General features: G+C 45.1%; 52 protein-coding genes (2 of these 52 running past the window's edge). 28 read left to right on the top strand and 24 right to left on the bottom strand.

Annotation, left to right across the window (positions count from 1 at the left end):
• From ABGU93_RS15380 to ABGU93_RS15345, 8 genes are all read right to left on the bottom strand, one after another.
• A protein-coding gene (locus ABGU93_RS15380) for a tyramine oxidase subunit B (RefSeq protein WP_347414277.1) crosses the window boundary here: on the bottom strand, positions 1 to 574 show its 5' portion. It extends 569 nt beyond the left edge of the window; the window shows 574 of its 1,143 coding nt (coding positions 1-574); it begins with the start codon at positions 572 to 574; its stop codon lies off the left edge, out of view.
• Between the two features lie 64 nt (positions 575 to 638).
• Complete coding sequence (locus ABGU93_RS15375) at positions 639 to 1,502, bottom strand: helix-turn-helix domain-containing protein (protein WP_347414276.1); 864 nt, start codon at positions 1,500 to 1,502, stop codon at positions 639 to 641.
• A gap of 251 nt (positions 1,503 to 1,753) precedes the next feature.
• Positions 1,754 to 2,881: an FAD-binding oxidoreductase gene (locus ABGU93_RS15370; RefSeq protein ID WP_347414386.1), complete on the bottom strand. Its 1,128-nt coding sequence runs from the start codon at positions 2,879 to 2,881 to the stop codon at positions 1,754 to 1,756.
• Between the two features lie 4 nt (positions 2,882 to 2,885).
• Positions 2,886 to 3,215 carry a (2Fe-2S)-binding protein gene (locus ABGU93_RS15365; protein ID WP_347414275.1) on the bottom strand — a complete coding sequence of 110 codons (330 nt, stop codon included), beginning with the start codon at positions 3,213 to 3,215 and terminating at the stop codon, positions 2,886 to 2,888.
• An 18-nt stretch (positions 3,216 to 3,233) separates the two neighbouring features.
• Positions 3,234 to 4,841, bottom strand: coding sequence for an FAD-dependent oxidoreductase (locus ABGU93_RS15360; protein WP_347414274.1), 1,608 nt, complete (start codon positions 4,839 to 4,841; stop codon positions 3,234 to 3,236).
• Entirely contained in the window at positions 4,838 to 5,158 is a 321-nt protein-coding gene (locus ABGU93_RS15355) for a (2Fe-2S)-binding protein (protein WP_347414273.1), read from the bottom strand. The genes ABGU93_RS15360 and ABGU93_RS15355 overlap by 4 nt, the downstream gene beginning before the upstream one ends.
• A complete protein-coding gene (locus ABGU93_RS15350) occupies positions 5,158 to 5,565 on the bottom strand; it encodes a Rid family hydrolase (RefSeq protein WP_347414272.1) in 408 nt (135 codons plus the stop codon). The genes ABGU93_RS15355 and ABGU93_RS15350 overlap by 1 nt, the downstream gene beginning before the upstream one ends.
• Positions 5,566 to 5,796: 231 nt before the next feature.
• Complete coding sequence (locus ABGU93_RS15345) at positions 5,797 to 6,597, bottom strand: 4Fe-4S binding protein (protein ID WP_347414271.1); 801 nt, start codon at positions 6,595 to 6,597, stop codon at positions 5,797 to 5,799.
• 115 nt (positions 6,598 to 6,712) lie between these two features.
• Here ABGU93_RS15345 and ABGU93_RS15340 point away from each other — a divergent pair, with 115 nt between their 5' ends.
• Together ABGU93_RS15340 and ABGU93_RS15335 are read left to right on the top strand one after the other, a co-directional pair.
• Positions 6,713 to 7,552, top strand: a complete 840-nt coding sequence (locus ABGU93_RS15340; protein ID WP_347414270.1) for a helix-turn-helix transcriptional regulator — start codon at positions 6,713 to 6,715, stop codon at positions 7,550 to 7,552.
• Positions 7,553 to 7,597: 45 nt separating this feature from the next.
• Complete coding sequence (locus tag ABGU93_RS15335; RefSeq protein WP_347414385.1) at positions 7,598 to 8,167, top strand: GDSL-type esterase/lipase family protein; 570 nt, start codon at positions 7,598 to 7,600, stop codon at positions 8,165 to 8,167.
• Between the two features lie 85 nt (positions 8,168 to 8,252).
• Here the strand turns inward: ABGU93_RS15335 and ABGU93_RS15330 are convergent, their stop codons facing one another.
• On the bottom strand, positions 8,253 to 8,672 hold the full coding sequence (locus ABGU93_RS15330) for a hypothetical protein (RefSeq protein ID WP_347414269.1): 420 nt from the start codon (positions 8,670 to 8,672) through the stop codon (positions 8,253 to 8,255).
• A 316-nt stretch (positions 8,673 to 8,988) separates the two neighbouring features.
• On the opposite strand from ABGU93_RS15330, the gene ABGU93_RS15325 reads away from it, so the two are divergent.
• From ABGU93_RS15325 to ABGU93_RS15305, 5 genes are all read left to right on the top strand, one after another.
• The gene (locus tag ABGU93_RS15325) at positions 8,989 to 9,555 is read left to right on the top strand and encodes a hypothetical protein (protein ID WP_347414268.1); all 567 of its coding nucleotides are present in this window, start codon (positions 8,989 to 8,991) and stop codon (positions 9,553 to 9,555) included.
• 191 nt (positions 9,556 to 9,746) lie between these two features.
• A complete protein-coding gene (locus tag ABGU93_RS15320) occupies positions 9,747 to 11,303 on the top strand; it encodes an ABC-F family ATP-binding cassette domain-containing protein (protein ID WP_347414267.1) in 1,557 nt (518 codons plus the stop codon).
• A 258-nt stretch (positions 11,304 to 11,561) separates the two neighbouring features.
• On the top strand, positions 11,562 to 12,251 hold the full coding sequence (locus ABGU93_RS15315) for a class I SAM-dependent methyltransferase (protein ID WP_347414266.1): 690 nt from the start codon (positions 11,562 to 11,564) through the stop codon (positions 12,249 to 12,251).
• Positions 12,229 to 13,035 (top strand): MBL fold metallo-hydrolase, encoded by an 807-nt coding sequence (locus tag ABGU93_RS15310; protein ID WP_347414384.1) that lies wholly within the window; start codon positions 12,229 to 12,231, stop codon positions 13,033 to 13,035. The genes ABGU93_RS15315 and ABGU93_RS15310 overlap by 23 nt, the downstream gene beginning before the upstream one ends.
• Before the next feature lie 12 nt (positions 13,036 to 13,047).
• A complete protein-coding gene (locus ABGU93_RS15305) occupies positions 13,048 to 13,335 on the top strand; it encodes a hypothetical protein (RefSeq protein WP_347414265.1) in 288 nt (95 codons plus the stop codon).
• A 190-nt stretch (positions 13,336 to 13,525) separates the two neighbouring features.
• Here ABGU93_RS15305 and ABGU93_RS15300 read toward each other — a convergent pair whose 3' ends face one another.
• Positions 13,526 to 13,906 (bottom strand): hypothetical protein, encoded by a 381-nt coding sequence (locus ABGU93_RS15300; protein ID WP_347414264.1) that lies wholly within the window; start codon positions 13,904 to 13,906, stop codon positions 13,526 to 13,528.
• A gap of 396 nt (positions 13,907 to 14,302) precedes the next feature.
• Between ABGU93_RS15300 and ABGU93_RS15295 the strand changes: the two genes are divergently transcribed.
• The 3 genes from ABGU93_RS15295 to ABGU93_RS15285 all read left to right on the top strand — a co-directional run bounded on the left by ABGU93_RS15295 (position 14,303) and on the right by ABGU93_RS15285 (position 18,773).
• Positions 14,303 to 16,252 carry an FAD-dependent oxidoreductase gene (locus ABGU93_RS15295; protein ID WP_347414263.1) on the top strand — a complete coding sequence of 650 codons (1,950 nt, stop codon included), beginning with the start codon at positions 14,303 to 14,305 and terminating at the stop codon, positions 16,250 to 16,252.
• Positions 16,253 to 16,551: 299 nt separating this feature from the next.
• Positions 16,552 to 17,835, top strand: a complete 1,284-nt coding sequence (locus ABGU93_RS15290) for a hypothetical protein (protein WP_347414262.1) — start codon at positions 16,552 to 16,554, stop codon at positions 17,833 to 17,835.
• A 191-nt stretch (positions 17,836 to 18,026) separates the two neighbouring features.
• Positions 18,027 to 18,773, top strand: a complete 747-nt coding sequence (locus ABGU93_RS15285; RefSeq protein WP_347414261.1) for a thymidylate synthase — start codon at positions 18,027 to 18,029, stop codon at positions 18,771 to 18,773.
• A gap of 88 nt (positions 18,774 to 18,861) precedes the next feature.
• Here the strand turns inward: ABGU93_RS15285 and ABGU93_RS15280 are convergent, their stop codons facing one another.
• From ABGU93_RS15280 to ABGU93_RS15260, 5 genes are all read right to left on the bottom strand, one after another.
• Positions 18,862 to 19,536 carry a response regulator gene (locus tag ABGU93_RS15280; protein WP_347414260.1) on the bottom strand — a complete coding sequence of 225 codons (675 nt, stop codon included), beginning with the start codon at positions 19,534 to 19,536 and terminating at the stop codon, positions 18,862 to 18,864.
• Complete coding sequence (locus ABGU93_RS15275; protein ID WP_347414259.1) at positions 19,529 to 21,136, bottom strand: sensor histidine kinase; 1,608 nt, start codon at positions 21,134 to 21,136, stop codon at positions 19,529 to 19,531. The genes ABGU93_RS15280 and ABGU93_RS15275 overlap by 8 nt, the downstream gene beginning before the upstream one ends.
• Positions 21,137 to 21,290: 154 nt before the next feature.
• Complete coding sequence (locus ABGU93_RS15270) at positions 21,291 to 22,295, bottom strand: 2-keto-3-deoxygluconate permease (RefSeq protein WP_347414258.1); 1,005 nt, start codon at positions 22,293 to 22,295, stop codon at positions 21,291 to 21,293.
• Positions 22,296 to 22,319: 24 nt separating this feature from the next.
• Positions 22,320 to 23,492: a malic enzyme-like NAD(P)-binding protein gene (locus ABGU93_RS15265; RefSeq protein ID WP_347414257.1), complete on the bottom strand. Its 1,173-nt coding sequence runs from the start codon at positions 23,490 to 23,492 to the stop codon at positions 22,320 to 22,322.
• 296 nt (positions 23,493 to 23,788) lie between these two features.
• Positions 23,789 to 24,388 carry a TetR/AcrR family transcriptional regulator gene (locus tag ABGU93_RS15260; protein WP_347414256.1) on the bottom strand — a complete coding sequence of 200 codons (600 nt, stop codon included), beginning with the start codon at positions 24,386 to 24,388 and terminating at the stop codon, positions 23,789 to 23,791.
• Positions 24,389 to 24,548: 160 nt separating this feature from the next.
• Here ABGU93_RS15260 and ABGU93_RS15255 point away from each other — a divergent pair, with 160 nt between their 5' ends.
• From ABGU93_RS15255 to ABGU93_RS15245, 3 genes are all read left to right on the top strand, one after another.
• Positions 24,549 to 25,280: an ABC transporter ATP-binding protein gene (locus ABGU93_RS15255; RefSeq protein WP_347414255.1), complete on the top strand. Its 732-nt coding sequence runs from the start codon at positions 24,549 to 24,551 to the stop codon at positions 25,278 to 25,280.
• A complete protein-coding gene (locus ABGU93_RS15250; protein WP_347414254.1) occupies positions 25,274 to 26,284 on the top strand; it encodes an ABC transporter permease in 1,011 nt (336 codons plus the stop codon). Before ABGU93_RS15255 ends, ABGU93_RS15250 begins: the two co-directional genes overlap by 7 nt.
• A gap of 157 nt (positions 26,285 to 26,441) precedes the next feature.
• Complete coding sequence (locus ABGU93_RS15245; protein WP_303870479.1) at positions 26,442 to 26,699, top strand: hypothetical protein; 258 nt, start codon at positions 26,442 to 26,444, stop codon at positions 26,697 to 26,699.
• A gap of 81 nt (positions 26,700 to 26,780) precedes the next feature.
• On the opposite strand, the gene ABGU93_RS15240 is transcribed toward ABGU93_RS15245, so the two are convergent.
• Complete coding sequence (locus ABGU93_RS15240) at positions 26,781 to 28,628, bottom strand: glycerophosphodiester phosphodiesterase (protein ID WP_347414253.1); 1,848 nt, start codon at positions 28,626 to 28,628, stop codon at positions 26,781 to 26,783.
• 231 nt (positions 28,629 to 28,859) lie between these two features.
• Here ABGU93_RS15240 and ABGU93_RS15235 point away from each other — a divergent pair, with 231 nt between their 5' ends.
• Complete coding sequence (locus ABGU93_RS15235; RefSeq protein ID WP_347414252.1) at positions 28,860 to 29,627, top strand: flavodoxin family protein; 768 nt, start codon at positions 28,860 to 28,862, stop codon at positions 29,625 to 29,627.
• Here the strand turns inward: ABGU93_RS15235 and ABGU93_RS15230 are convergent.
• Entirely contained in the window at positions 29,622 to 30,611 is a 990-nt protein-coding gene (locus ABGU93_RS15230) for a 2-hydroxyacid dehydrogenase (protein ID WP_347414251.1), read from the bottom strand. The genes ABGU93_RS15235 and ABGU93_RS15230 overlap by 6 nt on opposite strands.
• 304 nt (positions 30,612 to 30,915) lie before the next feature.
• Here ABGU93_RS15230 and ABGU93_RS15225 point away from each other — a divergent pair, with 304 nt between their 5' ends.
• Complete coding sequence (locus ABGU93_RS15225; RefSeq protein ID WP_347414250.1) at positions 30,916 to 31,956, top strand: hypothetical protein; 1,041 nt, start codon at positions 30,916 to 30,918, stop codon at positions 31,954 to 31,956.
• A 42-nt stretch (positions 31,957 to 31,998) separates the two neighbouring features.
• Here ABGU93_RS15225 and ABGU93_RS15220 read toward each other — a convergent pair whose 3' ends face one another.
• Complete coding sequence (locus ABGU93_RS15220) at positions 31,999 to 32,331, bottom strand: hypothetical protein (RefSeq protein ID WP_347414249.1); 333 nt, start codon at positions 32,329 to 32,331, stop codon at positions 31,999 to 32,001.
• Between the two features lie 450 nt (positions 32,332 to 32,781).
• Between ABGU93_RS15220 and ABGU93_RS15215 the strand changes: the two genes are divergently transcribed.
• Complete coding sequence (locus tag ABGU93_RS15215; protein WP_347414248.1) at positions 32,782 to 35,862, top strand: methyl-accepting chemotaxis protein; 3,081 nt, start codon at positions 32,782 to 32,784, stop codon at positions 35,860 to 35,862.
• Positions 35,863 to 36,342: 480 nt separating this feature from the next.
• Positions 36,343 to 39,390 (top strand): methyl-accepting chemotaxis protein, encoded by a 3,048-nt coding sequence (locus ABGU93_RS15210; RefSeq protein WP_347414247.1) that lies wholly within the window; start codon positions 36,343 to 36,345, stop codon positions 39,388 to 39,390.
• A gap of 132 nt (positions 39,391 to 39,522) precedes the next feature.
• Here the strand turns inward: ABGU93_RS15210 and ABGU93_RS15205 are convergent, their stop codons facing one another.
• Positions 39,523 to 40,461 carry a CHAP domain-containing protein gene (locus ABGU93_RS15205; protein WP_347414246.1) on the bottom strand — a complete coding sequence of 313 codons (939 nt, stop codon included), beginning with the start codon at positions 40,459 to 40,461 and terminating at the stop codon, positions 39,523 to 39,525.
• Between the two features lie 671 nt (positions 40,462 to 41,132).
• The gene (locus ABGU93_RS15200) at positions 41,133 to 43,544 is read right to left on the bottom strand and encodes an EAL domain-containing protein (RefSeq protein ID WP_347414245.1); all 2,412 of its coding nucleotides are present in this window, start codon (positions 43,542 to 43,544) and stop codon (positions 41,133 to 41,135) included.
• 356 nt (positions 43,545 to 43,900) lie between these two features.
• Here ABGU93_RS15200 and rsmA point away from each other — a divergent pair, with 356 nt between their 5' ends.
• The 3 genes from rsmA to ABGU93_RS15185 are packed head-to-tail and all read left to right on the top strand — an operon-like array spanning position 43,901 to position 46,640.
• Positions 43,901 to 44,794: a 16S rRNA (adenine(1518)-N(6)/adenine(1519)-N(6))-dimethyltransferase RsmA gene (gene rsmA, locus ABGU93_RS15195; protein WP_347414244.1), complete on the top strand. Its 894-nt coding sequence runs from the start codon at positions 43,901 to 43,903 to the stop codon at positions 44,792 to 44,794.
• 20 nt (positions 44,795 to 44,814) lie between these two features.
• The gene (locus ABGU93_RS15190; protein ID WP_347414243.1) at positions 44,815 to 45,843 is read left to right on the top strand and encodes an ABC transporter ATP-binding protein; all 1,029 of its coding nucleotides are present in this window, start codon (positions 44,815 to 44,817) and stop codon (positions 45,841 to 45,843) included.
• Entirely contained in the window at positions 45,840 to 46,640 is an 801-nt protein-coding gene (locus ABGU93_RS15185) for a hypothetical protein (RefSeq protein WP_347414242.1), read from the top strand. Before ABGU93_RS15190 ends, ABGU93_RS15185 begins: the two co-directional genes overlap by 4 nt.
• 126 nt (positions 46,641 to 46,766) lie before the next feature.
• Here the strand turns inward: ABGU93_RS15185 and ABGU93_RS15180 are convergent, their stop codons facing one another.
• Positions 46,767 to 47,660: a fumarylacetoacetate hydrolase family protein gene (locus ABGU93_RS15180; RefSeq protein WP_347414241.1), complete on the bottom strand. Its 894-nt coding sequence runs from the start codon at positions 47,658 to 47,660 to the stop codon at positions 46,767 to 46,769.
• 321 nt (positions 47,661 to 47,981) lie between these two features.
• Between ABGU93_RS15180 and pyrB the strand changes: the two genes are divergently transcribed.
• The 8 genes from pyrB to ABGU93_RS15140 are packed head-to-tail and all read left to right on the top strand — an operon-like array spanning position 47,982 to position 54,104.
• Positions 47,982 to 48,908, top strand: coding sequence for an aspartate carbamoyltransferase (pyrB, locus tag ABGU93_RS15175; RefSeq protein WP_347414240.1), 927 nt, complete (start codon positions 47,982 to 47,984; stop codon positions 48,906 to 48,908).
• Positions 48,905 to 49,339 (top strand): aspartate carbamoyltransferase regulatory subunit, encoded by a 435-nt coding sequence (locus ABGU93_RS15170; protein ID WP_347414239.1) that lies wholly within the window; start codon positions 48,905 to 48,907, stop codon positions 49,337 to 49,339. Before pyrB ends, ABGU93_RS15170 begins: the two co-directional genes overlap by 4 nt.
• Positions 49,340 to 49,352: 13 nt before the next feature.
• Positions 49,353 to 50,525, top strand: coding sequence for a dihydroorotase (locus ABGU93_RS15165; RefSeq protein WP_347414238.1), 1,173 nt, complete (start codon positions 49,353 to 49,355; stop codon positions 50,523 to 50,525).
• Positions 50,500 to 51,360 carry an orotidine-5'-phosphate decarboxylase gene (gene pyrF / locus ABGU93_RS15160; RefSeq protein ID WP_347414237.1) on the top strand — a complete coding sequence of 287 codons (861 nt, stop codon included), beginning with the start codon at positions 50,500 to 50,502 and terminating at the stop codon, positions 51,358 to 51,360. Before ABGU93_RS15165 ends, pyrF begins: the two co-directional genes overlap by 26 nt.
• Entirely contained in the window at positions 51,351 to 52,052 is a 702-nt protein-coding gene (locus ABGU93_RS15155; RefSeq protein ID WP_347414236.1) for a dihydroorotate dehydrogenase electron transfer subunit, read from the top strand. Before pyrF ends, ABGU93_RS15155 begins: the two co-directional genes overlap by 10 nt.
• Positions 52,045 to 52,950 carry a dihydroorotate dehydrogenase gene (locus ABGU93_RS15150; RefSeq protein ID WP_347414235.1) on the top strand — a complete coding sequence of 302 codons (906 nt, stop codon included), beginning with the start codon at positions 52,045 to 52,047 and terminating at the stop codon, positions 52,948 to 52,950. The genes ABGU93_RS15155 and ABGU93_RS15150 overlap by 8 nt, the downstream gene beginning before the upstream one ends.
• Before the next feature lie 26 nt (positions 52,951 to 52,976).
• Positions 52,977 to 53,552: an orotate phosphoribosyltransferase gene (gene pyrE, locus ABGU93_RS15145; RefSeq protein ID WP_347414234.1), complete on the top strand. Its 576-nt coding sequence runs from the start codon at positions 52,977 to 52,979 to the stop codon at positions 53,550 to 53,552.
• A 30-nt stretch (positions 53,553 to 53,582) separates the two neighbouring features.
• A complete protein-coding gene (locus ABGU93_RS15140) occupies positions 53,583 to 54,104 on the top strand; it encodes a type 1 glutamine amidotransferase domain-containing protein (protein ID WP_347414233.1) in 522 nt (173 codons plus the stop codon).
• A 125-nt stretch (positions 54,105 to 54,229) separates the two neighbouring features.
• On the opposite strand, the gene ABGU93_RS15135 is transcribed toward ABGU93_RS15140, so the two are convergent.
• The 3 genes from ABGU93_RS15135 to ltaE all read right to left on the bottom strand — a co-directional run.
• Positions 54,230 to 55,603 carry a diguanylate cyclase gene (locus ABGU93_RS15135; protein WP_347414232.1) on the bottom strand — a complete coding sequence of 458 codons (1,374 nt, stop codon included), beginning with the start codon at positions 55,601 to 55,603 and terminating at the stop codon, positions 54,230 to 54,232.
• A gap of 284 nt (positions 55,604 to 55,887) precedes the next feature.
• Positions 55,888 to 57,006 carry a hypothetical protein gene (locus ABGU93_RS15130; protein ID WP_347414231.1) on the bottom strand — a complete coding sequence of 373 codons (1,119 nt, stop codon included), beginning with the start codon at positions 57,004 to 57,006 and terminating at the stop codon, positions 55,888 to 55,890.
• Between the two features lie 96 nt (positions 57,007 to 57,102).
• Positions 57,103 to 57,671, bottom strand: partial view of a low-specificity L-threonine aldolase gene (gene ltaE / locus ABGU93_RS15125; RefSeq protein WP_347414230.1) — the 3' portion only. The gene runs 463 nt beyond the window's last position; the window shows 569 of its 1,032 coding nt (coding positions 464-1,032); its start codon lies off the right edge, out of view — the gene reads right to left on this strand; its stop codon occupies positions 57,103 to 57,105.

The raw sequence follows: 57,671 nt of genomic DNA, 5'->3' as shown, positions 1-57,671 counted from the left end.
AGGCCTGGCCCCGACCTTTTATTTTTAGGGTCGTCAGGGTTGGTCGCAGGGCGGCAAAGGTTTCGATGGCGGTGGAGTTGATGACCCCCGGGCCGACGATGCCCAGAACTTTGGCGTCTTTAAGGGCCAGGTTTTTGACGCCGACGCCGGGAACCGCAGCAGTCCGGTAGGCACTGAGCAGGTTGGCTGACATCAAGGCTAACGGTGCGCTGGTGTCTTTGTCGTTTAACATCATCATCAGGATTGAACGGGGCAGGTTTTTATGACGGTTTTCAACATTGGAACCATACCATTTCATCCCGGCGACATCAAACTTGCCACCCACATAGGCGGGCATCGCCATGAACCGGCGATCCGGACCATTCTTGGGCATATTGGGGAATTCCGGTTCTTCCGGAAAGGTAATCATACTGCCGTGGGAATTGCCGTTTTCGCCACCCATCCGGTAGTCGCCCTTATCCAAAAGCTTTAGTAGTTCTTCCATACAATCAGTACAGCCGACAACATCGCCGACTCCGGCCTTAATCATATCAGCCTCATTTAAATACAATAAATCAATTCCTGGTAATGCCATAATAAACCTCCAATAGTTTTTATTTGAATTTGTAAAATAAACAGGGTAATCATTTTTATATGTTTTAAATCCGTAGGGGGGCTCCCTTGGTCAGGGATTTACGGTAATTTCCGGGGGAGATTCCCGTAAATTGTTTAAATTCCTTAAGCAGGTGGGACTGATCAAAATACCCCATGTCCGCCGCAATGGTTGAAATATGCTGATCTTTCCCCAGCGCCAGCAACACATTCTGGAAACGGATGATTTTCGAGAAGGTCTTTGGCGGCAAGCCAATTTCCCGATTAAAAAGCTGGTTGATATAGCGGGGACTATAGCCGACTTTCTGGCTTAATTCATTAACATTTATAATCCCGACGACCTTGGTGATCTCATCGACCATGCGATAACTGAAAGGGCGAACGCCGGGGCTGTAATAGTTTTGATAGTCGGGAATATAAGCATCGAGAAACAACTCGATCTGTTCTTTAAAATCGTTACTGCGGGTGATTCCTTCCATCATGGCCTGATCCTCGCAGATTTCCGGGAGCGGTACTGAGCTTTCAGTCAGGCTGCCAATCGGATAGCCCTTAGGTAAAAAGGCTTTACCGGGCAGAAAGCGGATGCCAAAAATAGTATCGTTGAGATGAAAAACCGAAGCATACTCAATCGAGTGCATTTTCAGAACGGCGCCATAGCAGGTTGCATCCAGATGATCCTGGCCGCAGCGAAAGACGATGTCGACGGTGCCATCAGGAACGATGGTGGCGGTTTCTAACATTTCCTGGGTAACCTGGAAGCGATAAAAGTGCGAGATGCCGTAAGCTCGATAGTCAAAGGATTCATAACCCTGGGAATGCTGAACCATCAAGGGTTGTTTAGGGATGATGATGCTTTCCTTTTCTTGTGGGGATGATGCATAAGAGCCATACTGTTGCATTAGATCAATCATAGCTAAAACCTGAAGCGTGCGCTTTCCTTTCTGAACAAACTCAATAAAGAGGGGGAACAACCGACATAAAAAAAACAAGGACGCCGAAATTTCGATTTCGACATCCTTGTCTGTATGGTTGCTGGTTCTCTGCTTATTATGTATACAATATACCATATTTGAGAATGAAAGAATAGTAAAAATCGGTACTAATTTACAACCGCATTCATATTAAAGAAAATTCTAATTAGTGCATTAGGATTAACGCGTTGTTACTGTTTGGGCTTAAAGCGGTCGTAGCGGAGGGCTGATAAATCGATGGTGGTGTGACCGTCGGCAATCATTTCGGCGAGATTGTAGCCCACCGCCGGGGCAATTCCAAAGCCGTGGCCGGAAAAAGCACAGGCGATATACAAGCCGGGAACTTCTGCCACCGGGCTGATCACCGGAACATGATCAGCACAATCATCCAGCCAGCCGGCCCAGGCCCGGACGATCTTGGCGTTGGCCAGCGCGGGGAAGTATTTGATAATCCCGCGGCAGGTGCAGGAGGCGCCGATACTGCTGGAAATAGGGCTGCCATTGTCTTTGTTGAGGTGTTCAAAACCGGAGGACCCGCCAAAAACAAAGGAACCATGCTTGGACTGATGGCCGTAAAAATCGGCATCGGCGGTACCCAGCATCTGTAAGAACATCGGCGGTTCGGCTTCGGTAACCAGACATTCCATTTTCATCGGCATCATTGGCACATCAATGCCAACCGTTGCTAAAATTTTGCGACTGTCAAAACCGGCCGCCACCAGCACCTTGTCGGCTTCATAGATAGCATCCGGGGTAACAACCTGGCGGATCACGCCTTTGATTTTGCGCAGTTCGAAGCAGGGCGCTTCGGTAATAAAGCGGACCCCCAATTCCCGGGCTTTTTTATAGTATCCCAGGGTCGCGGTCAGCGGATTGGCATGACCATCGGTGGGACACCAGCTGGCACAGGTGACTTCTTCTGAAAGATAGGGGTTGATGGCCCGAATTTCATCGCCATTGATCATTCGGACATCCAACCCGCAGGATACGGCCTTGTCGGTTAAGCCCTGGAGAATTTTCTGATGGGTTTCCGTTTTTCCCAGCCGCAGGTTACCTTTTTGGGTATATTCCACATCCACGCCTAATTCTTCGGACAGTCCCGGCCAGAGATTTTTAATGCCCCACATCGCCAGCGGTAATTCCCGGGTGTCCCGACCGGACTGGCGCACGCCGCCACCATTACGTGACGAACCGCCAATACCAATGTCCTTGCTGGCTTCCAGCACGGTTACCGATACGCCCTTTTTAGCCAGGTAGTAGGCAGTGGCATTACCGATGATGCCACCGCCGATAATGATCACATCATTATATTTAGACATATGTTTAGACATGGGTCACCTCTTCATTTCCTAATACTTTCATTTCCACTGGCCGCATTGGTGAACGACTGGTGGCCGGGTCCAACTGATCAGGAATCACGTTTAGTTCCCGGGCAATCAGGTTCTTAACCAGTTTGCCACAGGTTTGGCCCTGACAAAGCCCCATCCCAGCCCGCAGGTAACGCCGGATTTCATTGACGGTAAACATCCCGTCATGAATCGCCTGGCGAATTTCGCCTTTGGTAATTTCTTCGCAGCGGCAGATGATCATGGTGTCGTCGTTCTGGGAAACGAAGGGACCGATATTTTGTGAACGATCATTAATAGATTTCATTGTCGTATCTCCTTTTCCTTATTGTCCTGCCGCATTGGTTTCGGGCTTATAAAATCGGGCCGTCATGGCTTGCTCTACCGGTACTTTGATGGTGACCAGGGTGGTGTGGTCAAAGGCCTTGGCACTGCGGACATCGATGATTTCGGCGTTGCCCAGAGGTTGACCGCTGCGGCTCAGGGCTTGTCCCAGTTCACCCTTTTGGGGCAGGGGTAAGAATTCATAGGGCAGGGTAATGCTGGCGTAGCCCGGCTCATAGTCTTCATCGACCAGAAAGATGGCCTGGCCGGAACAGGCAGCAATGCACATGCCGCAGCCGGTGCAGCTGTTGGCGGCATCAATCCGGGGCAGGGCAGTGATGGTTTTGCCAATTTTTATGCAACCCCTGGTACAGGCATCCTGACAGGGATTGCAGGGAATATTCTGGGTGCATTCGATGACTGGATGGATGCCGGATTTTTTATCAGTTTTATCAGATCGATTAATAAAGCGCTCAATGTCGGCATCATCCAGGTAGCCTTTTTTCAGCAGACTCTGGGAAACTGCAATCCCCTCATCGGTTTTGGTGATGGTTTTGCCCTTGCTGCCGGGGGCGAACATGCCCTGGTGCAGGCTGTCGAGTGCGACTTCCAGGTCAGCCAGGCGGTTATCTTTGTCCTGCTCACTGAGAAAGCCCAAATAAGCGGCCGCCGCCAAACCGGACATCCGCCCCCCAATCATGGCTGAACTGGCTTCTTCGATGCCGGCGACATCCCCAGCGGCAAAGAGGCCGGGAATCGAGGTTTCGCCATTTTCATCAACAAGTGGCACCTGACCGCCGCGCCGGGGATCATCGACCATATTGCAGCCAACCATTTTTAGCAGCTGCGACATTGGCGAGAGACCGACGGCCAGACAGATGGTATCCACATCAAAATGCTTCTCGGTACCGGGGATCGGGGCGAAGTGCTCATCGACCTGGGCAATTTCCACCCCGGTGACGCAATCACTACCCTCGGCTTTGGTAATGGTATGGGAGAGATAGAAAGGGACCCCGCAGCGGGCGATTTTAGCGGCATGAACGCCATAGCCGCCGATCTTAGGAGCGGCATCCACCAGGGCGACGACTTCACAGCCGGCCTGCATCAGCTGGAAGCTGACCACCAGACCGACATTGCCGCTGCCCAGCATCAGCACCTTTTGGCCAGGCTTAATGCCGTAAAGATTCATCATCGTCTGGGCGGCACCGGCGCCGATCACGCCGGGCAGCGTCCAGCCGGCAAAGGTGACCATGTTTTCTGCTGCGCCAGTGGCAATGATGATGGTGTCTGCTTTGAAATGCACCATGGCACCGCCGATCTCCACCAGAACCTCTTTATCCAGATAAATCCCGGCTACGGTGGCATTGAGAAATACCTCAACCCCCGCTTCATCGGCTTCGGCCAGTAGCGTTTCACCGATTTTGTAACCGCGGATTTTGGCCTGGTGTTCCTTGGAACCGAAAAATTTATGAATCTGCTTGAATAATTGCCCGCCGGGTTTGGCATTTTCATCAAAAACGGCAACGCGCATCCCGCAGCGGGCGGCTTCAATGGCAGCGGAAAGACCGGAAGGACCGGCGCCGACTACGATTAGATCATAACGTTTCATTCACTTACCTCCAATGGGGTGACCCCATCCTGGGTCTGAATCCTCATCCCTGCAACCAAAGGAGTGATACAGGTGCGGATATTGGGAACACCATCGACAATCATGACGCAGTCGGTGCAGCGGCCGATGGCACAGAAGATACCCCGGGGCTCATGGGCCTTTTGGGTATAGCGGTGGATCATCACGCCAGCGGCTTTAAGGGCTACTGCAATGGGTTCACCAGCGTAGCCTTCCATCGGCTGGCCATCCATGAAAAAGGTCACCTTTGGGCTGGTTTCGGTTGGGCCGAGAATGGGATGTTCGCTGATCCGGTTCATTATTCACACCCGCTTTCGTCAGCAATGATAATCGCCGTCATTTCTATCTCACACAGTTGCGAGGGGCGGTTGAGTTCCGTTGTTCCCACCGCCGTGAACAGCGGCCGGAATTCTTTAAAAATCTCCGTGTAAGCCCGGCCAATTTCGCCACAATCGGACATCCGGGTGGCATAACACATAACTTTGACCACATCAGCTGGGGTAGCTCCAGCTTTTTCTAAGAGTTTGACGTGTTTTTCAAAAATGTACTTGGCCTGTGCGTAAGGATCGCCTTCGCCGTAAACACTGCCGTCCGGCTGAACTGAGGTGGTGCCGCCGATCATAATCAGATTGCCGATTTTCACCATCCGGGAATAGCCTACTTTTTCTTCAAGGGGGGCTCCTGATGAATAATTAATTCTTGACATATTGGTAACATCCTTTCCTAATAAAATTGCACAGTCTCGCTGTGATTCATTCGTAAAAATGACAAAGACGCCGAAAGTTGCTTTCGACGTCTTTGTCTCGATTTTTCTTTGGTTGCTCTGTTAAGGTTAAACATAATATAGCACAGTGAATGGGACAGAAATAGTAACAATCGGAACAATTTACAGCGATTTTCACAAAAACAGAAAAGGGGGAATGCCCGCTGGATGTTACTAATAAAACAGTTCCGGTTGCTTGGGTTCTTTAAACAGGGTGTTCAGTCGGATTGATGCATCATACACCGGACCAGGTTTAATCGTTCTGGCGTGTTGGGGACAATTTTTGATGCAGGCGCAGCAGGTGATGCATTTTTTCTCATCGATCAAGCGACTGTTTTCAATATCGATGGCTCCTACCGGACAGACCTCAGCACAGAGCTGACACAAATTGCAATCATTGCTGACGGCGATAAAATCGACATCCCAGAGTTTGGTTTCGCCACGATAGGGGAATTCTCCAGGCACATTCAGAGTTTTAATTTCATCGATCGATAAAAGCGGATCTAGTTTGGTTCTGATTATTTGGCCAAATGCTTCTGTTTGGCTGAGATCCCGGATGTCAGGACGACCAATGGCAATGGGTGTTTCATCGCTGGAAAAGGAATGTTCGCCAATAAATGTACCCGCTGCGATGGGGACGCAGCCATCAGCGATGAGAATGTCTTTAAGTTCGCGCAGGGCATCATCATAGACCCGGTTGCCATAGACAACAATACAAACCGTCGGCGTGTTCAGCGCTTTGATGGACTGTAGCCATTCCCGGATCACTTCCGGCACCCTGCCCATGTAAACAGGCACCCCCACAATCAGCAATTCGTTTTCTCCGGTTTGCAATGGTTTCGACCGGGCAAGCGGTTTAGTCAGATCGATCCGTTCTGCTACAGTTGCTCTAAATCCCCGGGCAACGCCTTCGACCACGGCTTTGGTGGTTTCTGTTGGTGAAAAATAAACTAGTTTTATTGATTGTATTTTCATTCGATAACCTCCATCATTCGATTTGTTTTTCTGGAATAAGCATAATACAGATGCTATAATATTACCAGAAGTGTATTTATACTGGTATGAATTATAATAGAAAGGAACACCTCATATGGATAGCGAGCAGCAACGATACAAGGAACTGGGCGATTTCCTGAAAACCCGGAGAGCAAAATTATTACCTTCCCAGGTTGGTCTCTTATCAGGCAAACGTCGGCGAACACCGGGTTTACGTCGGGAGGAAGTCGCTCAGCTGGCCGGGATCAGTCTGACCTGGTACACCTGGCTTGAACAGGGCCGTCCGATTCAGGTGTCCATTCCGGTGGTGGAAAGCCTGGCCAGGGTATTGCAGTTGGACCGGGAAGAATGTCATCATTTTTACCGGCTGGCAAATCAACCGCTACCAGCTGATATGCCAGAGGCGCGGGAAATCGCGAGTCCGGCGCTTCAGCATATGCTGGACAATCTAACCCATTGCCCAGCGCTGATTACAGATCAGCGCTGGAACGTGATTGCCTGGAACAAGGCCTCCTGTACAATTTTTGGCGACTTCAATTCGATGAGCGATCGGGACCGGAATATTGTCTGGGCGATGTTCACCGACCACAAATATAAAGAGTTGTTTGTTGATTGGGATCGCCACGCCAAGAGCATGGTCGGTCGCTTCCGTTTCACCAGCGGAAAATACATTGAAGATTTCTGGTTTGCTCAGTTTATTGAAGAGTTGAAAACAAGAAGTCCGGAGTTTGATTTATGGTGGTCGCTCCATGAAATTCAGAACAACGGTGAGCTATATAAACAGCTGAACCATCCCCAGGTCGGGCGGCTGGATTTTGAAATTAGTAATTTTGATGTCGCTGATCACTCCAGTCTAAAAATGGCAGTTCATGTTCCTATGCCGGGAACTGAGACAGCGGAAAAAATGCAGTCGCTGCTGAATGTCTGGAAATGAAGCAGGTTTTTTGTCAACCGATATAACAAGGAGAAAATTGTGAAAATGATATGTTTTGGCGATAGCCTGACCTTTGGTTACCAGGTAAACCGTGACGAAAAATGGCATCTGCTCGCCGCAAAAAAGACTGGCATCCAGCTAATCAATCGCGGCGTCAGTGGCGATACCACCGAAGACATGCTGAACCGGATCCAGCAACAAGTATTTAAGGCAAAGCCCGATGGGGTGATCCTGATGGGTGGCTATAATGACATCTTTTTTAACCACAGTTGGGAACAGGCCGCCCACAATATGATTACCATGGTTGACCAGTCCAGCGCAAAGGGTCTTCAGGTTTATATCGCCATTCCGCCGCCGATTCGTCTGCCAGTGGCATTTAAAGAAGGGGGAGCGGTGATCGATTTTGAACGATCGGCTGATATGGTCGAAGCCTATTGTCAGTGGTTAAGAGACTATACCGCATCATCCCGGATCCCAATCCTGGATTTCAGAGCGGGTACTGATTGGACTGACCCGGATCTGTATCTGGACGGGATTCATCAGAGCCCGGCCGGCCATCAGCTGATGGCGGAGCGACTGATCGAGTTTCTGCAGATAAAAAAGATTGAATTGTAAATAAATAACTACATAAATACATAAAAGCTGGCCGTATTGCACCAGGAAATAGCGGTTGCAATACGACCAGATTGTTTTTAACGGTTTAATATTCGATGTTTTCAACGGAAAATTCATAGTTGCCAGAAATTTTAAATTCAGTGTTGCCAACCGTCACTTCTTTCCAGCTTGCGGGATCAACACCGGAAAGATCGTAAATACCCAGCTCGGCGCAGACTTCCTTCCCTTTGCCAGGTGCGAAAATATCGACCAAGGTCTCCATCAGGAACTGATTCAGCGCAGCCGGAGTCTGAGCGTCATCGACGCGCATATTGACACGCGACACATAATTGTTACGGTGAAATGGAACCAATTCAAGCTGACCACTTTTGCCATCGGTTTTGTAATAATAGGAGTCGGTCAAATCATTATGAGTGGTGATATAGGTATCAACCAGAATAAACGGCTGATATCCGGCCTTGCCCATACGGTTGTTGATCTCAGTAAGTAATTCCTCAGAGGTCACTTCGTAATAGTAGCTCTCATAGCCGTTTTCTGCTTGTCAGTTTACAGTACAGGTAGCGAATCGAAACCAGCACATTTTTATTTGATTGATTTTATTCAGACCAGCAAGTCAATTATGACAAAACCCAGAAAATGTTGTCACACAGGTTGCCACACCTTGAAAAATTGTATGAGTAGACTTATAATGATATCAAAGAAATTTTAAAGAGAATATTTATTTGTGAACGATCACTTATTGGAATTAAACCAGCCGTTATTTTTAAGATAAGCAGCAGTGTCATCATTGCAAAACAATCATCCTCGGAGGAACTAGAACTATGAGAATAAACAGAAAAACGGCGGGCAAGGGGATTATCATTCTAAATATATTCACAATCTGCATGTTTCTCTTGGTAATTTTCAAAATTCTGCCCTATGAGTTCATTAGCGGCGGACGACTGGAGAGCTACGATGCGGCTGTTCGCACGGCCACCACCAGCATCGTGATGATGATTTATGGCATCCCGGTAATAGCGGCAGCATCCGGACTGATCCGGGTGAAAGCTTATAAAAAATTCTATATCGGCTGGTTGATTTTTGCGCTGATATTAATGGCGGTACTCTTTTTTGAGGCTTCCATAATGGGGGTGATTGTGGTGAGCTTTGGCGTCCCAGTAATCGCTGTAGCAGCCGGTGTTATCGAGTATAAACAGTTTAATCTGTTTGCGAAAATTTATTTTTGGCTGTCATTTGTATTTGTCTGCTTAAATACCTTGGGCAATCTGCTGGGCACCACCTGGTTTGAAAAAATCGTCATGGGCCTCATCACTGTGATCCAGGCAATGCTATATTTTTATCTGGCCAGAGGCAACCCCAAAAAAAGACCAGTGAAGCACAAAAAATAATATTTAAAAAATCTTAATTTTAACAGAAAAGTATAACAAATAGCCAGGTAACGATCAGTCGGGTCTGGCGTAATTATTTGGCCTATGGTATAATACAAAAGTAAGAATCATAGGATAAACTAAACACTTCCTGATCTGCAACACAAATCTGGAAGTGTTTTTAATTGTGTAAAAAAAGAAATGGAGCATAAATGAGTATTTTAAATGTCGAGAATCTTTCTCATGGTTTTGGCGATCGGGCGATTTTTAATCAGGTATCGTTTCGGTTGTTAAAGGGAGAGCATATCGGTTTAATTGGACCAAACGGCGAGGGTAAGTCAACCTTCATGAATATCGTTACCGATCGACTGATGCCGGATGAGGGCAAGGTGGAATGGGCCAAAAATGTGCGGATCGGTTACCTCGATCAGCATGCCGTTTTGAAACAGGGAATGACGGTTCGGGATGTGCTGACCTCAGCCTTCGATTTTCTGCTGGACATTGAAGCCCGGATCGGTTTTCTTTATGAAAAAATGGGCGAGGACAGCCCGGAAGAAATTGAAAAAAGTCTGGAAGAAGTCGGCGACCTTCAGGAATTGCTGGAGTTTCATGATTTTTATCTGGTCGATTCGAAGGTTGAAGAAGTAGGGAATGCCCTGGGTCTCAACGACATCGGTATGGATAAGGATATCACCGAACTCAGTGGCGGCCAGCGAACCAAGGTCCTGCTGGGCAAACTGCTGCTGGAAAAACCGGACATCCTGCTGCTGGATGAGCCGACCAACTATCTGGACGAACAGCATATTGAATGGTTAAAGCGTTATCTTAACGACTATGAAAATGCCTTTATTCTGATTTCTCATGATCTGCCCTTTGTTAATTCGGTGATTAATCTGATTTATCATATGGATAACCAGAAATTGACCCGGTACGTAGGGGATTATGCAAAGTTCCAGGAAGTACTGGAAGCAAAAAAAGCTCAGGAACAGGCCGCTTATAATAAACAGCAAAATGAAATTGCTGATTTAAAAGACTTTGTGGCCCGGAACAAAGCCCGGGTTGCGACCCGAAATATGGCCATGTCGCGACAGAAAAAGCTGGATAAAATGGACATTATCGAGCTGGCCTCCGAAAAACCCAAACCGCGGTTTAATTTTAAAGAAGCTGGTGCCACCGGTCGCCGGGTTTTTGAAACCGCAGATCTGGTCATCGGTTATGATGAACCGCTTTCCAAACCACTGAATTTAGTAATGGAGCGAAAGCAGAAAATCGTTTTAAAGGGCACCAACGGTATTGGTAAAACTACCCTGTTAAAGAGTATTCTGGGACTGATACCACCGGTTGCCGGGACTGTTGATCAGGGCGAAAAATTGAAAATTGGTTATTTTGAACAGGAAATGGATCAGGATATTCGGACCAGCTGCATCGAGGAGGTCTGGAACGAGTTTCCGTCTCTGAATCAGAACGAGGTGCGTTCGGCGCTGGCCCAATGCGGATTGACCCGGAAACATATTGAGAGCATGGTCAAGGTTTTAAGTGGTGGCGAGCAGGCCAAGGTCCGCCTCTGTAAATTGATCAACCGGGAAACCAATATTCTGGTTCTGGATGAGCCCACCAATCATCTCGATGCTGATGCCAAAGCCGAACTGCAACGGGCGTTAGAAGCCTATAACGGTGGCATTCTGATGGTCTGCCATGAACCGGAATTCTACGAAAGTTTTGTCAATGAAGTCTGGGATTGTTCCCAGTGGACTACCAAAGTATTTTAAATAGTATGTAATGAACTCTCCAGGTTGATGCACCGTCATCAACCTGTTTTTTTATTGATCGCATTTTATCGGCTGGGATAGAAACCATGGTTCAAAGAAAACATCGAGAAAGTCTCATATTATCAGAACTGATCTTTGACTCGAAGGGCTGGACACGGTATACTGAGATAAAAACTTGGGTGTTTTTTCAGAATAGGACCGGGCGACGGTCTTTTCATCAGAAAATAAGACCAATTGAAGTGACGAAAGGAAATCAATGTGAAAAAAGAAATTTTTAATAAACAGAATCGCCACTGGGAAGACACATTTGCCAGCAAACCCCAGATGTTTGGGACAGATCCCAGCATTGCCGCCATCAAGGCCGCAGGAATTTTTAAAAATAACGGCGTCCGGAAGATCCTCGAATTGGGTGGCGGTCAGGGCCGTGACTCGCTTTACTTTGCCCAGCAGGGGTTTGAAGTAACTGTCATTGAATATACAGCGGCTGGAATTCAGGCCATCGAAGAACGGGCAAAAGAGCTGGAAGTTGCTCATCTGATCACAACGGTACAACATGATGTCCGTCAGGTCTTTCCTTTGGAGGCAGGGCGTTTTGATGCCTGCTATTCCCACATGCTCTACTGCATGGCCTTGACGACTTCGGAATTGGTTTTCATTTCGGCAGAAACCAACCGGGTCCTGAAACCGGGCGGCATCACCATCTATACGGCGCGGAACACCGATGATGCAGATTGTGGTACCGGCACCCATCACGGCGAAGATATCTACGAATGCGGCAAATTTATTATTCATTTCTTCAGCAAAGAAAAGGTCGAAAAATTGGCTGACGGTTTCGAGATCATCAGTATTGATAATTTTGAGGAAGGGGCACTACCCCGAAAGCTATTTTTTGTGGTTCAGAAAAAGTTTGAAGATGGAAAAGCAGATGCGGCTAAAAGTTCTTGTTGATAACAACACCATTATTGACGAATATTATTGGGGCGAGCCCGGGGTCTGTTATTATATTGAAGATGGGGAAGAGGCCTTTCTTTTTGACGTGGGCTACTCGGATCTGTTCATTAAAAATGCCGCCACCATGAACATAGATCTCAGTCGGCTCAAAACCATTGTCCTTTCTCATGGTCATGATGACCATACCCGGGGGTTAAAGAGTTTATTAGCGATAAACCGCCCGGAACTGCTGCAGATCATCGCCCATCCCGATGCATTGAATTATAAAGAATGTGACGGCCTGAAAATATCAGCCCCCTTTTCCCGAACAGAACTGACAGCAAGGTGCAGACTGAAGCTCACCCGCACCCCGGTAAAGGTTACCGAAAACATCACTTTTCTGGGCGAAATCCCCCGGGTGATGGATTTTGAAAAACCGGAGCCGATTGGAAAACAGCAGCTGGGTGAGGATCTGACCGATGATTACCTGTTGGACGATTCGGCTCTGGTTTATCAGGGAGACGCAGGAATAACCATTATCACCGGCTGTTCCCACAGTGGTATCTGCAATATTATTGAATACGCCAAAGCTGTCACAGGCGACCATCGAGTTGCTGGCGTCATTGGCGGCTTCCATCTGTTTGAGGTCAATGATCGGGTGGCGCAGACGATTGACTATTTTGCAAACAATCAGATCGAACAGATCTATCCCTGCCACTGCACCGCTTTTGCTGTCAAAGCCGCCATGCACGCACACATTCCCATTACCGAAGTGGGGGTCGGTCTGGAGCTTAACTGGTAATAGCTGAATAGATTGAATACAGCAATCACAAGCGAATTGGAAAAAATAGAGGTGATGAAAGTGTCATTTATTTCGGAATATGAAGATTTAATCCGGGACATTAACGAAGATATTGCGGCAGGTGTAATCACCGCCGAGGACTGCATAAAAGTTGTTCGAAAAAGAAAGAATCAGGCGAAAGACTATCGGCCGATTACGGATTATTATTATGCCAATAGTCAACCAACTGTAAAATATGAGGAAATGCGCGTTGGTGAAGTGTTGCAGGAATTGGTGCTGAGAAACATGATGAGAGAATAAACCAGCGGAAATAACAGAAATGGCACAAAAAAAGTATCAGCCTGTGGCTATAAGAGCAACAGGCTGAGGTAAAGTGTCGGTATTATAATTGATTACAGCAAAAGATTCATTCACACTTGAATCTGATGTGGTAATAGATATTTTCAAAACGGCGACTTTCTCAATCGATAACAATTACGTTAAAACATCATTAACTCAAAAATTTTGAGCGGCAGAACGGTGGTTCAAGGCAATAATGTGTATTGTCTTCAATTTCATCGTTCATTTCAGGTCGGTCAGGTTTGACTTGATATAGTTTTCGAATCATGTCATTATAAACCCATTCCAGATTATCCAGTTCTTCCAGCAGAGCAAGGGTGTCGCTGATAATCTCAGTGGCCTGAATATACTCGGGATTTTTTGAAAGGCGTTCATACTCTTTTTTGCTGATTAAACTATTCAATTGGGATGTTCGGAATTCGGCTTTTTCGGCGGCAAAACGTTTGAGTCCCTTGTCAAAGTTCTCCTGGGACAGACCATCCAGGTCCTTACAGAGCTTCCTGATTTTATCAAGCATTTTTTCTGGGATCATATTGCTCCTCTTTTCGTGTTTTTTTTAATAATAACCATCTTTTGAATAAACGTCAAGGATAAAACATTGTCATTTTTGCTTTGGTTCTCCTTTCAAGTATAATTAAAGAAATTTTAAAGAGATGTTTTGTTTGGTAGGTTCAGGATTCGGGTCTGAACCCGCCAAATAAAGCGTCTCTTTTTGTATAAGGAAGTATCCAATCAGCTTTTCCTTCCAGAAATTCTGTTTTTTTTAACTTGTTCAATAACGTTTACAATAAAGATAAAACTGTTTGGTTTAAACATGTAAGTATTTACATGATTTTGTTGACATCAGCAAAAGATCGTGTTAAGATTTTATCAAATAGACCGCTTATTGTTGACGGAACTAACGAAAAATTTAAAAGGAGAATTGACAATGCAACGAAAATATCCCAATCTATGTAAACCGATTAAAATTGGTAATGTAACCTTCAGAAACAGAATGTTTGGCGCGCCCATGGGAGGCACCGATATTACTGCCGATTGTACCATCGGCCCTAAATCAAAAGCTTTTTATGAACTGCGAGCTAAAGGTGGTGCCGCTACCGTCACGGTTAGTGAATGCGTAGTTCATCCTGAAACCGAAGGATCCCATATGTATCATCTCGATCTGCAAACGGTTGATTCACTGGCCAGCTTTACTTACACGGCCGACGCAATCCGTCGTCATGGTGCTATTCCCAGTGTCGAATTATCACATTCCGGACAGTATGCCGGGACCTATCTGACTGATAAGGATAAAAAAGGCGGCATGGCCCAGTGGGGACCCAGCGCCGGAACCCGTCCTGATGGCAGACCGGTTAAAGAACTGACCCAGGAACTGATCGATGATATTGTTGCTGCTTACGGACGAGTAGCCGGATTGGCTAAACGAGCTGGATTTGAAATGATCATGGTCCATGGCGGTCACGGATGGTTGCTGAACCAGTTTCTATCTCCTTTTTTCAACCATAGAACTGACAAATACGGCGGCCCATTAGAAAACCGGGCGCGTCTGGCCTTAGAAGTGCTGGACAGTGTTCGCGCAGCAGTTGGACCAGGTTTCCCGATCGAATTCAGAATGAGCGGTTCGGAATTATTTGAAGGTGGTTATACCCTTGAAGATGGGGTTGAAATTGCCAAGATGGTCGAATCTAAAGTTGATTTACTGCACATTACCGCCGGTACCTATCAAAGCGGCTTCGGCTTGACCCATCCATCGATGTTTGAACCTCATGGTCGAAATGTCTATTTGGCGGCTGAAATTAAAAAACATGTCTCAGTGCCAGTGGCAACCCTGGGCGGACTAAATGACCCGGCGATGATGGAAGAAATTATCGCCTCTGGTCAGGCTGATATTGTTGAAATGGCTCGGGCACTGTTGGCTGATCCCTTCCTGCCACGAAAAGTCATGAGCAACCAGGAAGCCGATATTATTAAATGTCTCCGCTGCTTTACCTGTATGGCTGAACGTGCTGTCACATCCACCCGACGCTGTACCGTCAATCCTTTAATTGGTCGGGAAATGGATGGGACTGAAATTATTCCCACTGCCAACCCGGTAAAAGTATTGGTGGCAGGTGGCGGACCAGCTGGACTGGAAGCGGCGCTGACGGCGGCCAAACGGGGTCACCAGGTTATTCTTTGCGAAAAAGGTGACACCTTGGGTGGAATCCTCAAAGGCGAACAGGCAATCCCATTTAAATATGAAATGTACGAGCTGGGTGTTACCCTGGAAAAACTGGCTAGAGACGCTGGCGTTGAGATTCGCTTAAACACACCGGTAACAAAAGAATATATCGATCAGGAAAATGTTGACGCCCTGATTGTGGCAGTCGGCTCGGAACCCATCGTTCCAGCAATTCCCGGTCTGGATGGAGACAATGTGATTGTCGTTAACGACTACTATAAGAAAAAAGATCAGGTCGGAGATACTGTGGTTGTTTTAGGCGGCGGTTTGGCCGGCTGTGAAGCGGCTATCCATTTTGCCCGGGAAGGGAAGACCGTACACCTGGTGGAAATGAGACCAGAATTGGCCCCAGACGCTAATCTTCGTCATCGACCGTTAATGATGAATGAAATCGAAAAATGCGGCATCACTGTTCATACTGAATTAAAAGGTCTGCAAGTTACCGATCAAGGGGTTGTCTGTGAAGATACTGATGGCAAGGAAGTGTTAGTTCCCGGAACATCAGTGATTTGTGCGCTGGGACAAAAACCGCTCCGTAATATTGCTGAAACCCTGGTTGACTGCGCCCCCTACGTCATCGAAATTGGGGATTGCGTAAAAGCATCAACCATCACAACCGCCATTTATCAGGGCTACCACGCAGCTCTGGATATCTAATCCGGACCAGCAACGAGAAAAAATTAAGTAAATAAAAAAAACAAACTCAAATAAAATGAAACTGTATCTGATGTTAACAAAAAACCGCTATTTGGTGGTTTTTTGTTTTTTTTGGGATAAGTTAACAGTTGCCATCCAAGAATGATAGAATAATCCATCGACATTATTCTTGGGTTGTGATATCTTAATCATATCTGATGATGTAAACAACTAAATAACGAAAGACAGAATAACTGTTGTATTAAGGAACACTGCAATCTCAACCGTACATCAAATTACATTTAGAAATGGAGAAGAAAATGAAGAGAATATCAAAGTTTTTATCCCTGCTGATGGTAGCAGCCATGCTGTCGATGCTGATTCCGGTCTCCGCTATGGCCGCTGGAGTTGATGTCAGTGAACAAGAATCAGGCAACGAATTAGGCCTGGTTTTAGTAACAACGGAAGTGGCCGATCCGGAGACCGTTTTAACAGAAGAAATAGTGGTTGGTACCGAAACTGCCTCGGCGCCAGCTACCGAAGAAATAATAGTACCGGCTGATAATGGTCTGGAAACCAAGGTCGTTTCGGAGCAGCCGGTCGTATCAACCATTGAGACGGAAACAATTGAGACCCAGGCAGCTACATATTTATGCTTAACCCAAAATGGCGTGATCATCGATGTCCTGGACACCAACATCGGATCGGACTATGCTTATGATGCAGCTGCCAACGAATTGACTTTAAATGATTTTATCGGCGAAAAGCTGGATGTCAAATCAGCAGCCGTTCCGTTTAAACTGGTCCTACTGGGTACCAATAGTATTATAACCGATAATGGTTTTGCCGTTAAAGTGGAAGGTGATATGAATGCCAGCGGGACCGGCACGCTGATTGCGGAAGGGCAGGCGACTCCTGATATAATGGGAGGCGGAATCAATGTGATTGGAAATCTGGTGATTGACAGTGGTACCTATGATATTGCAGCGGCCGGATATGCAAATTCCAGCTCAGCGGTTGGAATCCTGGCCGGCGATAATGCTGAAGTTATGACGATGGGTAATCTCACCATCAACGGTGGGAACATCGATGTGACCGCTTATAATAGCGATTTTGCTGGAGCTTTTGGTTTATTTGCTTTTGGCGATCTGGTCGTCAATGGCGGAACTATTGATGTTTTCACCGATAGTCCAACGAGTTACAGCCGTGGTATCGGAGCCTACGATAAACTGATCTTTAATGGCGGCTATACTATCGTCGAGTCGATTGCTGATCATGGCGACGCCGGCGCGTTATTCTCCTATAATAAGATTATCATCAACAATGGCATTCTTGATTTATGCACATCCGGAGCCATTGCCAAGGCCCTCGTGGCCGAAGGCAGCATTGATATCAGTGCGATTTATGGGGATGTGAATCGTGATGCGGCCTGTTTGTATCTTGAACCGCTTTCGAATCAAACATTCAAAAAACACCATGCCAGCTCAGCCAATCCCAGAACCGGGGTGGATCCTTCCACATCGGAAACTGCTGTTGCGGGAACAGTCCTGTTCATGCTGATCGGACTGGTTTTGGCGGTAAGTAAACGCGGAGCGCAGGCCTAAAATTCGGCGAGCGATGACTAGATACTGTCTTGAAGCGATTAAGTGACCCAAATTTGACTTTGCAATGATGAAATTTGCCCCCAAATATGGTATGATCATCTAGGCAACAGTTTAACGGAGACGTTATTATTAAATGAAAGGATCTCGTGTCAGCAGTTTGAAATTTAGAGATCAGCTGATACGATGTGAAAATGATGGTTACTTACATTCACGAAACCGAACTGCATAAGGGCATCGAGGCGGCGATGAAGGCTTTGAATCAGGCCGATATCGTCATCGGGAAGAATCAGGATCGGGAAGACAGTCTAAAAGAAATTCACCTGCTGATGGATATCGACAGCGTGCAGGATATAAAAATTACCATGGCGATGCCAACCGGGCTGGAAACCCTGGTGGACTACGTCCTGGAAATTGTTGAAGGCACCAAGGATTTTGAAAAGGACATGTATGGTTATACCTATCATGATCTGTTTTCCAAAAATATTGATTTTGTGATCAATAGACTGAGAGAAGATCCGGGAACCAGACAGGCGACTCTCCATGTCGCCAATCAGGAGGCCGCCAGACTAAATCATCCACCCTGCCTGCAGCTCATTCATTACACTGTTAAGGACGGCAAATTAAATACCGACGTGGTATTTAGAAGCAATGATGGGGTTAAGGCAGTCGCCATGAATATTTTTGCCCTGATCGAACTGTCAAGAACGATTGCCAGAGAAGCCGGGATAAACGAACTGGGTTCCTATACCCATCATGCCCTGAGTTTTCATGCCTACAGCCGGGATTGGAAAGCCCTGGAAGGATACTGTAAATCTTTTGAAGACCGCGATTGCACCATCGATTATGAAGATTATCGGGAAGCCTATGAAGACTATGCGGATGAATGCCGAGAAAAAGCAATGAGCCTAAAAAATGCCCAGGAGAAAAAGAATCGTTAAAACGGCATTAAAAATAGAATAAAGTAACAGCCCTTAACTAGTCGCTGACTAGTTAAGGGCTGTTTAAGTTCCGGAAGAGAAGATGGTCTTACAGTTTATGATAGCGATACTGGGGCCGGCCGACCTTCCCATATTCAACTTGTTTTTTGATTTTTTTCTCTTTTTCCATATGTTCCAGATAGCGCCGTACTGTAACCCGGGCGATGCCCAACTTTTCGGCTAACACATCGGCAGTGAAGTCACCAACATGACGCGTTTCAATTTCATTCCAGATCGACTGATAGGTGTATTTATTAAAGCCCTTAGCAAAATCGTCGGATTGGGGAATGGCACCGGGATTTGAAATAAGCCGATCCAGATCCGGTTGTTCGATTTCCTGATTCTTTTTAAATTGCTCATGGCGGCTTTTAAACTGCAACAGGGCTTCTTTAAACCGTTCAAAATTAAAGGGTTTAATCAGATAGTCCACAGCTCCGTAGCGAAAGGACTCCTGGATGCGATCAATCGATTTATCGGCGGTGATTAAGATAATATCGACATCAATGTTTTTTTCCCTGATCCATTTGAGAAAATCAATGCCGTTTTCATTAGGCAGATAGACATCCAGCAAAATCAAATCCGGTTTTTTAATGGCGATGTACTTCCGCGCATTATCAAGACTGGCCACTGCGGCACAGAGCTTAAAACCGTCAATCCGTTCCAGAAATTTGGCATTAATATCCCGAACCATGGGATCATCTTCGACGATCATCACCTCAATCATTTTTTTCACCTCGATTCATGGGAATATTGATATCCCAGAAAACACCGCCATCACATTTAAGGCTGATGGTTCCGCCGCCAGCGTCGATGATATTTTTGACGATAAACATGCCGTTGCCCCGCTGGTCTTTTTTGGTTGAAAAACCCTGGGCGTAAATCTTGTCCTGATCAGCCAGCGGAATGCCCCCGCCGTTGTCCCTGACCTGGATGGTTAAGGTCGCATCATTTTGCAGGACTTTAATCTCAATCAGGCCGGTACCATCGATTTTAACCGCATCGAGAGAATTTTCGACCAGGTTGCCGATGACGGAAACAATATCTTCAGCAGTCATATACCGGGGCAGCCGGGTCAACCGGGATTCGGCATCAATAACCAGCTTAACCCGGTATTCTTCGGCTTTGGCATATTTAGCTAGTAAAAGTGCCGAGACCGCGGGATTCTGGATGTTACGGGTTAAAATATCACTGATGTTATTGCGACTTTTAGCCACATCTGAAATAAAATCCAGCGCTTCATGATATTCTTCCAGCTGGATCAGGCCGGAGATGGTATGCAGCTTATTCATAAATTCATGATTCTGGGCTCGCAGTGACCAGGCCATTTTTTTAGCACCGGTCAGTTCTTCGGCTAATTTTGTAACCTCGGTCTTGTCCCGGAAGCTGGCAATGGCACCGATGATTGCGGAACCGTCCATGATTGGAACACGATTGGTGACAATGATGGTATGATCAATACGCTGTTCCTGGTCAAATTCGGACTGACCAGTTTCCAGGATCTTGAGCATCCCGGTATTGGGAATAACCGCTTCGACATGGTGACCAAGAAGATTGGCTTTGTCGAACCCGGCTCCGAATTTTAGAATTTCGATGGCGGCATCATTGATCAGGGTAATTCGGCCAGCGTTGTCAACGGCAATAAGGCCCTCATGGATAGCTTCCAGCATCCCCGTTTTTTCGGTGTAAAGTTGGCTGATTTCTTCGGGTTCCAGCCCCAGCAGAATCTTTTTGATGTTGTTGGATAGCAGAAAAGCGCCGCAGACCCCGACGGCCAAAGCGCCAAGACTGATCAGAACAATATATAAAAGGGCAGTATTCTTGGCGGATTCAATATTATCGGTGAGGGTACCCACAACCACAAAGCCGATTTCCTCATTATTTTTAGAATCATAGATGGGGGCAAAAGCCCGGAGCGCTTTACCCAGGGTGCCGGTGGCTTCAGAGATATAGGCTTCGCCTTCTTCAGCGGCCCGCTGTTCATCACCGCCGACAAAGGTCTGGCCAATCATCGCCGGATTCGGGTGGGAATGGCGGAGACCTTCTTTATCCACGACAATGATGTACTCAACTTGTTCCAGACCGGGGAGCAGGTTATCGACGTAGCTGGCAATCCGGCCGTCCGGATCACTATTCTCCAGGGCCTGGATGATCTCGTCGGAATGGGCAACCATCATCGACACATTCATCAGATTGGTACGGGCCTTATCCTCAATCATGTTAGTCATCCAGGAAACCGCAAAAGCGACAATAATGGAAATCGAAATGATAACCACGGTGGTAACCAGCAGGGCAATCTTGGTATGCAGTTTGATTTTTTTTCTCATTTCAATTCACCTGTTTCTTCAATTGACAAAAAACACAACAGTAAAACGTGAAAACTAACAGACGGTTGCTCAGGAAAGATTTCGTTAATGACATTATATATCAAATCTTTCGAACTTGTCTTAGTTTCCGCGTTCTTATGCAGGCGAATATTGATCAGGCGGCTTCAGCTTCGGAGGTCACTGTTTGGCTGGCTAATTGACCTAATCGGGCCTTTTTTTCCTGATGGTTACGCAATATTTTGAAGGCCGTGGTGACAATAAAAGGGCAGATGATGGCCGAGACCACACAGGCTGCGGCAACCTGAGCGGTGGCCACGGTGGCAATTACCGCCAGGGTGGGGTCGGCAGCGGCTACGGCGGCTGGGGTCGCGACGGCGTTGCCAGCGGTTGAACCGGTGGCCAGACCAATGATCGGTTCTTCTTTAAATAGTTTCAGCATGACATAGGCACCGATACCAGTAAAAGCAGCGACGAAACCCAATAAGATGCCAGGTCCTCCGGCGGTGACAATGGTCTGCAGATCCATACTGGCACCCAGCGGGAAGGAAAAGAAGGGGATCAGCAGCATTTTACTGCTGCCCAGGAATGACCGCATATCTGAATCCAGATTTCCCAGAATCATCCCGATGACAATAGGAACCAGCACACCCACCAGAGCCATAAAAGGAACCTGGGCCAGACCGGAGGCACCGAGAGCCACCAGGGTAAAGAAGGGACCATCCTTAATCGAAAGCAGCGCATAGGCACCGACATCGGTTTCATCTCCATATTGGGAAGCCAGGGAGGCATACAGACCGCCGTTACAGTTTGTTAAGGCCGCCAAAATGGCCAGCGGGGATAAGCCGAGGACGCCGGCCGGGCCGAATACTAAACCAACGAAGATACCGATCCCGGCGCCGACAATGAACTTACCGGTAATCAGCAAAGCCCCTTTTTTAATCGCCTTGGGGGCCAGTTTAAAATTAATCTGGGAACCGATTAAAAACATAAAACAGGCTAAAATAGTTGATGATGCCTTGGGGCTGAATAAGGCGGTGGTGAAACCGCCAATCTCTAAAAATTGGGGGAAAAAGGTATTGACCAGCACCCCTAAAAACAGGGGCACAACCATCATCCCGCCGGGAATCCGATCCAGCGTTTTCTTAATTGGAATTTGCATTTTTCTACACCTCATTTACCTTTCTTAAATTCGGGCGACGCCAGTTTTTCTGGCTGCTTTTTTAATGGCGCTGGCAATATTACCGGCAACGGACTTGTCTAAAGCATTGGGAATGATATTATTTTCCGACAGATCTTCATCTTTAATCATGGCCGCGATGGCATGGGCGGCGGCCAGCTTCATTTCTTCATTGATCTCAGTAGCCCGGACATCCAGCGCCCCTCTGAAGATACCTGGGAAAGCTAAAACATTATTCACCTGGTTGGGGAAATCCGAACGACCGGTTCCGATGACCCGGGCTCCGGCGGCTTTGGCTTCATCCGGCATAATTTCCGGAGTGGGGTTGGCCATGGCAAATAAAATCGAATCCGGATTCATGGAACGGACCATGTCCTGACTGACAATCCCGGGTGCCGAAACGCCGATAAAGATGTCGGCACCAACCAATGCATCCACCAGGGTTCCCTGGATATTTTTTGGATTGGTTATTTCGGCCAAATCTTTTTTGGCATCATCGAGACCGGCCATTCCGCGGTAGAGGATTCCCGGTTTATCACAGGCAATTAGGTTTGTTACGCCGGAAGAAAGCAACAGTTTGGCGATGGCTGTACCGGCCGCACCGGCGCCATTGACGACGACGTTTACATCTTCGATCTTTTTCCCAACTACTTTCAGGGCATTGATGATGCCGGCCAGAACAATGATGGCGGTGCCGTGCTGATCATCATGAAAAACCGGGATGTCCAATTCTTTTTTTAACCGCTCTTCGATTTCAAAGCATCGCGGAGCACCGATATCTTCTAAATTAATGCCGCCAAATCCAGGAGCGATGAGTTTTACTGTTCTAACGATTTCATCAACGTTTTTCGTATCCAGACAGATAGGGAAGGCATCCACGCCGGCAAACTCCTTAAACAGGATGGCTTTACCTTCCATCACCGGCAGACCAGCCATGGGACCAATATCCCCCAGACCAAGGACGGCGGTGCCATCAGTGACGACGGCCACAATGTTGCCCTTTGAGGTGTACTTATAAACATCTTCAGCATCTGCATGAATGCGGCGACAGGGTTCTGCGGCGCCGGGGGTATAAGCCTTACTTAAATCATCCCGGGTTTCGATGCGCACCTTTGAGATAACCTCAATTTTTCCGGAGTGCATTTCGTGCATTTTTATACTTTCTTCTGAATAATTCATTTCTTTTTCCCTTTCATTTTTAGAGATAAATTTCTAAATCATCGGACAATAAAATTTGATAAAATTCTGCTACCGAACCGATGGCCACATGATAACACCGGATTTTTAGCAAGGGAAGATTATGAAATTTAAAAAAGAGTTATGGTCATAAAGAATACTTTGATAATTATTTAACGTTATTTGAATGAGATTCGGACATCCAGATGAGCGCTGTGCTGTCATGAATGTTCTATCTGGGCAATAAAAAAACCGACCCTCACGTATGAAAATCGGTTTGGCTTGTTAAGTGATTAAATTCAGCGTCGGTACTTAGATAGCTCACATTGAACGCCGTTGGTCGTCACGGCCAAAAGTAATTCCAGAAACTGATCTGTTGGCAGGTCTTTGTCATTGGCATACCATTTGGCAATCATGCTAAGCATTGTGGCACTCTGGTATTCCATTAAATAGCTTACTTCCAGCAGTTCCTGGGGGGACAGTTCTTTATACATCGACAACACTGTCGGGGTGAGTTTCTTTAAGACTTTTTGCCTGAAATGGGGATCGCCGTTTTCCCCCAATAAAACCGGGAGATAGGTCTTGTTTTTTTCAAAAAATTCTAGAATTGATTTTAAAATGGCTTTCTTGCGATGATCATGAAGAAGATTGCCGTAAAAAAGGTTCTTAATAACAATGCTTTTAAAGTCTTCCACCGTAATGGTCTGTTCTTCAATTTCTGCCAGAATTTCATAGGTATCTTTAAAATAAACATAAAAAGTCGAGCGATTATAGCCGGCCACATCGCAGATTTCCTTGACGGTGATCTTGTCAATGCTTTTTTTGCAATATAATAGCCAAAACGCATCAATCAAGTTTTGGCGGGTAACTTTGGCGGTGCTTGATAAAGTCGTCTTCATATCGGTTTTACCTCATTTATGGAATCATTCATTTTGATTATAAACGAAGCTGTTGGGATAAACAAGAAAATCCAACAGCTTGAAAAATTCTGTTGGTTGAATTTAATAAGGATCAGGGCTAAAATGGGGATAATCAAAAATAAAGAAGAGGGATCGGAAAATGAAAATAAAAGTCAGTGAAGTCAGTAAATCATTTAAACAACAGCAGGTTCTCAATCAGATCAGTTTGACAATTGAGGGAGGCCGGATCTTCTGTCTGCTGGGGGCATCCGGTTCAGGCAAAACAACCTTGCTGCGAATTATGATGGGCGCGATACCCGCTGATGGAGGAAGCGTAACAGTCGGTGGTATTGCCGTACCAAACCGCCAACTGCTTGCCGAGATGGGCTATATGCCGCAAAATGAAGCGCTGTACGAAGAGTTATCGGCCTGGGAAAATCTGAAGTTTTTTGCCGGCCTGCAGCGACAAAGTCGTAAAAAATTTGCAGCGGATGCTGAAGCACTGCTCCAGATTGTCGATATGGCAGCGTGTAAAAATAAGCTGATCCGTGATTGTTCCGGGGGGATGAAAAAACGCATATCGCTGGCGGTTGCATTGATTCACAAACCGAAGTTGCTGGTGCTCGATGAGCCAACGGTGGGGGTTGACCCGGTGCTACGCCGCAAAATATGGCTTTATCTCAGACAGCTGCGAAATGAAGGAACCACTATTGTGGTGACAACCCATGTCATGGATGAGGTTACCCAATGTGATGATGCCGCCTTGCTTCGCAATGGCCATATCATTGCCCGGGATACGGTTAAAAATTTAATCGCCCAGACCCCCGACGGTAATATTGAAGAATTATTTTTCATCGACCATCAGTCAGAAACGGAGGCACCATCATGTTAAGTATTGTCAAACGGATCCTGGGCCAAATGAAAAATGATAAACGATCATTGGGGTTGCTCTTATTTGCGCCGCTGCTGGTTTTAACGCTGTTATTTTTTATTCTCAGCGAAACCAATTATGTGCCGAAGCTGGCCGTTTATGATCTGAACGAAAAATTTGTCACGGAACTTGAGAACCATGCCACGGTTAGTGAAGAAACTGAAAAACTCGAAGCCGCAGATTATCTGGAGGCTAATGAAATCGATGCGTTGATCTGGAGCGACAGCGCGGGGACGCACATTGAATTGCTGGAGAAAAATTCCAAATCCGCCGCCGCTCTGGAAGCCATTCAGGATACCAATAAAGCTTTGCAGCCAACCCAAAAGGAGCTGATTATTGATTATGTCTATGAATCAGCGGGGGATAATCAACTGGATTCACTCTCCTTTGTATTTCTGGGCGTGATCTCATTTTTCTTTGTCTTTATTCTTTCGGGGATGTCATTTGTCCGGGAGCGGTTTGGACAGACCTTAGAACGGATGCTGATGACCCCGATCAGACGGATCGATGTCATCGGGGGCTATACTCTGGGTTATGGTTTACTGGCTGCGGTTCAAAGTGTTGTGATTATCTTGTACGCTGTTTATGTGTTGCAGCTGCAGGTGGAAGGATCGGTGGCCTTATGTACCTTAGTCATGATCCTGATGGCATTCTCGGCGGTTTCCGTTGGGCCGCTGGTGTCGATCTTTGCCAACAATGAGTTACAATTAGTTCAGTTTATTCCGGTAATTATCATTCCGCAGATCTTTTTTTCCGGACTGATCCCGATTGATACCATTCCCTTTGGGCTGGGAAACCTGTGTTACCTCACGCCAATTTATTATGGCTGCACAGCTCTGGAAATGATTATGATTCAAGGTAAGGGGGTTGTCGAGATATGGCCCTGGTTAGCGGGATCGGTCGCCTTTATTGGAGTACTTTTTTTAGCAAATGTGACTGCGTTAAAGAAATACCGAAGACTTTAGACTTGTGATGGCGTATCAAACCGAGGTTTGATACGCTTTTTTGATGGGAGAGTTAGATTTAGTTCACAACCATCCTGATTTTATGATATTATTCACTTGTAATGTTTTAGAATAGCATTATATAACAGTCCAAAATAAAATCAGAAAGAAGAATAATATGTTAAATCAGGAATACATTGAAGCACAAACGATTATGAATCAGGCCAAAAAAGATCTGGAAACCATTTTTGACCAGGTTAAACCGCAAACACCAGAAGATCAGGAAGCGCATAACAGCTTATTGAGACTGATTGATCAATTAAAAAGCATGGATGCTTTTTACAATCATTTAAAAACAGCTAAAATCGAAGCCTTGTCTCCAAATGAAAAGCTGTTTGTCAATCTCATCAAGAAAAACAAAGAAAATTTGAAATAAGAGCGTCAACTGAAATAGCTATGGTATTCTAGTTAAGACGAGCGTATTTCTGCACGGTTGAAATATTTAGTGGTGCAAGTTTTATGACAGCAGATCAGCAAAAAGATAATCATTGATGCGATCAATCAATTCCCGCGGTCTGATCATTTGATCAACGATTTCTCGGGTCTGTGCCACATCGTCGGTAATAATGTTATCAACGCCGATTTTCACCATTTTCTCGGTTGATTCCTGAGAATCGACGGTCCAGGCTAAAACTTCTTTGTTTTCCCGATGGATGGCAGTAACGATCTCCGGAGTGACGAAAGATGATTCGATGCTGTAGATATCGACCGGCAGTTTTTGAATATCACCAATGGCCAAGGCGGTAATATAAGCCCGTTTCAGCTCAGGAGCCACCGAGCCAACCTTTTCCAAGGTGGGGTAATCCAGAGATGCCAGGACACATTGGTCAGAAAAATCATGTTGCTTTATAATAGCAACAGTTGATTCCACCAGACTGGTTTCATGCCCGGTGGGTTTGAGTTCAATATTTAAAAGGATCTTGCCCTGACAAAGCTCAACCGCTTCAGCCAGGGTGGGGATATGTTCGTTTTTAAACTGCGGATCAAACCAACTGCCGATATCCAGATCCTTGATATCCGCATAATTTGAGGACCAGATATTCAAGTCCTTGCCTGATATGCGTTTGATGTTATTATCATGAGAGACCACAATGATGCCGTCTTTGGTTTGAGCCACATCGATTTCAGCATAATCGGCGCCCTCATCGATGGCTTTTTGCAAAGCGGCCAGGGTATTTTCCGGAGCCAGGTTGGAACCGCCGCGGTGGGCAGTTATTTGCGGACCCGACAAAAACTGGTCGTTGAAGGTCTCAGAAAAGGTGTTAAAAATCGCAAAACTGTTTATTGCAATAAACAGTAAAACCGTGATCATCCCGATGATCACAATCGTTTTTTGTTTCACTTTTATTTTATATTTATCTTTTCCAAGCGGTTCGGGATTAACGATCAAGTTGGCTGAGGCTGAATACCAATAATATAACTCGGAGACCACCGCCAAATTGAGTGATGTGGTAAGTAGCTGATAGATGGTAAACAAACCAGACACCAAAAAACCGAAGGCAGCGATAAAAATGGACAAAGCCAGCGGATGGTTCAGGAGCGGCCCTAAGATCAGGAAAGCGATGATTTCAAGAACAATCACAGCAATAACCAGCAGCATCAGAATCAGGAGATTAAAAAATATGACAAAGAAAATAGTCCGCCAGAAATGGCCTTTAATCAGGATTCTACTTTTTTTGATCGCTTGAAAAAAATTGCTGTTTTCCAGGGTGAAATAATGAAATGAAAAAATCCAGATGAGCGCAAGCAGAAACAGTAACAACGACAGTGCTGTAAAGCCGGTTGAGTACAACGGACTGGCTGTGATATAGCTCATAATAAATTCAGGAATTGATATTTCGGAAATGAAATTTGAAGATAATGAAAACTCAGTTAAAGGAATAATGATAAGAATAAAAACGACGAATGGAAAATTTTTAGCTTTGACTATTTTGATCGCTCGTTTAAATCCCTCTTTACATAATGGCATCAGTTGAACTTTTCGGCGAAAATGACTTTCATTAAATAGCAGGATCAAGGTGGTAAATTCCAGCAGCCCAAAAAATGCGACAAAAAAAGCGAAACAAAGTAGGGTTATCAGACAAAGCGGATTGGTCATTGCCTGAGCGAAATTCGAACCGCTCAAATAAGGAAAACCCAATAGGGTCATAATTCTGTTAAACAGAAAAAATCCACCGGGATAAATGATCATGGTGCCGACAACGGTATAGATTGCCTCGAAAAAGAGCAGATGTAGAAAGTTAAACTGAATAAGCGTGATTATTTCTTTGGTACGGCTAAGAATATCGAATCTTTTTTTATCCATAATGATGAGTCCTTTCTCGTCTAAAAAGTATTTTTTAGGAAACGTACAGCGACTTTTGAGCATCGAAAATGGTTTTAAAACTGGTCGAATATCAGTCAGATACACTGAGACATGCTTTTGGTGATTGTATCATGATGAACTTCGCATAACAAGAAAAAAGGCCGGGAGCTTCTTGAAATTTTAGTGAGAATAATAAATGAAATGGAAAAAACAAGGTAAAGTGAGGTTAGCATGAAAGTTATTGCAATTATGGGGAGCCCCCACAAAGGGAGAGGTTTTGAGATCGTACAGAAGATTGAGGCCGAGCTCTGCCGCTTCGACGATATTGAATTTTCATATGTTTTTTTGAAGGATGCAAATTTAGAACTCTGTCAGGGTTGTTTTGCCTGCATTGGCAAAGGGGAGCAGTTTTGCCCGCTAAAGGATGATAAAAACAGTATTGAAGCAGAAATATTAAGTGCCGACGGCGTCATTCTCAGTACCCCGGGTTATGCTATGAACGTCAGTGCGATGATGAAAAACTTTATTGATCGCTTTGCCCACAGTCTGCATCGCCCGAAGTTTTTTAATCAATCACTGATGCTGGTTGCAAATGGTGGTTCCGGCTTATCCAAGGTTAATTCATCCCTGGGTATGACCTTGGGCGGCAGCAACAAGGTTAGCGAATTAAAAATCACCACAACGCCATGGCAAGCCACCGAGGAGTATGAGAAGCGGGTTCAGAAAGATATCGAAAAAGCCGCTGATCGTCTCTATCGATCCATGCAGAACAAGAAACTTGCTTCACCATCGCTGGGTAACCTGATCTGGTTCCGGATCTTTAAAAAAATGTCTAGTCTTTCTGAGCAGAACCTGCCGGCGGATTACGAATATTATCGAATTAAAACCGATTATTTTTATCCGACCCGAGTAAATCCCATTAAAAACAGAGTGGCGGGGATCATCGCTAATATCGGGGTGGCCACCATGAAAAAGCAAGTCAAATTCAATGATTTATAAACCGTTAACAATATTAATGGGGCATTCACTTTTTGATACCGCCAGAATGTTTGACCAAACCGTTTTATGCATTTTTTCAAAAGCCTGTTTGGTAGTGCCGCCAATATGGGGGCTGAAAAGCAATTTGTAATGACAGTTTTCCGGCAGATTAAGCAGCGGATTATCAGACATAACCGGTTCTGGGTACAGGGTGTCAAGACCAGCCCCTGCTATTTGTCCGGCTGATAAGGCGGCGATCAGATCTTCCTGAACAACCAGCTCGCCGCGGGCAGTATTGATCAACAGGGCGGACGGTTTCATCAGCGATAGTAGTTCTGCGTTGATCAGGCCGGTGGTTTCCGGGGTTACCGGTAAATGAAGGCTGATGATATCACATTGCATGCAGAGCTCTTCCAGCGGCAGATAGCTAAGCCCCAATTCGTGCTCAACCGCACTTTTTCGGGAACGGTTAAAATAACTGAGATGCGTACCAAATGGCTTCAAACGCTTAGCGGTCTCAAGGGCAATGGAACCCATGCCGATCAGTCCAACATGACAGGATCCCAGTTCCGGAATACCATCTAGAATAAACGAACCTTTAGCCTGGATCTGTTGGCCATTGCGAACCATCTGATCCCCTTCCAGGAGCCGTCGCTGAAGGCCTAAGATCAGTAGAATGGTTTGCTCAGCCACCGCAGCAGAGTTGGCGGCGGTATTGTTACAGACGTAAATATCTTTTTCTTTAGCAGCCTGAATATCTATTTTATTGTAACCCACACCTTCAGAATGGATGAGTTTGAGATTGGGCATGTTTTCAATCAGGGTTTTGCTGACTTCCCGGACGGCATCCGCAAAAATAAAATCAGCATCGCCGGCGGCTTGCAGTACCGCATCATCGGTATTCAAATTTTCACCGAAAATAAGTTCCCAGTCTTTCGGTATGTCAGATAAATCAGAAAATTTTTCGACTCGCTTGGTCGATGTTAGAATCAGGATCTTTGTCACAGGGGTACCTCCGTTATATTAGTTGCTAACATTATATAATGGCGGCGATTCGAGCACAACCAAATTTGCTCATTACATTTTGAGTGATGTGAAACAGGGACTTGCATCTGGGCAAGAACGAATATAAACTGTCCAACATGTAAATTACCGGAATGCCAATTTTTTTATCCGTTTTACGATTCATTTTTTTTATGGTATAATTTAATTGCAATAGCCGTGGGCAGAGGCAATCTGATTCCGATTCAGGGGGACGAGAAGTGATGATCGTACCAGACTGTTGTGGTCATATAGAATAGGAGAAAAAATGATTGAATTATTAAAAGCAGCGGTTATCCATAAAACCTTTGGTGCCGGAAAGATTAAAGAAGTAGAAAATGGTCACGTCGTAATCGTGTTTGGAGCGAGTGATTCAGGAGAACCTACTGAAAAAAAATTTGTCTATCCAGATGCCTTTAAAAAATTTTTAAAAATTAATGATCCGGACATAGCGGAACAGGTTGATAGCCTGATCAAAATTAAGGATGCTGAGGAAGATAAACGCCGGGAATTGGACGAACAGGAAAAGCGGGAGAAAAGAGTCGCCCACATAATGGCACTGGAAGAATCAAAGAAAAAGTTACCAGCGAAAACTAAGATGAAAAAGACTAATACCCGTCAGAACATTGCTTTTAAACTGAATTATTGTGATGGGGGATCACCGGAACAAATCGGATTTAATGGTATCTGCAGTGATGAAACGATCCGATATAATATTTCAAAAGAGAAACGGGTCTGGTGCAGCAGCAAAGAGTGTCTTTGTTCGCAATATCTCGATGGTGAGATCGATCGAAAAACTCTCGAAGATTCTTTGGCGGATAACAATTTTGACTGTTATGAAAGTCAGCTGTTAAAAAGCTGGAAAGTTATGGCAGGCGAAGATGGAGACGGCAAAACAAGAAAGATAAAAAGTGCCCGGCGCAACAGTTTGGCGGTACTCACTACCCGAGTACCACATACTAAGGAAGCGGAACGGATCATTTTTGGGGTGTTTATAATTGATGATGTGTTGGAAGGTAATGATCGGGAGTCGGGCTACGTTTCAAACCAATCGACTGACAGAATCACCCTGACACTGGAAGAAGCCAAAAATATGCTATTTTGGAATTATCATGCCAATTCAACGGGTAAAGTATCCGCAAAGTGGGGGTCAGGTCTATTTCGCTATATGGATGATATTCAGGCCGTTGCGTTACTGCAGGATTTAGTGAAGCTTAAACAAAACACACCAGATGCCCAACTAGCTAAAGATCTTCTGGAGGCATACTGTCGGAATAATCTCATTGAATTAAGTGCTATTTCCCAATAAATATACAAGAAAAACAACGATGTAGCATCGTTGTTTTTTTATTTAGATGGATTTGAATTTTATGGCCTTCATCTGGGTATCAAAATAGAAATCGCCGGCGGAAGAAACCATTTCAGTCCAGTTCAGAAACTTGCTGTTTTGCTGAACCCAGGCATCCATAACAGCAACTGGGATGGTTTCGAAATCTTGCTGAGTGGTAGCGGTAAATCCGGCTGAGTTCAAAAAATCTTCAAGACAGGAGAAAACAGTGTATTTTTTCATGAATGCGGGGGTTAAATAGTTTTTAATTAAATCAACATCTTCTTTAATTCCGTTTGCCAAACTGTCATCTTTTGGTAGATTTGAATAGCCAGATTGTGCATCAAGAGTTTTCATCGGTTACCTCCTAAAATTTGGTGTTACTCAAACGTTAATGATAGGATCATCTTATACTGTTTTGACTGCTGTGACAAGAAAAAAATGATTTTTGCGATAACGTTTACTGCGCGGCAAAAATTTATAATTATTTTTTAAAAGAGAGCCTGTTTAAGAATTTCTAAAAATTAATGCTGAAATAATATCACTCAAAGGATAGATATTACTCTTTACAAGGCTGCGAAATAGTCGATAAGATATGTGGGGTAATATCATGCCGTGTTTCAGCGGCATTATATAAAACTATCTCGAAATTCATGCTTGTAATAGAAGAATGATCAGAAGAAAAGAGGAATACTTGGTTAAAAAATAACCAACTGAACGCAAAGAATAATGGATGTCAGAAAAGACAAATGGCCATGTTTCTGAATTGGTATCAACGCTGTGGAAAACACTAAAAGGAGAATTAATATGAAGAAAACTGGAACAACGCAAAAGAAGCAAATGAATCTGCTGACGCGGATCCTTATTTTTATTGGGATCCCGATCGTGATTATTTACGGTATTTCATCGTTTATCACGTTGTACAACGTAAATACATCGATTACCGGTCTGACTGAGAAACAGCTAGAAACAGAATCCAATGCGGCGGCCAATGAAATAGCCGGAGTATTCAGTAAGTATCTTGAGATTACGCGACAAATGGCAGTCAACAGCCAATTTGAAGATATGACAACTGAGATTACGCCGGGTTTTGTGCCAACGGCTGCGCAGGGATTTGCAAAATCGGAAAAGTCACTATCCGGTGTCAAGACATCTGATCCAAACATCATGGAGGCCTGGATAGGAGATTCCGACTCGAATCAATTGCTTTTGTCACAAGGGTTTTATGCAAGTCCGGATTGGATCATGGTTGAACGGCCTTGGTATACTCAAATGATGGACGCCGGCGGTACGACGTTAACAGCACCCTATGTGGATGCAATGACCAATAAAATGGTCGTAACAGCGGTTTCGCCGATTTATCGAACTGGCACAAAAGACATTATCAGCGCGGCAGGTTTGGATTTCACGCTGGATAGTGTTTCGGCAATGATGAGTGAATACAAACTTGGCGAAACAGGGTCTTTCATTCTGGCGAGCGCTGACGGACAGCTGATCTATCATCCCAACCAGGAATATGTCAATACCAATATCAAAGATTCAAATATGTCGGATAACATCAAAGATGCTGTTTTGACACAAAAGACTGGGGCTATCGAATATATCAGTGATGGTTCAAACAATCACGGCTATGTTGCGATGGTAGGAAATACTGGGTGGACGATAACTACCGGCCTTCCGGATAAAGAGTTTAACAGCGCATATAATCTAATTCAACTAATTACCTTAATTATTATGCTGATCGTTATTGCTGGGATGGTGATGTTGGTTGCCTTTACATCCAGAAAGATTGCCAAACCGATCAATATGCTGGCGGGTGTGGCTAACAAATTGGCGGTTGGCAATGTTGATGTGAGTACCGATGGAATTGATGCCATCAGTAGCGAAATAACAGAACTAACGGCAGCTTTTGGCGAGATGGCGGATAATACCAGGGAGCAGGCAATAGCAGCGGAACGGATCGCAGCTGGTGATCTGACCATGGATATAATCCCAAGATCCGATCAAGACATACTGGGGGTTAGCATGACCGATATGCTCAAGTCTTTACGGGAGCTGATCCAGGAAACGGAAATGTTGACGGAAGCTGCAGTAGCGGGCAGGTTATCGGTTCGCGGTAATACAGAAGCGCTAAGTGGCGGTTACCGGGAGATTATCGAAGGGTTTAATGCCACGCTTGACGCGGTAATTGGGCCACTGAACATGGCTTCAGGTTACATCGATAAGATCGGCAAGGGCGAAATCCCTGAAAAGATTAAGTTGGAAGCCAAGGGTGATTTTGCTGATTTAATTAACAGCATCAACTCCTGTATTGATGGTTTAGGAGCTCTGACAGAAGGAAATGAAATTCTGGCACTGATGAGCAAAAATGATTTAAGCAGAAAAATTGAAGGAGAATACGCAGGTATTTATGGCGAAATTACCAAATATATTAATACCGTTCATGAATCTTTAATGGTTATTGTCAGAGCTGTGGATGATATTGCGAATGGTGATATGAAGATGCTTGTTGGCTTAAAAGCGGCAGGAAGGAAGAGCGAAAATGATCAACTGATTCCTGGTTTTATCAAGCTGATGGAAAACATCATCATGCTGCTGGAAGAATCCGACAGTATGGCACAAGCAGCCGTAGCCGGGGATCTGAACAACCGGGCCGATGCATCCCGCTTCCCCGGCGATTACGCCAAGGTGATCAGTGGCTTCAATAACACCCTGGATGCCTTAACCGAACCGATGCAGGAAGCATCCCAGGTGCTCAACGAGCTGGCTCAGGGGAATCTCAATACGGCGATGACCGGTGCTTACCGGGGACAAAACGGCCAGATCAAAGAAGATATGAATAAAACCATTGCTTTCCTGAAACAATATGTCCAGGAAATTTCCGAAACCCTGGAAAAGGTCAGTGAGGGTGATTTCAACCAGGAAATTACAGCCAATTATCTGGGGGACTTTGTTAATATCAAATATGCCATTAATGATATTACCGCGCATCTCAGTGAAATCCTCACAGAAATTGGGAACTCCGCCAATCAGGTAGAAGCAGGATCGCGCCAGATATCCGATGGTGGCCAGGCATTGGCCCAGGGAACAACCGAACAGGCCAGCGCCATCCAGCAATTGTCCGCATCCATTGATGAAGTAGCTGAAGAAACCAAGAAAAATGCTCAAAATGCCAACGAAGCCAATGAACGAACCCTAGATGTTCGGGCGACCGCCGAAGCCGGCAACAAACAGATGGGGGACATGGTCAACGCCATGGAAGAAATCAATGAATCCTCCAATAATATTTCCAAGATTATCAAAGTCATCGACGACATTGCTTTCCAGACCAACATTCTGGCACTGAATGCCGCCGTTGAAGCGGCTCGGGCCGGACAGCATGGCAAAGGTTTTGCTGTGGTAGCCGAAGAAGTTCGGACCCTGGCGGCCCGGAGTGCCGAAGCGGCCCGGGAAACAACCGGTCTGATTGAAGGCTCCATTGACAAGGTGGAAGCCGGCACAAAAATTGCCAATGATACCGCCGAGAGTTTGGAAGGCATCTTAAAATCAGTGGCTAAAGTGACCGATCTGGTCAGCAACATTGCGATGGCATCCAATGATCAGGCCACCAGCATTGCCCAGATCACCCAGGGGATTGAACAGGTTTCCCAGGTGGTGCAGACCAATTCAGCAACCGCCGAAGAAAGCGCTGCAGCCAGCGAAGAGCTGTCTGGTCAGGCCGAACTGCTGAAGAATATGGTTTCTGAGTTTAAACTCAAAGGCAAAACAAGCGGTGAAGCAAGTGCAAGACAAGCCCTTGCTTCGGCTCCTCAGGAGGTAGCGGAACAAGTCACTCATCAACCGGCAGAACCGCGAATTCAACTTGACGAGATAGACGATAAATACTAAAAAATTCGATGTTAATGGTCTGATCATCAGCTGATCCTGAAAAAAATTTCAATAGTTAAAAAGCCTTCCAGTGATGTCTGTTGACATCGTCTGGTAGGCTTTTTTTGTGGTTGCAATTACATAGTATACATTGTACTTCAGGTTGATCACAGTAATCGAAAAGCCGGCCAAAGGTTAACATTTACGCTTGCTTTCTAGAAAAAAATGACCAATAATGACAAAAAAAGTATAAAGGTTACTCGAAACGACAACTATTTACCCTTAAGGTGATGACATAGCTGTCGATATTTTAAAATGAGCGTCAATATTAGAGATGCTTGTTTTAGTCAGTAGTACGATACAAAGTGCATTTAAAAATGCACAACTTAATTACTGGACAAATACAAGAAAAGAAGAAAAGCGAAGGAGTCAATAGTATGGAAAAAAATGTATTCAACCGACTTAACACAAAAAATAACAAGTATCGGAGGGCAGAAAAAAATGAATAATCAAGTCACAGAAAAGAAGCACGAAAAAAAAGTTTCGCTGCTATTTAAACTGGTGTCATTACTGGGAGCAATCCTCATTATTGGGAGTCTGATTCTGGGAATTGTCGCTCTGATGTTTTCGTCCCGGGCGTTGACCGAAAATACCGAGAGTTATCTGGAAGAAACGGCGATAGCCAGTTCTAAATATGTGGGTTCAACCGTCGCCAAACAATTGGGCGAATTAACCCAGGTAGCTGAAACTGATACCGTTTCTTCGATGAACTGGGACGCTCAGAAAGCTTATCTCACCGGAAAGGTCAGTGAGCTGGGTTATCTTGATATTGCCGTGATGACCCCGGATCTGATGGCTCATTATGTCGTCAGCGGAGACACCACCCAGCTTTCAGAGCGAGCTGTTTACACCAATGCCCTCAATGGCACACCGGGAATCTCCGATGTCTCCATCAGTAAGGTGACCAATGGACCGGTGGTGCTGGAAGTTGCACCTATTAAAAGCAATGGCCAGGTAGTCGGTATCCTGATGGGACGGCGGGATGGGACGGCCTTAACCGGAATTACCGATAACCTCGGCGTGGGCGAAACCGGATTTGCCTTTATCATCACGAAAGACGGAATCATCAATGCCCATGCCGAGAAACAACTGGTATTGGATCAGCGAAATGCCATTAAAGAAGCTGAAGAAGGTGGCGATCTGGCAGAACTGGGCAGGCAACTGCAGAGCATCGATATGACTCAGAATAATCTGATTCACTATACCTATCAGGGTGAAAAACGAATCACCGAGATTGTTCCGATTGAAGGAACCAACTGGTTATTAGGGCTTGGAGACTATGAAAGCACCGTTTATGCCAACGTGACCAATCTGAGAAATATTTTAATTCTGATTACTTTCCTGGTTGCTGTAGGCGGCAGCCTGGCTATCTATATTAGTACCAAAAAAGCAGTTGTAAACCCAATTATTGGCATCAAAACAGCAGCTGAAAAATTGGCGCGGGGTGATGTGAACGTAACCGTTGAAGTTAAAAGCACCGATGAAATTGCTGATCTGGCCATTGCTTTCAACGAAATGACCGAAAATCGGAAACAGCAGGCCGAAGCAGCCCAGCATTTGTCGGAGGGTAACTTTGGCGTTGAGATTGAACCGCTCTCGGATCAGGATGTCTTGTCCTATTCATTGATCGCGGTTATTGATGAAATGAATAAAATCTATCGCGGCATCACCAACACCGAACAGGCGATTTTGGATGGACATCTGGATTTTCAGGAGAACATCGAAAATTATCCAGGTAGCTTCAGAGATTTGATCAAAGGGGTAGACTCGGTCAGTGCGGCCTTTAAAAAACCATTAAAAGTCGCATCAAAAGCGATTGAACGCATTGGAAACGGTCAGATTCCACCGCGGATCACGACCGAATACAATGGGGATTTCAATGATCTTAAAAATAACATCAACTCCTGTATTGACGGCTTGGGAGCATTGACTGCAGGAAATGAAATTCTGGCACTGATGAGTAAAAATGATTTAACCCAACGCATTGAAGCGGATTACTCCGGGATTTACGGTGAAATTGCCCAATCCATCAATACCATTCAAGAATCCTTAATGGTTATGGTCAGAGCCGTGGAGGATATTTCAAACGGGGATATGAAAATGCTGGATGCGCTACAAGCGGCGGGACGACTCAGCGAAAATGATCGGTTAATACCTGGTTTTATCAAGCTGATGGAAAACATCATCATGCTGCTGGAAGAATCCGACAGTATGGCACAAGCAGCCGTAGCCGGGGATCTGAACAACCGGGCCGATGCATCCCGCTTCCCCGGCGATTACGCCAAGGTGATCAGTGGCTTCAATAACACCCTGGATGCCTTAACCGAACCGATGCAGGAAGCATCCCAGGTGCTCAACGAGCTGGCTCAGGGGAATCTCAATACGGCGATGACCGGTGCTTACCGGGGACAAAACGGCCAGATCAAAGAAGATATGAATAAAACCATTGCTTTCCTGAAACAATATGTCCAGGAAATTTCCGAAACCCTGGAAAAGGTCAGTGAGGGTGATTTCAACCAGGAAATTACAGCCAATTATCTGGGGGACTTTGTTAATATCAAATATGCCATTAATGATATTACCGCGCATCTCAGTGAAATCCTCACAGAAATTGGGAACTCCGCCAATCAGGTAGAAGCAGGATCGCGCCAGATATCCGATGGTGGCCAGGCATTGGCCCAGGGAACAACCGAACAGGCCAGCGCCATCCAGCAATTGTCCGCATCCATTGATGAAGTAGCTGAAGAAACCAAGAAAAATGCTCAAAATGCCAACGAAGCCAATGAACGAACCCTAGATGTTCGGGCGACCGCCGAAGCCGGCAACAAACAGATGGGGGACATGGTCAACGCCATGGAAGAAATCAATGAATCCTCCAATAATATTTCCAAGATTATCAAAGTCATCGACGACATTGCTTTCCAGACCAACATTCTGGCACTGAATGCCGCCGTTGAAGCGGCTCGGGCCGGACAGCATGGCAAAGGTTTTGCTGTGGTAGCCGAAGAAGTTCGGACCCTGGCGGCCCGGAGTGCCGAAGCGGCCCGGGAAACAACCGGTCTGATTGAAGGCTCCATTGACAAGGTGGAAGCCGGCACAAAAATTGCCAATGATACCGCCGACAGCTTGGAAGGGATCTTAAAATCCGTAGCTAAAGTAACCGATCTGGTCAGCAACATTGCAATGGCATCCAATGATCAGGCTACCAGTATTGCCCAGATCACCCAGGGGATTGAACAGGTTTCTCAGGTGGTGCAGACCAATTCAGCAACCGCTGAAGAAAGCGCCGCAGCCAGTGAAGAGCTGTCTGGCCAGGCCGAACTGCTGAAGAATATGGTTTCCGAGTTTAAGCTGAAAAGCAAAACAAGTAGTACTGCAAGCACAAGACAAGCTGCTGCTTTACCCCCTCGGGACACAGCGGTACAATCCATCCCGCAACCAGTAAAACCGCAGATTTTGCTGGATGATATGGAAATGGATAAATACTAATAAACGGCGCTGTGGCGTATCATTATAAGACTTTCCCAAAATACAAATAGATAACCATTAATACAAAAGAGCCTTCCAGTGACGTTCGTTGAACGTTAACTGGAAGGCTCTTTATGTTCGGTCGAACCGGCTTTAACTCTCGAGAGCAACTTCACCCAGGCTGGTAAAGGTGTCGGCTTTCGTGATGGATGTAGCAGTCATGGCGTAGTGCCCGGCTTTGTCATAAGCATATACGTGGACATTATAGTCACCAAGTTCGGTATTGTGATCACTGTAGGGAATAAAACAGCTGGCCACGTTGCCTTCTACAGTACCTTCATGCCAGATTATATCGTCCTGCCCGCCGTTTTCGGTCCAGACTGGAAAGTAAACCTGACCGATGCCACTTAGGTCGTCAGAAACCAGAGCAGTAACCATAATTCCTTCGCCTTCATAGTCGGTCACCAGCACGTCGGATAAGGCTGGGGGCGTTGTATCTGATGCGGCATCGATGTAATCGCCGATGTAGATATAACCCTGAAAGCCGCCGACCGAGGTAGCATCCTCTGCACCAATGGTATAGGTGTAGTTCTGGAAATAGATGCCGCTATAGGTTGATTCGGAAAGAGTGACCGTATCACCGTTGATCGCTTCGACAATGGCTACATGCCCGTCTGAACTGCCACCCCAACAGATAACAGCACCAAGTTTTGGCGTTGATCCTGAGGGGTAATAGCCGGTGCTTTGATTATACGCCCACCAGGAATTCGCATTACCCATAGCTAAATTTGGGGTGGTTCCCAAAATTTCATAAGCCCGACCAAAGGCATAGGCAGTACAGTTAGGCATGCCATATCCACCTTGGGCATAAGGATTGTTAGCAAAGAAATAGGGATTATCGGAACCGGGTGCAGACGTGCGTGCTGAAAATAAGTTGGGTAGGGGCGCTATTTCATCAGCCGTTTCTACCGCCTGTGCGATTTCTGTTAGATCCATCGCTGCTTCTTCTGCCATAACAGCCCCAGGCGCCATGCCCAGGCATAAAACAAAGGCAAGACTCACACATGCGCTTTTTATTAAGTTTTTCTTCATTTGACCTCCAATGTCAAAACATGATGGTGTCACAGTGTTGTGCGTGACTTAAATGCATCATTGATTGTTGCAATTTATTTACAAATTGGCAATGCGTATAATACAATAGACCCAGAGAATTTGCAAGCTTACTGTTAAACCTATTTAAGAAATCTTCACCAACAGCAGAAAATTAAATTTATAAAATGAGAAGAAACGGCGTTAAAAAAGGGATTGAGTTTAATGACTGTTAATCAAATTTCAAATTATGCTGAATCAACTTGTTTAAATGATTAATTTTGGTTTAAGCTAAAATGAAATAACTTGTCAATAAGTAAAACTGAGAGCCAAGAATGAGTCATGATTGCGTTTTCTTTTTTAACAGAATGCTATTCTTTTTCGAATAAGCTTGATGAAAATAGTTTGATGTTTCAGAAAAGTTGCCTCTTAGCGTGCTCAAATAGGGGTTTGGAGGCATCTGTGGCAATAAAAAAACGAAGGGGTAGACGGTTTAGATTTAGAAAAATAATTTGGATTTTTTAAAAAGGTTCTTTCGTTTCAAGAAAGTGAAGGAGATTGTAGTGGTGAACATTAAGAAAACCGACAATTGATGTTCAATAGCCGGTTTTGGGTAGGGTGAAGGATGAGTCTGATTTATCAGTGCGGTTTTTTATTCATGTGACGGTTTGATCTTAAGGGTATTCACTGAGAACTTCAGTGAGACCCAATTCGGACACCGGTTTTGAAAAATAGTAGCCCTGAATTTTATTGCAGGGGAGCTCTTTTAATATTTCTAGTTGATCAAAGGTTTCTACACCTTCTACCACAATTTTTAGACCGATGTTTTTGGCGATCTGGATCACATTTTCCACAATTTTTAAAGAAAGCTCATCAGTAGCGATATCATCAATAAATGATTTATCTAATTTTACGGTGGTAATCGGCAACGCTTTCAAATAAGTCAAGGAGGAATAACCAGTGCCGAAATCGTCCAGGGCAATGCTGATATTTTTCTCTCTGAGAAAGTTGAGCTTCTCATAGGCGATTGACATGGAGTTCATCAACATGGTTTCGGTAATCTCCAATTCCAAAAGGCAGGGATCTAATCCTGTTTCTTCTAGTACTTTGGTCACCTTTTCTTCAAAATCCTCGTTAAGAAGCTGAAAGGTTGAAATATTGACGGCAATGGAATATCTGGATTGGTGAACGATATTGTAGTTTTGAATAAATCGACAGGATTCCTCAAGTATCCAGTCGCCCAATTCGATGATCAGATTGGACTCCTCAGCAATATGGATAAACTCAAGAGGGGGGATAAATCCCCGTTTAGCGTGATTCCATCGCACCAGGGCTTCAAAACCATCATAGCGATTTGAGGCCAGATCAAATTTGGGCTGATAATAAATTTCCAGCTGTCGGTGCTTAAGCGCTTTTTTCAAATCCTGTTGCAGTGATGCTTTGCGTTGGATAATCTCATTCATGGAAGGATCAAAAACCATAAAATTATTTTTACCACTCATTTTCACCTGATTCATAGCCAGTTCTGCTTTTTTAAGAAGTTTTTCCAAATTATCCTTACAGCCATCAGTACAGGATATGCACTTAGTCTTATTACATAGTTCGTTTCTGGAAATGCCTATGCTGACACTGGCACTGATGATGTGTTCACCGATGGTAATGGGCGTTTCGAATTCTTTAATAATTGATTTTGCAAGAAGGTTAATCTCTTCAGTTGTATGGAGACCAACCTTACAGACAGCGAACTCATCACCAGCAATCCGATAAACTTCAAAAGAGAAAGAATCCCGAAATAGGTCTTTTAAAATATCGCCAACCTGTCGTAACAAGATATCTCCGACGCTGTGTCCAAATAAATTATTAATGTACTTCAAATTATCAACGTCAACATAGAAAACCAGCGTTAAGGTGTTCTTGTTATCATCGATGGGAGTATTTTGATATTTTTTATAGAGCGCCACCCGATTTGGTAAACTGGTAATGGAATCAATATAAGCAGCTGTTTCCAAATTCTTTTTGCCAGTTACCAACTCGTTGACCATTTCGTACATCGTGGTTTGAAGCATTTCTACTTCTTCGTATTTAGCCTCTGGCATGTTATTAAGAACATTGTATTCACCTTGAGATATCATATTCATGGTGTCAACAACCCAGCGGATGGGATTGGTGATATTAATTCTCAGCCAGCGGTTAGAGAATACATAAAAGAATAATAATAGGATCAATCCTAAGATTGTTATATATAGAATAATCTGGTTCAGGATGGTGTAAATTGAAACAATGGATTTGCCGACAAATAAGGCACCAACAACTTCATCACGGTAATTAATGATTGGAGCATAGGTAACCAGATAGGGATCATCAAGAATTTCAGCCTTTCCGGTATAAGGGCGTTTCTGAGCCAGAACCGTGTCGGCAATGGTCGGATCGAGAATGGTGCCAACCTGGGCGGCATCATTTTTAATAATAGTGGTGGCTATACGGGTGTTTCCGGCAAAAATGGTTGCTTCCAAAGCACCTGTATTTTTCATATAATCTACGGTATCTTGATCGGCAAGATTTAAACCGATTAACAACGTGCCAATGGGGGTATGGTTTGAATCTGTCAGCGGGTAGCGGCAGAATAGATGTAGGCCCAGCTCGGCATCGCCGTCAAGCCAGAAATAGGGTTTTGTTGCTGGGGTAACAGTGTTAAGGGAAGCCAGGTTTAAAATACTTTGATCAGCAAAAATTTCTTCATAACTGCTGCCATCTGCATAAGTCATTTTGACAAAATCAAGCGCTTCATTGTTAGCATGACTGATATATTGATGGAGTGCCTGATTTGAAGTCGGATCGTTATTATTCAATAAACGATGATCAGGATCAGCTAAGTTATCTGAAAAAGATAGGAGCCATTTTTCATTATCGTTTATAACCATTTCTTCAAGCTCAATAATTCCCGTTGATACCATCCGGGTCATTTCATTTTCATAAATAGTAAAAAAGATATTGATGGCCAGCCAAAAACCGATGGTGACAATTAGGAGGATAATTACGAGAATAAATAAATTGATTTTTGAGTGAAGGTTATTTTTATTAAACATCATTTTCTCCTAGTCAGGACATTAAATAACTTTTACACATATTATTTGCATTATAATACAATCATGAAGATAGAATTATTATATACTGTCATCTTCAGGGTTACAAACATTATTTTACTAGACAAAAAGCAAGTGAAATATTTGCAAAAATCGACAAATGGAAAAGATGCGTCAGTCTTGTTAACTAACGAGATACCAAAATATTTTGGCAAATAATCAAGCGGTTAGTTCTTTTAGTGTTGAATTCGTGATAAGGTCTTCCCGCGGGAGTAAATAAGGTGTATAATATTTAAGTTATGAATAAAAATTATGCAAGCTTTCATAAAGGTAAATAGTTGTAAAACGAAAGGAAATGAATGGAAAAATTAACATCACCAAGGGTCATTGAATCATTGTTAAAAAAGTATGATCTCCACTTTAATAAACGATTTGGACAGAATTTTTTAATCGACGAAAATATTGTTCAAAAGATTGTAAAAGCCGGAGACGTGGGTGAAAGGGATCTGGTTCTGGAAATTGGTCCGGGTATTGGAACCATGACCCAGGCTCTCAGTGACCATGCCCGCAAGGTCATTACGGTTGAAATCGATAAAAAACTGATACCAGTTCTCCACGAGACTTTGAATGAATGTGACAATGTGGAAATTGTCCAGGGCGATATTTTGAAAACCAACGTGAAGGAGATATTAGGAGAACATCTTGCCTCGATGCCCCTTAAAATTGTGGCAAACTTACCCTATTATATTACTACTCCCATCATAATGGGATTTCTGGAATCGGATCTGCCCATTGAGAGTATGACCTTCTTGATTCAAAAAGAAGTGGGTGAGCGTTTATGTGGGGTTCCCGGTACCAAGGCTTATGGATCGCTGAGTATTGTGGCGCAATTTTATGCCGATATTTCCATTGATTTTGATGTACCATCTCATGTATTTATCCCCAAACCTAAGGTTGACTCCATTGTTGTAACGCTGAAAAAACTGAAAACACCCAAAATTGAACTGGAGAATAAGGAATTGTTTTTATCGGTTGTCAAAGCCAGTTTTCTGAACCGACGAAAAACCCTGATCAATGGGTTATCCATGAATACCTCATTTGGGAAAGAGGTTTTACTGGAGGTTCTGGAGGTCTGTAATATCGCGCCGGGGATCCGGGGAGAAACCCTCACCGGCTCAGATTTTGGCCGAATCGCCAATGAATTGAACAAACGGGTTGACTCATTGGATGAACTCATCGCTGAGAAGGAATAATTTGTTTTAAGGAGAAAAAAATGATTGAATTAAAGGATGTAACCCTTAAATATTCAAGCACTAAAGGTATTTTTAACCTCAATTTTAATGTTGAAAAAGGTGAAGCTTTTGGATACGTAGGGCCTAACGACGCTGGTAAAACAACCACCATTCGAATGCTGATGGGATTGATCCGAGCCGGCCGGGGCAGCGCCACCATTGACGGATTAAACTGTTTTTCCAGAGCTGCAGCGATTCAGAAAAACCTTGGCTATGTGCCTGAAGACGTGGTTCTTTTTGAAAATATGCGGGTCAAAGAATACCTCAATTTTATCACTCAGATGCGGGGCGTCTTTAGTCATAAAGATACCAAACTCAGAGATTCTCTGCTCGAACGATTTGAAGTGGAGACCCGGGGAAAAATTGAAAATATGTCAAATGGTATGAAAAAAAGATTGGCCATTGTCACAGCGCTGATGCATGATCCCCAGACCCTGGTGCTGGATGAACCCACCAGTGGATTGGATCCGCTGATGCAGTCCCGGTTCTTAGACTTGATTCTGGAAGAAAAACGGCGGGGTAAAACAGTGCTGCTATCAACCCATAAATTTGAAGAAGTAGAACGAACCTGCGATCGGGTGGGAGTTCTAAAAGAAGGCCATCTGGTCGAAAACATGGATATTGTCAGCCTTCGGGCCGAAGAAACCAAGGCCTATCTGGTCAAATTTGCCGCACCGCCGAATCTGGAGCAAATTAAAAGATACGGTTTCGGATACCTGCAGTTTTCACAAAGCGACTACGAAATATTTTCGCCGGGTGATCGGATTGACGTCCTGATGAAGGTGTTATCTCATGAAAAGGTATTAGTATTTAATTCAAAAAATCAGTCGCTGGAAGAAATTTTCCAGCAGCACTATCAGAAGGTAATAAAACACAAAGAGAACAAAAAAGAAGTGAAAAACAAAGAAGAACCACAAGAAGAAAAACCGAAATTGTTTCCGAAAAAAGAAGAGAATCATATAGCTCTTCCCGATCAGAAGAAGCAAGTCAGTGAGGTGAAAAAAGCATGAGCATTCCATTATTTCTGAAAAATGTAAAAAACAATACCTTGCTGTTGCTGGTGTTTGTCGCCCTGATGTCTATTTATCTGGCAGTTATTATCTATATCTACGATCCCAGTGGCGTTGGGGCAATGGTGGATATGATGTCCATTTTACCGACAGTGTTAGTCAATGCTATGGGCTTCGGCACCATTGATAGCGGTCTGACCGGATTCATTGCCAGTCTGTTCTACGGTTTTCTGATTTATCTGTTTCCGATGGTTTACTGTATTATTCTGGCTAACCGGCTGGTGGCTAAGTGGGTTTATGAAGGATCATTTACCAGTTTGCTGTGTACTCCAAATAGCCGAATTAAAATCATTGTGACCCAGGGCATCTATCTGCTGGCGTCGATTGCGGTGTTATTTGCGGTACTTTTTTTAGTCGGTTATGGAATGAGTGAACAGTTCTTTCCGGGAATGCTGGAAGTTAAAGTATTTTTGAAATTGAATTTAGGTGCCTGTCTGATGACCATGACCATCGGTATGTTCTGTTTTTTCTTTTCTTGCTTATTCAATAGCACTAAGTTGGCATTGTTCTTTGGTGCCCTGATTCCAATTGGATTCTTTATCTTGAATACCCTCAGCAAGTTGTCTGAGCGGACCGCCTTTTTAGGAAAATTCTCGTTGTATAATGCTTTTGACGGTCTGGCCATTGTCAATGGGCAGGCTAACATTACCCTGATCATTGGCGGTTTTGCGATTTTTATCGGGGTATTGTTTGTCGCTGCTGTTGGGGTGTTCAGTTTGAAACGACTGCCTGTTTAAAACACAGAACAGCTTGAGTAGGTAGCGGGCAAACCGTATTCATCCGCAAAAATCAAGTTCTATAAAAAAGCCAGCATCATCTCGGGGTTAGATCCCCGGTGAATGCTGGCTTTTTAAAAAGCTTATTTATTCAATGGTGTTGCGCAGGATCCCGATTTTTTCAATTTCCGCTTCAATCTGATCGCCGTGTTTGAGGAATTGTGGTGGATCCAGGGCAAAACCCACCCCGGCTGGCGTTCCGGTAAGAATGATATCGCCCGGCAGCAGGGTCATGCCCTGAGACAGGTCACTGATAATGGAGGGGATGTCAAAAATCATTCGCGCTGTATTGGAATGCTGACGCACCTCGCCATTGACCCGACAGGTGATGTCGAGGTCAAAGGGGATTTTCAAATCGTTTTTGTGTAAAATTCGGGGACCCAGGGGACAAAAGGTGTCCAGTGATTTGCCCTTATACCATTGGGAATGTTTTTTCTGGAGATCCCGGGCGGTGATGTCGTTGGCAATGGTGTAGCCGAAAATATAATCTTCGGCATCTTCTTTGGGAATATCGGCGCCTTCTTTGCCAATGACAATGGCCAGTTCCACCTCATAGTCGATCTGTTTGGTGGCCTTGGCATGGGACAGAATGACCGTATCGGGTCCAGTAACCGAGGTAGGCAGTTTGGAAAAATAAATCGGATTTTCCGGCACTTCGCCCATCGAGGGAATGTTCCTGATTTCTTTGGCGTGATCAGCATAGTTTTTGCCCAAACAGAAAATATTTCTTGGCGGTTTGGGAATCGGCGCCAGCAGCTTGACCAGACCCAGGTTGATGCCCAGATTCTGATGCTCTGTCATGACTTTCTTGATGTCTGCCAGCAATTCGTCGGTAGCCATGGGAATAAAGTCGATCAGACGCTCCGGAAATTTGAGACCCATCAGTTTTCCAATGGTTGTAATCGGTAAAACCTTGGTTTCATCGGCTGTCAGAATGCCACCTTCACTAAATGCGTTATATTGATAAGTTACGAAATACATATAAAGTCCCTCCCTTTTTTTCTTATCATACCATTATCTGCTTCGAAATTCCAGTCAAATCCTTCAGGTTGCGGCCAGTGACTTCAAAGTCCAAATATTATCTTAAGATAACGGTTTCTTTTAATCAAAGTGCATTGACAATTATGGCTAATTAAATTATGATTATTGTAATTAAGTATGCAGGCTTTGTAAAGCGAGGCATAAAGGTGCAAAAGGAACGATACATATAATGAGGAAAAATGCCTGTTAGAAAGTATGCCGCTATTTTTATAAAGCGGCTTGTTTTTTGCCCATAATTGTGTTTATGATAGGAGGAACATTATGTTAAAAGGAAGACATTTAATCGAGCCTGGAGACTTTCAACTGAACGAAATTGAATCGATTATGCAGCTGGCTGATAATATTATTGCAGACCCCGAGGGTTATTCTTTGGTTTGCAAGGGAAAATTATTAGCCAGCCTTTTTTATGAGCCTTCCACCCGGACACGGTTCAGTTTTGAAGCGGCGATGCTGCGTTTAGGTGGAGAAATCATCGGCTTTGATGATCCCAATAATTCGTCAGTGTCCAAGGGCGAAAGTCTGGGCGATACCATCCGAACCATCGAGTGCTATTCGGACATTGCGGTGATCCGGCATCCCCGGGAGGGAACGGCCCGGCTGGTTTCCAAATTTGCCAACAAAATGCCGATTATTAATGCCGGCGATGGTGGCCATGAGCATCCCACCCAGACCTTAACTGATCTGCTGACGATCAGGAAATTCAAGGGCGGCTGTGACAATCATGTGGTGGGAGTTTGTGGCGATTTACTATTTGGCCGAACCATCCATTCCCTGGTTAAAACCCTGAGCCGTTATCAGGGCATCCGGTTTGTTTTTATTTCCCCCACCGAACTGAAAATGCCAGCTCATATTCTCAATCAGCTGGATCCTAAAAGCTATCAGGAAACGACCAGTCTTGATGAGGTCATCGGCCAGCTGGACATTCTCTATATGTCCCGGGTTCAACGGGAACGGTTTGTCAGTGAAGAAGAATATCTGCGGTTGAAAAACTATTATATTCTGGATAAGAAGAAAATGAAGACGGCCAAGCCGGACATGATTGTGATGCATCCCTTGCCCCGGGTTAATGAAATTGCCACCGAAGTGGATGCGGACCCCCGGGCGGTTTATTTTGCTCAGGCCAAATATGGGATGTATGTACGGATGGCTCTGATTGCCAAACTTTTGGGCGTGGAGGATAGAAAATGATAAACGTATCGAAACTGAAAAAAGGCATCATCATCGATCACATTGAAGCGGGACACGGTTTTGAGATTTACAAAGAACTCCATCTCAATGACATTGACGATGTGGTGGTTCTGCTTAAGAACATTCCCAGCAAGAAAATGAAGCAAAAGGATCTCATTAAAATCGAAACCGATATGCAAATTGATATGACGGTTCTGGGTCTGATCGATCCTAATGTTACCATCAACTTTGTCAAGAATGGCGAATTGTACAAAAAAGTAAGTTTAACCTTGCCAAAGGTTGTCAATGGCATTATGACCTGCAAAAATCCCCGTTGCATTACTCAGTACGAGGACGTGAAGGAAATTAAATTCTTTCTGGTAAACGAAGAGAAAAAACAATACCGCTGTGAGTACTGCGACGCCTACACCACTTTTATTGACGAAGAATAACGAAGGAGGAAAGATGAAAACCTTAATCAAGAACGTTGAAATGGTTGATGCCGACGGAAGACGGTTTGGCAAGGTATTGATTGAAGACGGAAAAATAAAAAAAGTGTATAAAGAAAAAGGAAACGTCAAGTCTGAATATGATCAGGAAATCGACGGCCGGGGTTATCTGCTGATGCCGGGGTTTATTGATATGCACTGCCATTTGCGCGATCCGGGCTTTGAATATAAAGAAACCATCGAAACCGGGATGCAGGCGGCGTTAAAAGGCGGCTTTACGACATTGGTGGCGATGGCCAATACGAATCCCTTCATGGATGAAGCGGCACTGGTGCAAGCCAATCTGGATAAAGCCGAAGCGCTGCAGCTTTGTAACCTGATTCAGGTGGCGGCACTGACAAAAGAGTTTAATGACTCTGATCTGGTCGATATCGAATCTTTGCGGCCACTGACCAATGTCTTTTCCAATGACGGGGTTTCAATTGTGAATCCGGACATCATGGTGGCGGGGCTTAAGTCTTCAACTGAACATGATTTCATTCTATTAACCCATTGCCAGCCGGAAACCGAACTGGTCGAACGGGATGTCGAACTGCTGGAAGAAAATGGCGGTCATCTGCATGTCTGCCATATCAGCAAAAAAGATACCCTGGAGCTGATTGCGGAAGCTAAGGCAAAGGGCCTCGATATCACCTGTGAAGTAACTCCCCATCACATCTTTGCCTCGGCGATGGACTACAAGGTCAACCCGCCGTTTCGGACTTATCCCGATCGCCGGGCTTTAGTTGATGGGATCAAAGCCGGTGTCATTGATATGTGCGGCACGGATCATGCCCCCCACTCGGAAGAAGATAAGTTAAAAGGCGCCCCGGGAATCAATAACTTCGAAATGGCCTTTGCTATGTATTACACGGTCTTTGAACAGAACGACATCAGCCTGGAGAAGCTCAGCGAGATGCTCAGCAATGCCCCGGCCAAACGCCTGGGCCTTAAAGCCGGGTTGATTAAAGAACGATATCCGGCGGATCTGGTTCTGGTGGATCTGAACTGGGAAGGGAAAATCAATCCCAAAGAATTCGTCTCAAAAAGTAAAAACAATCCCTTTGGCGGCGAGACCCTAAAAGGAAAAGTAATGATGACCATGGTGAAGGGAGAAATTAAATATGATGATAATGGACCGGCTCTATAATGAAGCTGTAAAAAAAGGACCGATTTGTGTAGGTCTGGATACAACCTTGAAATTTTTACCAAAATACCTGTTGAACAAGGACTGGTCCGATGGTGAGAAAATAACCGAATTCAATAAAAGAATTATCGATGCCACCGAGGATCTGGCGGCTGCCTATAAGGTTCAGATTGCCTGTTACGAGTCACTGGGACTGGACGGCATGAAGGCCTATAGCGAAACGGTTAAATATGCCCGAAGCAAAGGCATTGTCGTTATTGGCGATGTGAAGCGGGGCGATATTTCGTCCACCGGCGATCAGTATGCCAAAGGTCACTTCACGGGTGATTTCGAAGTCGATATTATGACCGTTAACGCTTATATGGGCGAAGATGCGGTATCGCCCTATTATAAATATATTAAAGAGAATGATAAGGGCATCTTTATTCTGCAACGAACATCCAACCCGTCTGCGGTGGATCTCCAGAATCTTAAGGTAGGCGATGACACCATCTACGAAATCATGGGGGATAAAATTGAAGCCTGGGGAAGTGCTTTCCGCGGCGAAAGCGGCTTTTCGGCCATCGGCTCGGTGGTCGGACTGACCCGTCCGGAAGAATTCGAAGCGATTCGGGCTCGTTGTCCCCATACCTTCTTTTTAGTACCAGGCTACGGCGCTCAGGGCGGAACCGGCGAGGACATTGCCAATATTCTCAAAAAATCCCGTTGTGCGGTAGTTAACTCATCCCGGGGACTGATCACCGGTCATCAAAAGGCTGGCTGCGAAGATGAGGGCTTTGCAGAGCATATCCGAAACGCCACCCTGGCAATGCAGGAGGATATTCTTAAATGGCTGTAATCCTAAGTAATACCCTTGTGTCAGCGGGAATTTATAAAATGATCGTGGCATTTACCGGTGCAGTAAAGCCGGGTCAATTTTTTATGCTACGCGCCTGGGACAAGGACCCGCTGCTGTCCCGTCCGATCAGCGTTCATAATTACGAACCCGGTCAGCTCACCTTTTTATACCAGGTGGTAGGAAAAGGAACTGAAATCTTAGCGCAACTGCAGTCTGACGATGAGGTGACCATCCAGGGTCCCTACGGCAATGGCTTTCCGGAAATCTCCGGCGACCTCTGCGTAGTTGGCGGCGGCATCGGGACAGCGCCCCTGTATTATCTGGTAAGACACTATCGGGCCCAAAACCCCGCCGGGAAGTGCCGGGTCTATCTGGGCTTCCGGGATCTCGCCTACGGGGTTGACGCCTTTGCAGCGCTGGCCGATGAGGTGGTTCTTGATGTCGGGGGCATTATCACCGATAAACTTTCGGTTATACCCGGTGAAACCGTGGTAACCTGCGGGCCGGAGATTATGATGACCGCGGTGGCTAAAGCCGTGCCGATTGAGAATACCGTGTACGTTTCGCTGGAAGCCCATATGGCCTGCGGGATCGGTGCCTGTCTGGGTTGCACCTGCGAAACCCGCTCCGGCAATAGAAAAGTCTGTAAGGACGGCCCGGTGTTTGGCCGCGAGGAGGTCTTTAATGTCTAATTATCTGGAAACAAAATTTAATGACATCCTCTTTAAAAACCCGGTGATTCCGGCTTCGGGAACCTTCGGGTTTGGTCGGGAGTATGAAGCCTTCTATGATCTGGCTAAACTGGGTGGCCTTTGCTCTAAGGGACTGACCTTAGAGCCCAAATCGGGAAATACCGGCATGCGCCTCTGGGAAACCCCAGCCGGGCTGATGAACAGCATCGGTCTGGAAAACCCCGGAATCGATGCGTTTATTGAAAATGAATGGCCCCATCTGAAAACAATCGATACGGTAACGATTGTTAACGTCGGCGGCAAAGATGAAGAATCTTATCTCACCGCCATTGAAAAACTCAACGCCATTGATGCCCAGCTGATTGAGCTCAATATATCCTGTCCCAATGTCAAAGCGGGGGGCATGGCCTACGGCATTAAGGCCGAAACCGCTGGCGAGATTACCAGAAAAGTGGTGGAGATCTCCCGTCATCCGATTATGGTCAAATTGTCGCCCAACGGTGAAGCGGTGGCCGATATTGCCCGGGCCTGTGAAGCCGCCGGTGCCCAGGGTATTTCGCTGATCAATACGCTACAGGGAATGGCTATTGATTACAAGAAAAAAGCAGTTGTCTTTGACAACCTCTATGCCGGTCTTTCGGGCCCTGCGGTGAAACCCATTGCCCTGCGGATGACCCATCAGGTTTGTCAGGCGGTGAAAATACCGGTGATGGCCATGGGTGGCATCAGCGACTGGAAAGATGCCCTGGAATTTATTATGGCCGGGGCAACCTGTATTCAAATCGGAACCATCAACTTCAACAACCCGATGGCGCCCCTTGAGATCATTGATGGGCTAGAAGCCTATTGTATTCACGAAGGACTGGCCAATATTGGCGAAGTCCGGGGAATTGTTTAATTTAAAATATAGAAATGAGGAATAATATGAGTCAGGAAGTATTAGAAATATTAAAAGAAACCGATGCTTTTTTGGAAGGCCATTTTTTACTATCATCAGGAAAACACAGCGACCAGTATGTTCAATGCGCTAAGGTCCTGCGCTTTCCGGATGCTGCCGCTAAGGTTCTGGCACCGGTTGTCGAGCAGCTTAAAGCGCTGGAAATTGACAAGGTAGTGGGCCCAGCCATGGGCGGGGTCATCGTCTCCTACGAAATCGGCCGACAATTGGGCAAAGAATCTATTTTTACCGAACGTAAAGATGGTCTGATGGAGCTGCGCCGCGGCTTTGAAATCAAACCCGGCGAACGGGTCATCATCACCGAAGATGTCGTTACCACCGGAAAATCTACCATCGAAACAAAAAAAGTGCTGGAAGAGCTGGGCGCCGTCGTCCTCGGCGTGGCCTGCATCGCCGACCGCCGTGCGGCCGGAGTTGAAATCAACATGCCCATCTATTCATCCATCAAACTGGAAATTACCGCCTGGGACCCCGACGACTGTCCCGTCTGCAAAGCCGGTCAAGTTGCCCTGGTTAAACCCGGTTCCAGAGGAAATGCCTAAAAAATAAAACAAAAACAGGAGGAAAACAAGATGAAAAACAAAAAGATTATCGCGTTAATCAGTAATGATTTTGAAGATCTTGAATTATGGTACCCGGTGCTGCGCCTACGGGAAGAAGGGGTTACCGTTCATGTTGTAGGGGAGGAAGCCGGCAAAAAGTACATCGGTAAATACGGTGTGCCCTGTGTCTCCGACCTGGCCTATACTGACATCAATCCTGATGATTATGACGGGATTCTGGTTCCCGGCGGCTGGGCACCCGATGCGATCCGCCGTTTTCCGGTGGTGCTGGAGATGATTCGCAACCTCGATGGGCGAAAACGGGTCATTGGTGAAATCTGCCATGCCGGTTGGGTCCTGATTTCCGCTGGCATCCTCAAAGGTAAAAACGTCACCAGCACTCCTGGTATCAAAGATGACATGACCAACGCTGGGGCCATCTGGCATGATACCCCGTCCATTATCGACGGCCACATCGTCTCAAGCCGTCGGCCCCCGGATCTGCCAGAATATATGATTGATTATATTAAAGTCCTGAAAGCTCAGGATTGATCAGACCTGTTTAAATAAATTATACCGACTTTGGTCCATTGATAGCTAACGTGCTTCACTACGGACTGATGTCGGTATTTTTGTGCAAAAAAATTACCGCAACCTGGCGCAGCTGCGGTTAGCCTTTATAAATTGGGACCCATGGCTTCAATATCCTGATGCCAAACGGCGATACGGTTTCGGCCGGTTTCTTTAGCCTGGTAAAGGGCTTCGTCGGCTTGTCGTAACAGGTTGTCAAAAGAGTTCTCATCCATCGGATTGGAAGAAACAACCCCAACTGAGACAGTAATCACATCATTGACGGGAGAGGATTTGTGCGGAATACTTAAATTCTGAATCGCTTCTCGCAGGGCTTCGGCGACGTTCTGAGCCCCTCTGATATTGGTGTTGGGGAGGAGACAGGCGAACTCTTCGCCGCCCCAGCGCGCGGCCAGATCCTTGGGCCGCTTAAGGGAAGTTGACAAGGCCGTAGCAACTTTCTTTAGACAGGTATCTCCCTCCAGATGGCCATAGGTATCATTGTAAAATTTAAAATGATCAATATCAAGTAAAAGAACGGATAAAATAGTTCCGGTTCTTTTGGCCTTTTTTATTTCCAGTGTCATGGTATCGTCAAACCGTCGGCGATTGGCGATCTGGGTCAACTGATCAACGTCAGTATTAATTTTTAAAGTGTCCTGATAATATTTTAAAGCCAGATGATTCTTGATCTTGGCCTTGATAATCGGGATACTGAAGGGTTTAGTAATATAATCGATAGCGCCCAACGTTAAACCAAACTCAATATCCCTGGATTCTGTGAGGGAGGTGAGAAAGATCACCGGAATGTCTTTAGTTTTTGTTCCCCGGTTAAGCCGTTTGCAAATCTCATAGCCGTCGATTTCAGGCATGATAATATCCAAAAGGATAAGATCTGGGGGATCGTTGGAGTTACAAATAGACAGCGCTTCTTTGCCACTGTGGGAAATCAGAACCTCATAGTCCTCAATCAGAGCGTTTTCCATTATTTTGGTGTTGAGAGGAGAGTCGTCAACCACCAGGATTTTCTGTCGTTTAGGGCAGAGCTCTTCGAGTTCGTTTTGGAGCAGGTCTTTATCAAGGTGTTTTCGAGCTGCTTTAAGTCCTGCGGCTGAGACCTTTGTGTGGGTGATGTCAGATCCGGCTACATAAGCATAATTGTCGTGGCGGTTAAATTCCCAGTCAATGTATCGGTAGCTGCCGTCTTTAGAACGGAAACGATTAGAAAAGGAGAGGCGGTGGTTGGAGCGTAGCAGCTCTGAAAAAACGAAGGTAGTGGCATCCCGGTCGTCAGGATGTGCGTAATCGATGATATTTGTCTGTGTCAGTTCCTCAGCAGTATAGCCGAAGTTTTTTTCCCAGGCACTATTGACCTTTTCAAACCATCCATCAATATTAAGAATGCATAAAAGTCCAAGATCCAGGGAAAAAATTCGGTTGAGAATTTGTTGTTGGCTGTTAGTGGCAAAAAATTCTTCCATGGGCAGTGATTCCAATCGATAATTAAATTTTTTTTAATTATAACACGCATTGTTCAAAGGTGGCTAAAAAAATATATATTTATCCCGATCCAGACCCATGGTAATCTGAGTGATTTCTGATGCCTGATGATTGGAGGCCAGGGCAATGCTTTTGAAATGATTAACGTGGTAAAAATAGTTCAATCAATAGAAAAAAACAATTGTCTGTACCGCCTTTTGGACGAAAACACAAACAACTGCTTTTATTTAATGATCAGAGAGCAATACCGACTAGCGTTGGCTAATTATTGTTCAACAAAATCCACAATGATCTCGACGAGTTGCATGGCCAGTTTATTGTAATGATCCCCGGTGAGATCGTCGGTACCGGAATAAATCAAAACAAAGGACTTGGCGTTGAGACCGACGCCTATTTTAATCCGGGGTTTGTCTTTAAAAGCCACCGGAATATTGTCGTTTCTCAGAGTTATGTACATTTTCTCCTTATCCGCAAAGAGCTTCACCAGCGTTCGGCCGTCTTCGGCTTTTATGCTGTAGGAACCATTAAAGGTTATAACCTTACTGGTGGTGAGGCGATCTCCTAAAGAAACTAAAAACTCCTCGAGATTTAGTTTTAAATCAGGGTGCCATTGATCCAGCACAATAGTCCGAATAGTTGGGTCGTTATTACTGGAACCGGTTTCCGCCGGCAGATGTAGAACGTTCTCTTTTGACGAAGCATAATATCCCTGTTGGGGATCAACCAGGTTCTGTTCTTCAAGCATGGCAAAAGATATTAAACCAAAGGACTGTTTTTCAGCCCGCCAGCCACTGACACCAATGGGGGGGAGGAAGTTGGCATTTTTATATGGTTGGATATCAACAGGATCATTGGTCATGGCGACAAATAAAAAATCCGGATTGTATCCGAATTTATCAATACAAAGTTTGATCATGACAGGTTTTTTTAGTACCTTGGGCACGTCGTGATAGAGCTTGTACGCTTCGTCAACATCTTCAATAAATCCGCCGTCTTTCTGATAGTGATAGGCCTTGGCCAAACGGTACATCAAAGCCAAGCGGATATTTAGTTTATCCCCGACATCTTTGTATTTATTGGGAAAAAGTTTTATATTTAGTTTTTCCGAGGCGTCATCATAGGCTGAAATTTTTGATTCCACAAAAATCACATGCCGCTGGAGGCTCTTTTCTTCGGCGATGATGACCAGATTCGGTTTGCCGAACTGCCCCAGGGACGGTTCAATGATAAAGCTGATTTTGACAATATCAGGCAGCCATTCAGGCTTGAAGTCATCGGTGAATTTAATTGTGTTTAAAAATCTCAATTGTTTTTCGAAATCGGTTTCCATATCAAGTATGATGCTGTTCACAACACCTTGGTTACCGTAGAAAGTGGTTGTCATAAAGAATCCTCCATTTGTAGTGAGTTTAGTATACCACGTCAAGCCCAACTATAAAAGGATTTTGATGCGTCTGTTCATGAAAATAAGGGGTAAATATCAGGAATAACGGGAAACAAGGGTCTTCATGCTTTCAATGACCCAGTCGATGTCATCGGAGCTGACGCCGTTATTAGTAACAAAGCGATACTCACCGTCTTCTTTTCCACTGATTTTTATATTTTTTTCCAATAGACCGGCCACCAGAGCGGATTCGGTAATTACCGATTCCGGCAGGGTAAAAAAGACCATGTTAATGTCCAAACGATTCCGCAGGACCGAACAGGAGTCGATTTCTTCCAGCCGGTTGGCCAGGTAGCGGGCATTCTGATGATCTTCTTGCAGACGGGAGACCATTTCAGTCAAGCTGATGATGCCGGCGGCGGCCAGGATGCCAGCTTGACGAAGTCCACCGCCCATCAGCTTTCTATTTTTGCGGGCTTTTTTTATAAAAATTTCGGTTCCCAGTAGCAGCGATCCCACCGGCGCACACAGTCCCTTGGAAAGGCAGACGTTTACCGAATCGCCCTGGGCGGCTATTTCTTTGGCTTCGACACCCAGGGCAAGGGCGGCATTGAAAATTCTGGCACCGTCAATATGAACCGGGATGTTTCGGGATTGCGCCAGTG

It is taken from the genome of Acetobacterium sp. (assembly GCF_039830195.1).
In the GTDB taxonomy this organism is placed as follows: domain Bacteria; phylum Bacillota; class Clostridia; order Eubacteriales; family Eubacteriaceae; genus Acetobacterium.
Note: the sequence above shows the minus strand (reverse complement) of the source record. Positions and strands in the feature narration are given on the sequence as shown.

Excerpts from the sequence above, each read along its gene's own strand:
- ABGU93_RS15155 (WP_347414236.1), top strand. The coding sequence starts at position 51,351 with ATGGCTGTAATCCTAAGTAATACCCTTGTGTCAGCGGGAATTTATAAA.
- ABGU93_RS15225 (WP_347414250.1), top strand. The coding sequence starts at position 30,916 with ATGATTGAATTATTAAAAGCAGCGGTTATCCATAAAACCTTTGGTGCC.
- ABGU93_RS15325 (WP_347414268.1), top strand. The coding sequence starts at position 8,989 with ATGAGAATAAACAGAAAAACGGCGGGCAAGGGGATTATCATTCTAAAT.
- ABGU93_RS15280 (WP_347414260.1), bottom strand. The coding sequence starts at position 19,536 with ATGATTGAGGTGATGATCGTCGAAGATGATCCCATGGTTCGGGATATT.
- pyrE (WP_347414234.1), top strand. The coding sequence starts at position 52,977 with ATGAGTCAGGAAGTATTAGAAATATTAAAAGAAACCGATGCTTTTTTG.
- rsmA (WP_347414244.1), top strand. The coding sequence starts at position 43,901 with ATGGAAAAATTAACATCACCAAGGGTCATTGAATCATTGTTAAAAAAG.
- ABGU93_RS15150 (WP_347414235.1), top strand. The coding sequence starts at position 52,045 with ATGTCTAATTATCTGGAAACAAAATTTAATGACATCCTCTTTAAAAAC.
- ABGU93_RS15185 (WP_347414242.1), top strand. The coding sequence starts at position 45,840 with ATGAGCATTCCATTATTTCTGAAAAATGTAAAAAACAATACCTTGCTG.
- pyrF (WP_347414237.1), top strand. The coding sequence starts at position 50,500 with ATGATGATAATGGACCGGCTCTATAATGAAGCTGTAAAAAAAGGACCG.
- ABGU93_RS15210 (WP_347414247.1), top strand. The coding sequence starts at position 36,343 with ATGAATAATCAAGTCACAGAAAAGAAGCACGAAAAAAAAGTTTCGCTG.
- ABGU93_RS15295 (WP_347414263.1), top strand. The coding sequence starts at position 14,303 with ATGCAACGAAAATATCCCAATCTATGTAAACCGATTAAAATTGGTAAT.
- ABGU93_RS15255 (WP_347414255.1), top strand. The coding sequence starts at position 24,549 with ATGAAAATAAAAGTCAGTGAAGTCAGTAAATCATTTAAACAACAGCAG.
- ABGU93_RS15260 (WP_347414256.1), bottom strand. The coding sequence starts at position 24,388 with ATGAAGACGACTTTATCAAGCACCGCCAAAGTTACCCGCCAAAACTTG.
- ABGU93_RS15360 (WP_347414274.1), bottom strand. The coding sequence starts at position 4,841 with ATGAAACGTTATGATCTAATCGTAGTCGGCGCCGGTCCTTCCGGTCTT.
- ABGU93_RS15275 (WP_347414259.1), bottom strand. The coding sequence starts at position 21,136 with ATGAGAAAAAAAATCAAACTGCATACCAAGATTGCCCTGCTGGTTACC.
- ABGU93_RS15365 (WP_347414275.1), bottom strand. The coding sequence starts at position 3,215 with ATGAAATCTATTAATGATCGTTCACAAAATATCGGTCCCTTCGTTTCC.
- ABGU93_RS15190 (WP_347414243.1), top strand. The coding sequence starts at position 44,815 with ATGATTGAATTAAAGGATGTAACCCTTAAATATTCAAGCACTAAAGGT.
- ABGU93_RS15180 (WP_347414241.1), bottom strand. The coding sequence starts at position 47,660 with ATGTATTTCGTAACTTATCAATATAACGCATTTAGTGAAGGTGGCATT.
- ABGU93_RS15375 (WP_347414276.1), bottom strand. The coding sequence starts at position 1,502 with ATGATTGATCTAATGCAACAGTATGGCTCTTATGCATCATCCCCACAA.
- ABGU93_RS15320 (WP_347414267.1), top strand. The coding sequence starts at position 9,747 with ATGAGTATTTTAAATGTCGAGAATCTTTCTCATGGTTTTGGCGATCGG.
- ABGU93_RS15245 (WP_303870479.1), top strand. The coding sequence starts at position 26,442 with ATGTTAAATCAGGAATACATTGAAGCACAAACGATTATGAATCAGGCC.
- ABGU93_RS15310 (WP_347414384.1), top strand. The coding sequence starts at position 12,229 with ATGCGGCTAAAAGTTCTTGTTGATAACAACACCATTATTGACGAATAT.
- ABGU93_RS15265 (WP_347414257.1), bottom strand. The coding sequence starts at position 23,492 with ATGAATTATTCAGAAGAAAGTATAAAAATGCACGAAATGCACTCCGGA.
- ABGU93_RS15285 (WP_347414261.1), top strand. The coding sequence starts at position 18,027 with ATGATGGTTACTTACATTCACGAAACCGAACTGCATAAGGGCATCGAG.
- ABGU93_RS15370 (WP_347414386.1), bottom strand. The coding sequence starts at position 2,881 with ATGTCTAAATATAATGATGTGATCATTATCGGCGGTGGCATCATCGGT.
- ABGU93_RS15240 (WP_347414253.1), bottom strand. The coding sequence starts at position 28,628 with ATGGATAAAAAAAGATTCGATATTCTTAGCCGTACCAAAGAAATAATC.
- ABGU93_RS15140 (WP_347414233.1), top strand. The coding sequence starts at position 53,583 with ATGAAAAACAAAAAGATTATCGCGTTAATCAGTAATGATTTTGAAGAT.
- ABGU93_RS15135 (WP_347414232.1), bottom strand. The coding sequence starts at position 55,603 with ATGGAAGAATTTTTTGCCACTAACAGCCAACAACAAATTCTCAACCGA.
- ABGU93_RS15290 (WP_347414262.1), top strand. The coding sequence starts at position 16,552 with ATGAAGAGAATATCAAAGTTTTTATCCCTGCTGATGGTAGCAGCCATG.
- ABGU93_RS15130 (WP_347414231.1), bottom strand. The coding sequence starts at position 57,006 with ATGACAACCACTTTCTACGGTAACCAAGGTGTTGTGAACAGCATCATA.
- ABGU93_RS15250 (WP_347414254.1), top strand. The coding sequence starts at position 25,274 with ATGTTAAGTATTGTCAAACGGATCCTGGGCCAAATGAAAAATGATAAA.
- ABGU93_RS15270 (WP_347414258.1), bottom strand. The coding sequence starts at position 22,295 with ATGCAAATTCCAATTAAGAAAACGCTGGATCGGATTCCCGGCGGGATG.
- ABGU93_RS15335 (WP_347414385.1), top strand. The coding sequence starts at position 7,598 with ATGATATGTTTTGGCGATAGCCTGACCTTTGGTTACCAGGTAAACCGT.
- ABGU93_RS15350 (WP_347414272.1), bottom strand. The coding sequence starts at position 5,565 with ATGTCAAGAATTAATTATTCATCAGGAGCCCCCCTTGAAGAAAAAGTA.
- ABGU93_RS15235 (WP_347414252.1), top strand. The coding sequence starts at position 28,860 with ATGAAAGTTATTGCAATTATGGGGAGCCCCCACAAAGGGAGAGGTTTT.
- ABGU93_RS15300 (WP_347414264.1), bottom strand. The coding sequence starts at position 13,906 with ATGATCCCAGAAAAAATGCTTGATAAAATCAGGAAGCTCTGTAAGGAC.
- ABGU93_RS15215 (WP_347414248.1), top strand. The coding sequence starts at position 32,782 with ATGAAGAAAACTGGAACAACGCAAAAGAAGCAAATGAATCTGCTGACG.
- ABGU93_RS15220 (WP_347414249.1), bottom strand. The coding sequence starts at position 32,331 with ATGAAAACTCTTGATGCACAATCTGGCTATTCAAATCTACCAAAAGAT.
- ABGU93_RS15355 (WP_347414273.1), bottom strand. The coding sequence starts at position 5,158 with ATGAACCGGATCAGCGAACATCCCATTCTCGGCCCAACCGAAACCAGC.
- ABGU93_RS15340 (WP_347414270.1), top strand. The coding sequence starts at position 6,713 with ATGGATAGCGAGCAGCAACGATACAAGGAACTGGGCGATTTCCTGAAA.
- ABGU93_RS15200 (WP_347414245.1), bottom strand. The coding sequence starts at position 43,544 with ATGTTTAATAAAAATAACCTTCACTCAAAAATCAATTTATTTATTCTC.
- pyrB (WP_347414240.1), top strand. The coding sequence starts at position 47,982 with ATGTTAAAAGGAAGACATTTAATCGAGCCTGGAGACTTTCAACTGAAC.
- ABGU93_RS15345 (WP_347414271.1), bottom strand. The coding sequence starts at position 6,597 with ATGAAAATACAATCAATAAAACTAGTTTATTTTTCACCAACAGAAACC.
- ABGU93_RS15170 (WP_347414239.1), top strand. The coding sequence starts at position 48,905 with ATGATAAACGTATCGAAACTGAAAAAAGGCATCATCATCGATCACATT.
- ABGU93_RS15205 (WP_347414246.1), bottom strand. The coding sequence starts at position 40,461 with ATGAAGAAAAACTTAATAAAAAGCGCATGTGTGAGTCTTGCCTTTGTT.
- ABGU93_RS15165 (WP_347414238.1), top strand. The coding sequence starts at position 49,353 with ATGAAAACCTTAATCAAGAACGTTGAAATGGTTGATGCCGACGGAAGA.